Origin of the sequence: Mycobacteroides franklinii (genome assembly GCF_002013895.1) — a bacterium.
Lineage (GTDB): Bacteria > Actinomycetota > Actinomycetes > Mycobacteriales > Mycobacteriaceae > Mycobacterium > Mycobacterium franklinii.
Genome location: NZ_MAFQ01000005.1, coordinates 228,741 through 285,687, shown reverse-complemented (window position 1 = coordinate 285,687; position 56,947 = coordinate 228,741). Strand labels below are relative to the sequence as shown.

56 protein-coding genes, 1 pseudogene and 1 riboswitch (2 of these 58 only partly in view) are annotated in these 56,947 nt (G+C 64.0%); of the genes and pseudogenes, 17 read left to right on the top strand and 40 right to left on the bottom strand.

The window, feature by feature from the left end; all coding sequences use genetic code 11:
- Window positions 1–412, bottom strand: the 5' portion of a protein-coding gene (locus B4393_RS08290; RefSeq protein WP_070937951.1) for a TetR/AcrR family transcriptional regulator. It extends 272 nt beyond the left edge of the window; only the first 412 of its 684 coding nucleotides appear in the window; its start codon is at window positions 410–412; its stop codon lies off the left edge, out of view.
- Between the two features lie 151 nt (window positions 413–563).
- Between B4393_RS08290 and B4393_RS08285 the strand changes: the two genes are divergently transcribed.
- A complete protein-coding gene (locus B4393_RS08285) occupies window positions 564–1,718 on the top strand; it encodes a low temperature requirement protein A (RefSeq protein ID WP_070937950.1) in 1,155 nt (384 codons plus the stop codon).
- Here B4393_RS08285 and B4393_RS08280 read toward each other — a convergent pair.
- The 14 genes from B4393_RS08280 to B4393_RS08215 form a co-directional block, all read right to left on the bottom strand.
- On the bottom strand, window positions 1,715–2,149 hold the full coding sequence (locus B4393_RS08280; protein WP_413816135.1) for a hypothetical protein: 435 nt from the start codon (window positions 2,147–2,149) through the stop codon (window positions 1,715–1,717). The genes B4393_RS08285 and B4393_RS08280 overlap by 4 nt on opposite strands.
- A gap of 217 nt (window positions 2,150–2,366) precedes the next feature.
- Window positions 2,367–3,812, bottom strand: coding sequence for an NAD(P)(+) transhydrogenase (Re/Si-specific) subunit beta (locus B4393_RS08275; RefSeq protein WP_078333709.1), 1,446 nt, complete (start codon window positions 3,810–3,812; stop codon window positions 2,367–2,369).
- Complete coding sequence (locus tag B4393_RS08270; protein ID WP_070937948.1) at window positions 3,809–4,138, bottom strand: NAD(P) transhydrogenase subunit alpha part 2; 330 nt, start codon at window positions 4,136–4,138, stop codon at window positions 3,809–3,811. The genes B4393_RS08275 and B4393_RS08270 overlap by 4 nt, the downstream gene beginning before the upstream one ends.
- Window positions 4,139–4,140: 2 nt before the next feature.
- Window positions 4,141–5,229 (bottom strand): Re/Si-specific NAD(P)(+) transhydrogenase subunit alpha, encoded by a 1,089-nt coding sequence (locus tag B4393_RS08265; protein WP_070937947.1) that lies wholly within the window; start codon window positions 5,227–5,229, stop codon window positions 4,141–4,143.
- Window positions 5,230–5,328: 99 nt separating this feature from the next.
- Window positions 5,329–6,354 carry a glutathione S-transferase family protein gene (locus B4393_RS08260; RefSeq protein WP_078333708.1) on the bottom strand — a complete coding sequence of 342 codons (1,026 nt, stop codon included), beginning with the start codon at window positions 6,352–6,354 and terminating at the stop codon, window positions 5,329–5,331.
- A 41-nt stretch (window positions 6,355–6,395) separates the two neighbouring features.
- On the bottom strand, window positions 6,396–6,842 hold the full coding sequence (locus tag B4393_RS27780; RefSeq protein ID WP_165758444.1) for a hypothetical protein: 447 nt from the start codon (window positions 6,840–6,842) through the stop codon (window positions 6,396–6,398).
- A 242-nt stretch (window positions 6,843–7,084) separates the two neighbouring features.
- Complete coding sequence (locus B4393_RS08250; RefSeq protein WP_236743132.1) at window positions 7,085–8,680, bottom strand: cysteine peptidase family C39 domain-containing protein; 1,596 nt, start codon at window positions 8,678–8,680, stop codon at window positions 7,085–7,087.
- Between the two features lie 12 nt (window positions 8,681–8,692).
- Window positions 8,693–8,989 (bottom strand): hypothetical protein, encoded by a 297-nt coding sequence (locus B4393_RS08245; RefSeq protein WP_078333706.1) that lies wholly within the window; start codon window positions 8,987–8,989, stop codon window positions 8,693–8,695.
- 78 nt (window positions 8,990–9,067) lie between these two features.
- A complete protein-coding gene (locus B4393_RS08240; RefSeq protein WP_078333705.1) occupies window positions 9,068–9,994 on the bottom strand; it encodes a class I SAM-dependent methyltransferase in 927 nt (308 codons plus the stop codon).
- Between the two features lie 12 nt (window positions 9,995–10,006).
- Entirely contained in the window at window positions 10,007–10,933 is a 927-nt protein-coding gene (locus B4393_RS08235; RefSeq protein WP_078333704.1) for a class I SAM-dependent methyltransferase, read from the bottom strand.
- Window position 10,934: 1 nt separating this feature from the next.
- Window positions 10,935–11,843 carry an SAM-dependent methyltransferase gene (locus B4393_RS08230; RefSeq protein ID WP_078333703.1) on the bottom strand — a complete coding sequence of 303 codons (909 nt, stop codon included), beginning with the start codon at window positions 11,841–11,843 and terminating at the stop codon, window positions 10,935–10,937.
- A 2-nt stretch (window positions 11,844–11,845) separates the two neighbouring features.
- Window positions 11,846–12,778 (bottom strand): class I SAM-dependent methyltransferase, encoded by a 933-nt coding sequence (locus B4393_RS08225; RefSeq protein WP_078333702.1) that lies wholly within the window; start codon window positions 12,776–12,778, stop codon window positions 11,846–11,848.
- A gap of 175 nt (window positions 12,779–12,953) precedes the next feature.
- The gene (locus tag B4393_RS08220) at window positions 12,954–13,712 is read right to left on the bottom strand and encodes a crotonase/enoyl-CoA hydratase family protein (protein WP_070937938.1); all 759 of its coding nucleotides are present in this window, start codon (window positions 13,710–13,712) and stop codon (window positions 12,954–12,956) included.
- A 46-nt stretch (window positions 13,713–13,758) separates the two neighbouring features.
- Window positions 13,759–14,817: a phosphotransferase family protein gene (locus B4393_RS08215; RefSeq protein ID WP_070937937.1), complete on the bottom strand. Its 1,059-nt coding sequence runs from the start codon at window positions 14,815–14,817 to the stop codon at window positions 13,759–13,761.
- 114 nt (window positions 14,818–14,931) lie between these two features.
- Here B4393_RS08215 and B4393_RS08210 point away from each other — a divergent pair, with 114 nt between their 5' ends.
- Window positions 14,932–16,200 carry a nucleoside permease gene (locus tag B4393_RS08210; protein WP_078333701.1) on the top strand — a complete coding sequence of 423 codons (1,269 nt, stop codon included), beginning with the start codon at window positions 14,932–14,934 and terminating at the stop codon, window positions 16,198–16,200.
- Window positions 16,197–17,027 carry a tyrosine-protein phosphatase gene (locus tag B4393_RS08205; protein WP_078333700.1) on the top strand — a complete coding sequence of 277 codons (831 nt, stop codon included), beginning with the start codon at window positions 16,197–16,199 and terminating at the stop codon, window positions 17,025–17,027. The genes B4393_RS08210 and B4393_RS08205 overlap by 4 nt, the downstream gene beginning before the upstream one ends.
- Before the next feature lie 14 nt (window positions 17,028–17,041).
- Here B4393_RS08205 and B4393_RS08200 read toward each other — a convergent pair whose 3' ends face one another.
- From B4393_RS08200 to B4393_RS08125, 16 genes are all read right to left on the bottom strand, one after another.
- Window positions 17,042–17,521, bottom strand: a complete 480-nt coding sequence (locus tag B4393_RS08200; protein ID WP_078333699.1) for a DUF456 domain-containing protein — start codon at window positions 17,519–17,521, stop codon at window positions 17,042–17,044.
- A gap of 13 nt (window positions 17,522–17,534) precedes the next feature.
- Entirely contained in the window at window positions 17,535–18,344 is an 810-nt protein-coding gene (locus B4393_RS08195) for a hypothetical protein (protein WP_078333698.1), read from the bottom strand.
- A 44-nt stretch (window positions 18,345–18,388) separates the two neighbouring features.
- Window positions 18,389–19,747 (bottom strand): MlaD family protein, encoded by a 1,359-nt coding sequence (locus tag B4393_RS08190; RefSeq protein WP_070937932.1) that lies wholly within the window; start codon window positions 19,745–19,747, stop codon window positions 18,389–18,391.
- A complete protein-coding gene (locus tag B4393_RS08185) occupies window positions 19,744–20,931 on the bottom strand; it encodes an MlaD family protein (protein WP_078333697.1) in 1,188 nt (395 codons plus the stop codon). The genes B4393_RS08190 and B4393_RS08185 overlap by 4 nt, the downstream gene beginning before the upstream one ends.
- Complete coding sequence (locus tag B4393_RS08180; RefSeq protein WP_078333696.1) at window positions 20,931–22,070, bottom strand: MCE family protein; 1,140 nt, start codon at window positions 22,068–22,070, stop codon at window positions 20,931–20,933. Before B4393_RS08180 ends, B4393_RS08185 begins: the two co-directional genes overlap by 1 nt.
- The gene (locus B4393_RS08175) at window positions 22,067–23,092 is read right to left on the bottom strand and encodes an MCE family protein (protein ID WP_078333695.1); all 1,026 of its coding nucleotides are present in this window, start codon (window positions 23,090–23,092) and stop codon (window positions 22,067–22,069) included. Before B4393_RS08175 ends, B4393_RS08180 begins: the two co-directional genes overlap by 4 nt.
- The gene (locus B4393_RS08170) at window positions 23,089–24,141 is read right to left on the bottom strand and encodes an MCE family protein (RefSeq protein ID WP_078281034.1); all 1,053 of its coding nucleotides are present in this window, start codon (window positions 24,139–24,141) and stop codon (window positions 23,089–23,091) included. The genes B4393_RS08175 and B4393_RS08170 overlap by 4 nt, the downstream gene beginning before the upstream one ends.
- Window positions 24,138–25,649, bottom strand: coding sequence for an MlaD family protein (locus B4393_RS08165; protein ID WP_078333973.1), 1,512 nt, complete (start codon window positions 25,647–25,649; stop codon window positions 24,138–24,140). The genes B4393_RS08170 and B4393_RS08165 overlap by 4 nt, the downstream gene beginning before the upstream one ends.
- 1 nt (window position 25,650) lies before the next feature.
- Window positions 25,651–26,511 carry an MlaE family ABC transporter permease gene (locus B4393_RS08160; RefSeq protein WP_078333694.1) on the bottom strand — a complete coding sequence of 287 codons (861 nt, stop codon included), beginning with the start codon at window positions 26,509–26,511 and terminating at the stop codon, window positions 25,651–25,653.
- Window positions 26,512–26,520: 9 nt separating this feature from the next.
- Complete coding sequence (locus B4393_RS08155; RefSeq protein ID WP_078333972.1) at window positions 26,521–27,387, bottom strand: MlaE family ABC transporter permease; 867 nt, start codon at window positions 27,385–27,387, stop codon at window positions 26,521–26,523.
- Between the two features lie 384 nt (window positions 27,388–27,771).
- A complete protein-coding gene (locus B4393_RS08150) occupies window positions 27,772–28,218 on the bottom strand; it encodes a MaoC family dehydratase (protein WP_078281032.1) in 447 nt (148 codons plus the stop codon).
- On the bottom strand, window positions 28,218–29,183 hold the full coding sequence (locus B4393_RS08145; protein ID WP_078333693.1) for an NADPH:quinone oxidoreductase family protein: 966 nt from the start codon (window positions 29,181–29,183) through the stop codon (window positions 28,218–28,220). The genes B4393_RS08150 and B4393_RS08145 overlap by 1 nt, the downstream gene beginning before the upstream one ends.
- Window positions 29,180–30,046 (bottom strand): SDR family oxidoreductase, encoded by an 867-nt coding sequence (locus B4393_RS08140; RefSeq protein ID WP_078333692.1) that lies wholly within the window; start codon window positions 30,044–30,046, stop codon window positions 29,180–29,182. The genes B4393_RS08145 and B4393_RS08140 overlap by 4 nt, the downstream gene beginning before the upstream one ends.
- A gap of 55 nt (window positions 30,047–30,101) precedes the next feature.
- Entirely contained in the window at window positions 30,102–31,520 is a 1,419-nt protein-coding gene (locus tag B4393_RS08135) for an aldehyde dehydrogenase family protein (RefSeq protein ID WP_078333691.1), read from the bottom strand.
- 155 nt (window positions 31,521–31,675) lie between these two features.
- On the bottom strand, window positions 31,676–32,626 hold the full coding sequence (locus B4393_RS08130; protein WP_078333690.1) for an SAM-dependent methyltransferase: 951 nt from the start codon (window positions 32,624–32,626) through the stop codon (window positions 31,676–31,678).
- Entirely contained in the window at window positions 32,623–33,405 is a 783-nt protein-coding gene (locus tag B4393_RS08125; protein ID WP_078333689.1) for an SAM-dependent methyltransferase, read from the bottom strand. Before B4393_RS08125 ends, B4393_RS08130 begins: the two co-directional genes overlap by 4 nt.
- A 370-nt stretch (window positions 33,406–33,775) precedes the next feature.
- On the opposite strand from B4393_RS08125, the gene B4393_RS08120 reads away from it, so the two are divergent.
- On the top strand, window positions 33,776–35,035 hold the full coding sequence (locus B4393_RS08120; RefSeq protein WP_070937920.1) for a KasA/KasB family beta-ketoacyl-ACP synthase: 1,260 nt from the start codon (window positions 33,776–33,778) through the stop codon (window positions 35,033–35,035).
- A gap of 90 nt (window positions 35,036–35,125) precedes the next feature.
- On the opposite strand, the gene B4393_RS08115 is transcribed toward B4393_RS08120, so the two are convergent.
- On the bottom strand, window positions 35,126–36,307 hold the full coding sequence (locus B4393_RS08115; protein ID WP_078333688.1) for an acyl-CoA dehydrogenase family protein: 1,182 nt from the start codon (window positions 36,305–36,307) through the stop codon (window positions 35,126–35,128).
- 141 nt (window positions 36,308–36,448) lie between these two features.
- Here B4393_RS08115 and B4393_RS08110 point away from each other — a divergent pair, with 141 nt between their 5' ends.
- From B4393_RS08110 to B4393_RS08095, 4 genes are read left to right on the top strand one after another with little or no spacing between them, the layout of a single operon-like run.
- Window positions 36,449–36,826, top strand: a complete 378-nt coding sequence (locus tag B4393_RS08110) for a DUF427 domain-containing protein (protein ID WP_078333687.1) — start codon at window positions 36,449–36,451, stop codon at window positions 36,824–36,826.
- A gap of 46 nt (window positions 36,827–36,872) precedes the next feature.
- Window positions 36,873–37,550, top strand: coding sequence for a class I SAM-dependent methyltransferase (locus B4393_RS08105; RefSeq protein WP_078333971.1), 678 nt, complete (start codon window positions 36,873–36,875; stop codon window positions 37,548–37,550).
- Entirely contained in the window at window positions 37,547–38,275 is a 729-nt protein-coding gene (locus B4393_RS08100; RefSeq protein ID WP_078333686.1) for an alpha/beta fold hydrolase, read from the top strand. Before B4393_RS08105 ends, B4393_RS08100 begins: the two co-directional genes overlap by 4 nt.
- Window positions 38,263–39,474: an MFS transporter gene (locus B4393_RS08095; protein ID WP_078333685.1), complete on the top strand. Its 1,212-nt coding sequence runs from the start codon at window positions 38,263–38,265 to the stop codon at window positions 39,472–39,474. Before B4393_RS08100 ends, B4393_RS08095 begins: the two co-directional genes overlap by 13 nt.
- Here the strand turns inward: B4393_RS08095 and B4393_RS08090 are convergent.
- Complete coding sequence (locus tag B4393_RS08090) at window positions 39,465–40,886, bottom strand: short-chain fatty acyl-CoA regulator family protein (protein WP_078333684.1); 1,422 nt, start codon at window positions 40,884–40,886, stop codon at window positions 39,465–39,467. The genes B4393_RS08095 and B4393_RS08090 overlap by 10 nt on opposite strands.
- Before the next feature lie 118 nt (window positions 40,887–41,004).
- Between B4393_RS08090 and prpD the strand changes: the two genes are divergently transcribed.
- Genes prpD through B4393_RS08075 form a run of 3 tightly spaced genes read left to right on the top strand, consistent with a single transcriptional unit; the run spans window position 41,005 to window position 44,548 of the window.
- Window positions 41,005–42,510, top strand: a complete 1,506-nt coding sequence (gene prpD, locus B4393_RS08085; protein ID WP_078333970.1) for a 2-methylcitrate dehydratase PrpD — start codon at window positions 41,005–41,007, stop codon at window positions 42,508–42,510.
- The gene (prpB, locus tag B4393_RS08080) at window positions 42,507–43,424 is read left to right on the top strand and encodes a methylisocitrate lyase (RefSeq protein WP_078333683.1); all 918 of its coding nucleotides are present in this window, start codon (window positions 42,507–42,509) and stop codon (window positions 43,422–43,424) included. Before prpD ends, prpB begins: the two co-directional genes overlap by 4 nt.
- Complete coding sequence (locus tag B4393_RS08075; RefSeq protein WP_078333682.1) at window positions 43,421–44,548, top strand: bifunctional 2-methylcitrate synthase/citrate synthase; 1,128 nt, start codon at window positions 43,421–43,423, stop codon at window positions 44,546–44,548. Before prpB ends, B4393_RS08075 begins: the two co-directional genes overlap by 4 nt.
- Before the next feature lie 80 nt (window positions 44,549–44,628).
- Here the strand turns inward: B4393_RS08075 and B4393_RS08070 are convergent.
- The 4 genes and pseudogenes from B4393_RS08070 to metE all read right to left on the bottom strand — a co-directional run.
- Window positions 44,629–45,165, bottom strand: a pseudogene (locus B4393_RS08070) (DUF6578 domain-containing protein); the annotation flags it as partial.
- Between the two features lie 88 nt (window positions 45,166–45,253).
- Entirely contained in the window at window positions 45,254–45,784 is a 531-nt protein-coding gene (locus B4393_RS08065) for a GNAT family N-acetyltransferase (protein ID WP_078333681.1), read from the bottom strand.
- Window positions 45,785–45,845: 61 nt separating this feature from the next.
- Window positions 45,846–46,745, bottom strand: coding sequence for a mycobacterial-type methylenetetrahydrofolate reductase (locus B4393_RS08060; RefSeq protein ID WP_078333680.1), 900 nt, complete (start codon window positions 46,743–46,745; stop codon window positions 45,846–45,848).
- Between the two features lie 100 nt (window positions 46,746–46,845).
- Window positions 46,846–49,110 carry a 5-methyltetrahydropteroyltriglutamate--homocysteine S-methyltransferase gene (metE, locus tag B4393_RS08055; RefSeq protein ID WP_078333679.1) on the bottom strand — a complete coding sequence of 755 codons (2,265 nt, stop codon included), beginning with the start codon at window positions 49,108–49,110 and terminating at the stop codon, window positions 46,846–46,848.
- Between the two features lie 135 nt (window positions 49,111–49,245).
- Window positions 49,246–49,472, bottom strand: a riboswitch (cobalamin riboswitch).
- Between the two features lie 95 nt (window positions 49,473–49,567).
- Between metE and B4393_RS08050 the strand changes: the two genes are divergently transcribed.
- Both B4393_RS08050 and B4393_RS08045 read left to right on the top strand, forming a co-directional pair.
- A complete protein-coding gene (locus B4393_RS08050; RefSeq protein WP_070937908.1) occupies window positions 49,568–49,987 on the top strand; it encodes a PaaI family thioesterase in 420 nt (139 codons plus the stop codon).
- Window positions 49,977–50,558, top strand: a complete 582-nt coding sequence (locus tag B4393_RS08045) for a TetR/AcrR family transcriptional regulator (protein WP_078333678.1) — start codon at window positions 49,977–49,979, stop codon at window positions 50,556–50,558. Before B4393_RS08050 ends, B4393_RS08045 begins: the two co-directional genes overlap by 11 nt.
- A gap of 9 nt (window positions 50,559–50,567) precedes the next feature.
- Here B4393_RS08045 and fadD8 read toward each other — a convergent pair whose 3' ends face one another.
- Window positions 50,568–52,169 (bottom strand): fatty-acid--CoA ligase FadD8, encoded by a 1,602-nt coding sequence (fadD8, locus tag B4393_RS08040; protein WP_078333677.1) that lies wholly within the window; start codon window positions 52,167–52,169, stop codon window positions 50,568–50,570.
- 150 nt (window positions 52,170–52,319) lie between these two features.
- Between fadD8 and B4393_RS08035 the strand changes: the two genes are divergently transcribed.
- Window positions 52,320–52,652, top strand: a complete 333-nt coding sequence (locus tag B4393_RS08035; protein ID WP_078333676.1) for a hypothetical protein — start codon at window positions 52,320–52,322, stop codon at window positions 52,650–52,652.
- Window positions 52,653–52,662: 10 nt separating this feature from the next.
- On the opposite strand, the gene B4393_RS08030 is transcribed toward B4393_RS08035, so the two are convergent.
- The gene (locus B4393_RS08030; RefSeq protein ID WP_078333675.1) at window positions 52,663–53,760 is read right to left on the bottom strand and encodes an LLM class flavin-dependent oxidoreductase; all 1,098 of its coding nucleotides are present in this window, start codon (window positions 53,758–53,760) and stop codon (window positions 52,663–52,665) included.
- 51 nt (window positions 53,761–53,811) lie between these two features.
- On the opposite strand from B4393_RS08030, the gene B4393_RS08025 reads away from it, so the two are divergent.
- Window positions 53,812–54,477 carry a VOC family protein gene (locus tag B4393_RS08025; protein WP_078333674.1) on the top strand — a complete coding sequence of 222 codons (666 nt, stop codon included), beginning with the start codon at window positions 53,812–53,814 and terminating at the stop codon, window positions 54,475–54,477.
- Between the two features lie 7 nt (window positions 54,478–54,484).
- Here the strand turns inward: B4393_RS08025 and B4393_RS08020 are convergent, their stop codons facing one another.
- Window positions 54,485–55,345, bottom strand: coding sequence for a MarR family transcriptional regulator (locus B4393_RS08020; RefSeq protein WP_078333673.1), 861 nt, complete (start codon window positions 55,343–55,345; stop codon window positions 54,485–54,487).
- A 92-nt stretch (window positions 55,346–55,437) separates the two neighbouring features.
- Here B4393_RS08020 and B4393_RS08015 point away from each other — a divergent pair, with 92 nt between their 5' ends.
- On the top strand, window positions 55,438–56,229 hold the full coding sequence (locus B4393_RS08015) for an SDR family oxidoreductase (RefSeq protein WP_078333672.1): 792 nt from the start codon (window positions 55,438–55,440) through the stop codon (window positions 56,227–56,229).
- Window positions 56,230–56,240: 11 nt separating this feature from the next.
- On the top strand, window positions 56,241–56,947 hold the 5' portion of the coding sequence (locus B4393_RS08010) for an NAD(P)H-dependent amine dehydrogenase family protein (protein ID WP_078333671.1). The gene runs 367 nt beyond the window's last position; only the first 707 of its 1,074 coding nucleotides appear in the window; the start codon lies at window positions 56,241–56,243; its stop codon lies off the right edge, out of view.

The window sequence follows — 56,947 nt, the reverse complement described above, 5'->3', positions numbered from 1 at the left end:
CCTCGCGCTTGCGGATCTCAGCCACCTGCTCGGGCGAGAGCCACTCCGAGAGGAAAGGGTTCTCCTGGAAGTAGACGGCTCCCTGCTCACGGTTGGAGAAGATGAGTGCCAGCATGCGGCTCGTGCATTGATACAGCGACTCACGCGCCGTCCAATTCGGATCGTCCTGCAGGCAGGCCAGGGTCTCCTCGGCAGCCTTGAAGTAGATCTCGTACAGGATGAGCGCCTTGGACGCGAAGTAGTGGTACACGGTGGCCTTGTTCAGGCCGGCGACATCGGCGATATCGTCCATGCGGGTGCCGTGATATCCGCGGGCCGCGAACAACTTGGACGCCACCGCCACCAATTCCTCGCGGCGACCAGCACGGCGCTGCGAGGAGCCGCCTGCCTTAGTGTCGGTCACCGGTTGCATGGTGCCTCACTATATGCGTAGGGAATCTGTTCGCGGACGGGATCCCGATCAACTGGTTGGGTTAGGCGCCCACGAGGTTCGCCAGCTTGACGGCCTTCTGCACGTTAAGCTGCCCACGTCCGCCGCAGTCTCGAGACCAGTAGGTAACCACATGATCGGTGGCCTGAGGGCCATGGTGTCCCGCGATCCGGCACAACCGCACCGCGCGTCCACCCCGCTTGAATTGCTGTTCGACCTCGTCTTCGTGGTCGCGGTGTCCCGCGCTTCGGGCGCTCTGCACCATTTCTGGTCCGAAGGCCATTTTGTCGACGGGCTCGTCGGGTATGCGATCGGCTTCTTCGCCATCTGGTGGGCCTGGATGAACTTCACCTGGTTCGCCAGCGCCTTCGACACCGACGACTGGCTGTACCGGGTGACGACATTCGTTCAGATGGCCGGGGCGCTCACCATCGCGGCGGGGGTAGAGCGCGCGATGACCGAGTCAGACTTCGGCATTGCGATCGCTGGGTATGTCCTGATGCGCATCGCGGCGGGGAGCCAGTGGGTGCGCGCGGCCATCAGCGATCCCGCGATGCGCCCCACCTGCCTGCGCTACGTGGCAGGCATCTCCATCGCCCAGGCGGCCTGGGTGTGCTGGGGGCTCTTCGCGCCGGCAGACCTACGCGTACCGCTGTTCGTGGTGATCGCCCTGGTGGACATCTCGGTGCCGTGGTTAGCCGAGCAGGTGGCGCCCACAACGTGGCATCCCCAACACATCGCCGAGCGCTACGGCTTGTTCACCCTGATCGTGCTTGGTGAATCCATTCTCGCGTCGGCGAATTCAATCATCGGCGGTGCCGACGAAGCCGAGAACTACACCACCATGATCGGCATCGCGGTCTCCGCGTTGGTCATTGTCGCCGCAGTCTGGTGGATCTACTTCGACCAAGAACAAGAGTGCAAGGACGCATCGCTGCGGGCCACCCTGTTGTGGGGATACAGCCACTACTTCATCTTCGCCGCCGTGGCTGCACTCTCGGCGGGCTTCGAAATCGCCGTCGACGAGGGGCTCGGCAAGAGCCACCTGAACCCCACGATCGCAGCACTCACGATCACGATCCCATTCGCCATCTATCTCGTGCTGGCCTGGCTGGTGCTGCTGCTGCAGCGCCGCGATGCGATCTTGAACATCGGGCTACCTGCCATTGCCGTCGCCTCGGTGGCGATTTCTCCCCTACCGCACGCGCTCTACTGGCTGGCAGCGTTGGCGGCGCTGGCCGCGGCGCTGGTGACCTGGCGCCGGGTCGAGGACACCGAAGCCCATTAGCTCGGCGGCGGAACTTCTTGTGGTTCCGGAACTTCTTGTGGTTGCACGATCGGACAGATCTGCTCCAGGGTCGCCATCGCGTTGACAGCGCGAACCATCGCGTCGTTCTGGGAAGGCAATATCTCGGTTACCGACGTGACAGCGGAGAGCTGATCCGCATACTGGTCGGCGGCAGCCGCCGCATCGGTGGCGCGAGTGCGCACCAGGTCATCGGTCGTACCCGCTGCAGCATTGCGAAGTACCTCTGCAATCGCGCGGTTCCGGGTGGCGCCGATCTGACTGGCCGACTGCCCTTGGGTGTACGTCATCTGTTGGATCTGTTGACGCGCCTTATCCACCGAAGAACAGTCATGCGGTTCGGCAGCCGCCGACACCGGCACAACCACGGCGACAGCCGACATGAGAACCACCACTAGCGCACTACGCGACACGAACAAATGCTACGACGTCAACGCCGACTACGCCGAGTGGGAACCTGGCACACGGTCGTTACCGCCAGGCGGCCGTGATCGAGATACTCCATGCCCCATGTTCGCCAAGAAGCCCCATAAGGTTCTAGAACAAGCCCTCAACGACGAAGTGACGTGATGGAGGAAGCCCTCCATCACGTCACCGTCGTTGACTTGCCCTGTCAGCGCAAGGGATTCCTTACAGCGCCTTCAGCTCCTCGATGACCGCGGACACCGACTTCTTGGCATCCCCGAATAGCATCGAGGTCTGCGGCTGGAAGAACAGCGGGTTCTCGATACCGGCGTAGCCCGAGCTCATCGAGCGCTTCAGCACGATCACCGAGCGCGACTCGTCGACGTTCAGAATCGGCATGCCGTGAATCGGGCTCGACGGGTCATTGCGAGCCGCCGGGTTGGTGACGTCGTTGGCGCCGATCACGATGGTGACATCGGTCCGGTTGAACTCGCCGTTGATGTCGTCCATTTCCTTCATGGCGTCGTACTCGACATCGGCCTCGGCCAGCAGCACGTTCATGTGGCCCGGCATGCGGCCCGCGACCGGGTGAATCGCGTACTTGACCTCAACACCCTTGCTCTCCAGCAGGTCCGCCATTTCCTTGACGGTGTGCTGGGCCTGCGCGACGGCCAGACCGTAACCGGGCACCACGATGACCTGGTTGGCGTAGGCCATCTGGATCGCGGCATCGGAAGCCGATGTGGCCTTGACCGTGCCCTGCTCGGCCGAACCACCCGCAGCCGCGGTGTCACCGCCACCGAACGAGCCGAACACGATGGCCGGAATCGACCGGTTCATCGCGACGGCCATCAAGTTGGTCAGGATCGAACCGGACGCGCCGACGATCATGCCCGCGACGATCATGGCGGTGTTGTTCAGTGCCAAACCTGCTGCGGCGGCGGACAAACCGGTCATCGCGTTGAGCAGTGAGATGACCACCGGCATATCGGCGCCACCGATCGGGAACACCACGAACAGACCCATCACACCGGCGAATACCAGCACCGCGACGATCCACCACACGGGCAGACCCGGGTGCAGCCCGATGTAAACGGCAGCACCGACGGCGGCCAGCAGCAGCACGATGTTGGAGGCCTGGAAGAGCTTGGCGGAAGCGACGAGCCGCTTCTCGACGTTCTTCGGAATGGACTCCTGCAGCTTGGCGAAGGCCACCAGCGAGCCCCAGAACGACACCGAGCCGATGACCGCGGCGAACAGCGACCCCACCACCAGCGCGACGGTCGGCGACTGGTCCGGCTTGAACTCCGAGAAACCCTTGGTTTCAATGAATTCCGACCAGGCGATAAGTGCCACGGTGCCGCCGCCGACGCCGTTGAACAGCGCCACCAGCTGCGGCATGGCCGTCATCTTGGTCTTCAGCGCGGGCGGGATACCCAGCGCGACACCGATTCCCAGACCGGCGCCGATAAGAATCCAGTCCAGCGTGGTGGCCGTCTCGCTGACCTTGATCAGCGTGGCGAGCACCGCGATACCCATACCGACGGCGGCGATCCAGTTACCGCGCACCGCAGTCTTGGGTCCGGTCAGCCCGGACAGGCCGTAGATGAAGAGGGCGAATGCGGCGATGTAGAGAACATCGACGATGTAGTTGAGGCTCTCAGAAGTCACTTGACTGCCTCTTTCTGCTGCTCAGACTGTGCTGGCTTTTTAGACTTGAACATGCCCAGCATGCGATCGGTCACCAGGAAGCCACCAATCACGTTCAGGGTTCCGAAGATCAGCGCGACGAACGCGATGATCCGGGTACCCCAGCTGGCGTCGGCGGGCAGGTTGCCCAGCACGATCAGCGCACCCAGCACGACGATGCCGTGAATGGCGTTGGTGCCCGACATCAGCGGGGTGTGCAAGGTGTTGGGCACCTTGGAGATAACGGCGAACCCGACGAACCCGGCAAGCACCAGGATCGCGATGTTGGCCAGCAGCTGTCCATACATGACTAGGAGACCTCCCGGGTAACGCAGGAACCCGCGACGATCTCGTCATCGAAGTCCGGCGCCAGGGCACCGTCCTTGATGAGGAGTTCGAGGACGGACGTGATGTTCTTGGCATACAGCTCGCTGGCGTGTTCGGGCATGGTGGCCGGCAGGTTCAGGGGCGAGACGATGGTGACACCGTGCTTGACGACGGTCTGGCCTGGCTCGGTGAGCTCACAGTTGCCGCCGGTCTCGCCGGCGAGGTCGACAACCACCGAACCCGGCTTCATCCCTTGAACGGCGGCGGCGGTCACCAGGCGCGGAGCGGGGCGTCCCGGCACCAGTGCGGTGGTGATGACGACATCGAATCCCTTGATGGCATCTTCGAGTGCCTGCTGCTGCTTCTGACGCTCCTCGTCGGTCAGCTCGCGGGCGTAGCCGCCCTCGCCGGCCGCATCGATCCCGAGATCAAGCCACTGGGCGCCGACCGAACGAACCTGATCGGCCACCTCGGGGCGCACGTCGTAGCCGGTGGTGCGGGCACCGAGGCGCTTGGCGGTGGCCAGAGCCTGCAGGCCGGCCACACCGACGCCGAGGACCAACAACAGCGCGGGCTTCACGGTCCCGGCGGCGGTGGTGAGCATCGGGAAGAAGCGGGTCGATTCGGAAGCCGCTACGAGCACCGACTTGTAACCGGCGACATTGGCCTGCGACGACAACGCGTCCATCACCTGTGCGCGAGAGATACGCGGAATGGCTTCCACCGCAAAGGCTTGCACGCCGGCACTCTTCAACGCGCCGATGCTGTTATCAGCATTGCGAGGCGCCAGGAAGCCGATGAGGGTCTGCCCCTCGCGCAGGCGAGCGACCTCGGCCTCCGATGGCGGCGCCACCTTCACCACGATGTCGGCGGACCAGGCGTCACCGACCGTCGCGCCGGCTTCGGTGTACAGCTCGTCAGGCAGTAGCGCGCGCTCTCCGGCGCCACTTTCTATGACGATGTTCACACCCTTGCCAATCAGGCCGGCGATCGACTTCGGTACCAGCGCTACGCGGCGCTCATCCTCACCCGACTCTCGGACAACTCCGATAGTGACTGGTTGATCGGTCATCTACTCGCCCTTCACCCTGTGGTGCAGCATGCCGACGGATACTAAGGAAAGGCATGCTTGTTAACAAGTCTTCCGTTTTTGTAAATGCTGCAAAGGTAGTTAACCAGGGCAATGACCGTAATCTGGCACGCGTTCCGACTCGCTCGGCGGACCCGGCGGAGTGCCATCACCGAACGGGCGACCACCCAACGCCTCGCGGTCGTGGACGGTGCTCCAGCCACGTAAATCCGGCCCCTTGGGGACGATGCGCGTGGGATTGATATCGGTGTGCACCACGTAGTAGTGCTCCTTGATCTGACCGAAGTCGACGGTGTCTCCGAAGCCCGGTGTCTGATACAGATCACGCGCGTAAGCCCACAGCACCGGCATCTCGGTCAGCTTCTCGCGATTGCATTTGAAGTGCCCGTGGTAGACCGGATCGAACCGGACCAGGGTGGTGAACAGCCGCACATCGGCTTCTGTGATGGTGTCACCCACGAGATAGCGTTGTCCGGCAAGCCTTTCCGACAACCAATCCAGTGCCACGAACAGCCGGTCATAGGCGGCGTCATAGGCGTCCTGGTCTCCGGCGAAACCGCAGCGATAGACGCCGTTGTTGACCTCGGTGTAGACGCGGCGGTTCACCTCGTCGATTTCGGGGCGCAGCGCCTCCGGGTACAGCTCAGGTGCGCCGGGCCGATGGTATTCCGTCCATTCGGTGGAGAAGTCCAGCGTCATCTGCGCGTAGTCGTTGGTGACCACCTCGCCCGTGGCCTCTTCGACTATCGCGGGCACGGTGATGCCGCGCGGATAGTCCGGGTACCGCTTGAGGTAGGCATCGCGCAGAAAGTGGATGCCCAAGACGGGGTCGAGCCCACCCGGGTCAAGATCGAAGGTCCAGCTGCGTTTGTCGTGCGTGGGCCCGCAGAGCCCAAGCGATAGCGCACTTTCCAACCCAAGCAGCCTGCGGACAATCAGCGTCCGGTTGGCCCACGGACAGGCACGTGCCGCAACGAGTCGGTATCTACCGGGCTCTACGGCGTAACCATCGCGGCCGTCCGCGGTGATCCGGGTGTCGATGTAGTTGGTGTCCCGCTTGAACTCGCCGGGCTCGACGTACTTGGTGTTCTCCGGGTTCTGGCTCACACACCCCAGTCTGGCACTGTCAGCGTTTGAGGCAACGTGCGTCAGCGCGCCGATCCGTCAGGTTCGCCCTTCTCGTTCAGCGGCTGGCTACGAGACAGACCGCTTGCCAGCCCATCCGGAAAACCCGGTGTGTTCCACGTACCGTTAGCCGGAGCAGCCGGATTAGCCAAACACGTGTCGTCATATTTGACGAGCGGCAGCTGAGGCCATCCCTTGTCCGAGTGATACGGCGGGTACGCAACGATGCGCACTCCAACCTCGTTGGGGCCGCTTCCGTCCTGCTGCTGCTTGTATGCGTAAGCGGTCAGTTCCGCGAATGCCATCTGGCCAAGGTCACCGGAGGATTTCTGCAGATCCACAAACGCCACCATCGATTCCGAATCACGCCCCATATCGGGCTTGGGGAGCGGTCGAGGATCGGTGGGACCACATTGGGCATACGTAATCGCCCAGCCATTGGCCAAGGCCGCATGAACTTCGTCAATCACCGGTTCACGGAAATCGTTCGCAACGGCCTTTCGGTACTTACGCGATACCCTTTCGCGATCGACAAGCGTGGTTCCCGCGGAACCACCATGGGTAACCTCGGCGGGCGCCAACCACGAATCCGATGCCAGATGATCCGACCTGGCACCGTCCGTACTGTTCGAGTCGTACTTCCCGGGATCACTCGGACACGAAGCAGCTGTCACAAACACCAGCACCACCAACGAAACACACTTCCCGTGCCTCATTTAGGCGTCACCGAGCCCCACACATTCCATCCACCAGACCACGTCAGGTCGAAGTTGCCATTGATGAATTTGTCCTTGGGAATCGTTGACGCCTTACCAGCGGCGGAGTCGTACACCTGCACGTTATCTCCATCCATGCCAGTGACCAGAATGACGTGGCTGGGGTACGGACCGGTACCAATAAACAGCGGAACCACCTGCCCTGCGCGCACTGCCGCGGTCACCGATTGGTAATCACTCGAAGCGCCGGTCGGGGGGTGCACCGTCCAGCCGTACCCACTCCCCGGCACCCCGGCCCCATTCGGCGCCCCCATCTCATCGGCGGCGCCCCAAGGCGGGGTCCCCAGCGACTCAGGCCAGTTCGTGCCCCAGCCCGGAATCCCGGCGTTATTCGTAAGGTCGTGCATCTTCTTGGCTTCTTCTCCGAACCGGGCCGTAACTGCGTCGGTATCGGTGCCACCCGGTAGCTCCTGCCCTGTTCGTGGGTCATACCCGGTGAGCACCTTCATGGCGTACAGCGGGTCGTTGATCATCTTGGCCGTCACCAAAGAGCTTGATCCGCACGTAGTGCCATCCGGCTGCCTCAGGACTTCCTCGTGATTCCTCGCGTACACCGTCGGATCAAGTTCCTGCAGTTGCTTATCGGTCAGGCCACCCTGCTCGGGAGGAAGGTTCAGTCGGTCGGCGAACCGCTGCAACGACTCGATATCCCCACCCCGCGCGAGAGCCGCAATGATCCAATTCCGCCGGGCGTCGTCCTTCGCACCGTCCAACATCGCCTGCGCCTTCGCGCGATCCTCGGGACTCATCGCCGCCAGATTGGCATCGGCACGTTCTTGCACGCCCGGCCGCAAACCGGTTCCGTCCTTGTGCCCATCCGGATCGTTCTTGGTGTCCGACCAATTGTTGACCGAACCGATGGCACCCGCGGCGACAGAGGTGTGATCGGGCAATGTGATGCCCTCCAACGCCTTTCCGAGTTCACCCTTGGCGGTGTTGACCGCCTTATCGGCGTCCCCGTACGCACCGGCGAGCTCCTCCACCCCATGCACGACGTCGCCCACGAGCTTGCGCACATACGGGATCGCATCAAATGGGTTCTTCGGAATGTTGTTCCAGTCGACGTCGTCCTTCAGTGAATTGAACGCGTTGTGCCACCGATCGCGCGCCTTCTCCATCGACCCACCGAAGGTATCCAGAGAACTCGCGACCCCGGTCGCGGCCGGACCGATCGTGGTGGATCGCGTCTTGAAGTTCGCGATGCTGGTGCGGGCCTTGTCCCCGGTTGTTTCACCGTACGAATCACCTGACGTCCGCCCCCACACCGTGTCGGGGATGGTGTTCTGGGCTTGCTGCACGTCGTTGGCATGCCACTCCCCCATGGCGGGCGCCATTTCCCGCCAGCGCGCCGCCACCTCCCGCACCGTTTCCGGGTCGGGCGGAGGGGGTTCGGTGGCCACGGAGATGACCTTGCGGACCGCCGCAACAACCTTTCTGGCAATCGGCCAGACGGTGCTCACACTGATCTCACCGATCTGTCGCAGATCGGCGATTACCTGCTCCAGCTGCTTTTGTGTGTCACCCAGCGTCATCAGGCAGCGGCCCTAGTTGAGCACCGGGAACTTGATACCGGCGTCGCTGAGATTTCCGGCGTTACGCTGATCCATCTCGACAAGTGCCCTGGTGCACGTGCGGATGTTCTGCGAAATCTCCTTCTGCACAGCCGAAACCGTGCCCAGCGCACCCGATACCCGGTTGCGCGCGGCATTCATGGCGTCGGTCAGATCACCGAGATCCTTGCCCTCGGTGGCACGTAGCTTCGCCTTGGCGAACTCGACATGTGTATCCGTCGCGTCCAGTTGTGCCGCGCATTTTTCCGTCGCTACCGGGTCGATTTTCATGCGTTCCCCCTCTGAACATGCCCCTCCCGCATGTTAGCCCGGAACATCGCGCCCAGCCAGTCCCTGGGGATAAGCCTCTTAGCTCGGCAAAACGGCGGTCACGTAGTTGCCCTGCTTGACCAATTCGAGGACCTCCTCGGGCAGCTCCGGGAGATCGACGCCATACTCGGCAGCCAATTCCAGAACATGTGCGCCCTGGACCGTCCATCCACGCGCGGCAAACCACTCCGCAACATCGGCCCGCTCTTCGTCGTAGAACAGCGTGGTGATGTCCACCTTGGACATGGGATGGTTGTCGTCCGCGTACTTCTTCTGGACCTCGCCCCATTTGGCGATGTTGGGCCTGCCCCGGGTGGCTTCCACCGCGACCTGACTACCCGGCGCCGAAAGCGCCACGACCCTCTCGAACAACAGATCCTGTGCCGCCGAAGGCAAATACACAATCAGGCCTTCGGCCGACCATGCCGTAGGAACCTCCGGATCGAATCCGGCAGCAAGCAAGGCGGCGGGCCAATCCTCACGAAGATCGATAGCGACCTCGCGCCGATCACTCGTGACTGTGGCGCCCTGCTCGTCGAGCACGCGATCCTTGAACCCCAGCACCTGGGGCTGATCCAGTTCGAAGACCTTGGTGCCCTCGGGCCACGGCAACCGGTGCGCACGCACATCCAGTCCGGCAGCGAGTATCACCACCTGCCGGCAACCGGAATTCGTCGCACGCACAAAGAACTCATCGAAGAACTTGCTGCGCAGTCCGATCTGCCGCAGCGCCGTGGTGGGGTTGAGATTCTGCGTCTCTGGATTGTCCAGCAACCCGATCAGGTGCGGTTCACCCGCGGCACGCACGAAATGCTCCGCGTAGCTGTCCCGCACCAACGGGTCGGGCTGCGTGTTCTCCAGCGCCCGTGCCGCAGCCACACCCAGCGCGGTGAACCCGACGCTCGACACGATGTCCCATGAGTCGCCGTCGCTGCGCGACCAATCCTTGTCGGCAATATCGGTCATTGATAGATCCTTTCAGGCAGGCAAGGTGCAAGTCAGGTAGTGCATGGCGCCGGCCAGCTCCCGGATGTCCTCCGGGACTTCCGGATGCTCGACGCCGTAGCGGTCGGCCAGATCGAACATGTCCAGCCCCTCGGTGTTCCATCCGCGCGCCGAGAACCACTCGATAGGTGGCGTCTTCTCCTCGTCATAGAACAGTCCGGTGATGTCGATCTTGCCGAAGGTGTCCTTTTCGGACCGGTACTTCTGTTCCACCTTCGCGAACTGACTCATCCCAAGCGTGCCCGTCGGGCCCTCGATGGCGGCGCGGCTACCAGGCGCGGACAGTTCAGCGATCCGCTCGAACAGCAGGTCTTGCGCCGTCGCGGGCAAGTACGGCAGCAGCCCTTCGGCCGACCATGCGGTGGGCTGGCCGGGATCGAATCCGGCCTCCGCGAGTGCGGCTGGCCAGTCATCGCGCAGGTCGACGGCGACGGCGCGGCGATCACAGGTCGGTGCGGCGCCCTGCTCGGCATACACGCCGTCCTTGAAGGCGAGCACCTGCGGCTGATCCAGCTCGTACACCGTGACACCGGCGGGCCATGCAAGCCGATGTGCCCGCGAGTCCAGCCCCGCTGCCAAGATCACCGCCTGCTTGATCCCGGCGGCCGCCGCGTCGAGGAAGAACTCGTCGAAGAATCGGCTGCGCATGCCCATGCCGCGCAGATACTCGAATGGGGATGCCTGCGGCGCATCACGTTTGGTAATCGTCTCGATCAAATGTGGTTCGCCCGCGGCGAGAACGAAGTGCTTGGCGAACTGGTCCACGATCAGCGCGTCGGGCCGCTCGCTCTCCACGGCGCGCTGTGCGCTGACGCCGAGTGCGGTGTACCCCACGCTGGACACGATGTCCCAGGAGTCACCGTCGCTGCGGGTCCAGCTTTCTTGGTCGGTGCTTGTCATCTCAGCCTCTCGGATGGTCTCGGATAGCGGTAAAGAACTTGGTGCTCAGGAACTTTTCAAATGCTTGTGGCAGATCGTGCAGTGGCCGGCCGTAGGTCACCGCGGCGTCTATCAGGTTGGCATCGGTAACCGTCCAACCGCGCTCGGCCAACCAGGCCTTGGTGTCCACCCGCGGATCGTCGAACCACAGGTCACGCAGATTCGGTTGTGCCTCACCGTCACTGGTGTCGTCAACAACCGTCGCGATGGAAGCCGCAAGACGCTCCAGTTCTCCAGGGTTGGGACCCAGTTCGGCGGCCACCCGGCTGCCGGGGGCCGACAACTCATTCAGCCTTTCGAACAAAGCATCCTGCGCCGCACCCGGTAGATAGGGCAACAGCCCCTCGAGAATCCATCCCGTCGGCTGACCGGCGTCAAAACCCGCCTCGCGCAAGGCGGTCGGCCAATCGTCCCGCAGGTCGACGGCCACCGTCACCCGAATAGCACTCGGCTGCGCACCGGATCGCCGCAAGACCTCATCCTTGAACTGCAACACCTTCGGCTGATCCAACTCGAAAACGGTCGTCACGGCGGGCCACGGCAATCGGTATGCGCGCGAATCCAACCCGGCGGCCAAAATCACGTGCTGACGCACTCCGGCACCTGCCGCGTCGGCGAAGAAGTTATCGAAAAATCGCGTCCGGACGCCGACCCACTGCGCGTTGAAGGCCGCAGCGCTTGTCATATCTCCACTGGCCACCGCCGCGGCAAGCTTCGGTGCGCCCGCCGCCGCCACGAAACCGGCGGCGTGCTCGTCATATGCCAGCGGCGGATCCAACTTGGCGTCGAGTGCGCGTCCCGCCGCCACCGCGAGCGCCGTGTAGCCGACGCTCGTCACGATGTCCCAGGAGTCCCCCTCGGTGCGCACCATGCCTACGCGCCGAGCACCGCGGTGAAGTACCGACTTTGTCCCATGGCGTCGGTGAGTTCGTGCTGGCCCGCCAGCGGAGCCCGGTTGTATCGCTTCAGAAGTTCGCCGGCGGTGGTCGCCTCGACGGTCCATCCGTGGTTGGTCAACCACTGCGCCGGATCCTCGCGCTCATCGCCGAACCACAGGCTCGACGGGGCGGCATCTTCCTCGGTAATGCTCTTGAAGATCCGCTGTAGCGCGCCGTCCTCGTTCTCCATCGCGTTCGACATCCGATCCGCCTGATTCCCGGGAGCGCCGAAATCCTCTACGGCAACTCGGCTTCCGGGCGCAGAAAGGTCGACAATCCGCTGGAACAGCAGGTCCTGGGCGGCTCCGGGCAGGAAGGGCAGCAGTCCCTCGGCAAGCCACGCCGTCGGCAATGAAGGATCGAATCCCGCGGCCTTGAGCGCCAGCGGCCAATCGTCGCGCAGATCCACATGCAGTTCGTGCACGGTCGCCGTGGCCCGTGCACCCTGCTCGTCGAGAACCTGCTTCTTGAACTCAAGCACCTTCGGGAGGTCTAGCTCGTAGACCGTGGTGCCCGCTGCCCAGGGCAGACGGTATCCCCGTACATCGAGGCCCGCCGCCAGGATCACTGCCTGCCGAATGCCCGCCTCCCCCGCGGCCAGGAAGAACTCATCGAAGTATTTGGTCCGCGCGCCAAGGTAGCTCGAGAACAGTTGCACGTCGGGCTCCGCCGCGACGGCGGAATCGTCGAGTAGCTCGGAGAAGATCGGCGCCTCGACCTTCGTCGCGGCGACGAAATGCTGCGCGTACTCGTCCTGTGCAAGCGGATCGGGCTTGCGTGCCTCCACCGCACGCATCGCCGAGACAATGAGCGCGGTCGCTCCCACGCTCGTCACGATGTCCCAGGTGTCACCTTCGGTTCTGGCCACAGCAGGTCTCCCATCAAACTTGCATGTCAGGTGTACGTACATTTAAAAATGCAGGTCAAGGCGTTTTACCTATGACAAGTTCGCACAACTAACTACAGTACGCCGATTGGCTGGGAGCGCCACTGGTCCATTCGCAGGCCACCAGCACCCCACTGCGAGCAGATGGGGGGAGAAGTTACTTGCCCTGCCAGACCGCGGGGCGCTTCTCGGCGAACGCCTTCGCTCCCTCCTTGGCGTCCTCGGACACGAAGATCGGCATGAGGATCTCGCCCTGCTTGACGAAGGCCTCCTCGGGCGCCCAGCTCGCGGACTCGATGATGATGCGCTTGGTTGCAGCGACGGCCAACGGACCGTTCGCGGTGATCTTGGTGGCCAGCTCCAGCGCGGTATCCAGAGCCTGCCCGTCGTCGACGAGCCGGTTGATGAACCCGTACTTGGCAGCGTCCTCCGCGGTGAACGAGTCACCGGTGAGCGCCAGCTCCATGGCGACCTGATACGGGATCCGGTTCGGCAGACGCAGCAGGCCGCCGGCACCGGCCACCAGCCCACGCTTGACCTCGGGGATGCCGAACTTGGCGCTGCGCCCCGCCACCACCAGATCGCAGGACAGCACCAGCTCGGTACCGCCGGCCAGCGCGAAACCCTCCACCGCGGCGATGATCGGCTTGCGTGGTGGCACGTTGGTGAAGCCGAGACCGCGCTCGGACAGCACCGCCTCACCGCTCACAAATGCCTTGAGATCCATTCCGGCGCAGAAGTTTCCGCCCGCACCGGTGATGATGGCGACGGAGAGGTCATCGGAACTGTCGAGCTGATCCGCGGCGGCGGCCAGCCCTTGACTGACGGCCCTGTTGACCGCGTTACGCGCGTCCGGACGGTTGATGGTGATCAATAGGACACGGTCACGCTGTTCGATCAGGACTTCGTCGGCCATGGCATTCCTCTGCGTAGTGAGTGAGTCGGTGGATGTGTGGTTGATGCTAACCAGCGGTTGGAATCAGGCTGCGGGCCACCGAAAGCAATCGGGGAACGCCCTGTTCCAGCTCCGCGAAGAAGGGGTCATCGGTGGTGCCTGCCAGATGTCGTTGATAGGACACTTCCAAGAGAGTGGCGAGCTTCCATCCTCCCAGCACCTGGTAGTAGATCAAATCCTCTGGTGTCCAATAGCTTTGATCACCCGTGCGAGCCGCGCGATAGGCCTCGGCAATCTCGGCGTGCGAGGGGCACCCCTCCTGCGCGGTCACCGACCCGGTGAGCTCGGACATGGCGACCTCACCACCCGGCTCGGGGGTCATGTACAGCAGGTACCCCAGGTCGGCCAGCGGATCACCGACGGTCGCCATCTCCCAGTCCAGCACCGCGGTGATCCGCGACGTCTTCGGGTCGACGAGCACGTTGTCCAGTTTGTAGTCACCGTGCACCACGGCCGCCGGGCGGTCCCCGGGGTAATTCTCGGTGAGCCATGCGGTAATCGCCGTGTGATCCTCAAGATCACGACCGGTAGGCAGCTCCTTGATGGACTCCCATTGCCCACCCCATGTCTTCAATTGCCGTGCCAGGTAGCCGGATTCACGTCCCAGCTTGGCCTCGACCAACCGCATCGGATCCGCATTGTGAATCTCGGCGAGCGCGACCGCCAAATCCAGGATCAGCGTGCTCCGGACCGGGCCTACGAACCATTCGGGCGAGACGTCCCGGATCACCTCCCCTTCCTGCCGCTCCATCAGATAGAACGGAGCGCCAAAGATCTCGGCATCGGTGCTGGCCAGCGTCACGCGCGGCACCCGCACCTGCGCGGTACTGAGTGCGTCAAGCACCCGATACTCACGCATCACATCGTGCGCGCCCGCCTGCAGGCGCCCAAACGGGGGGCGCCGCATAATCCACTGCGTACCAGAGGTTCCGGTGACCACATAGGTCAGGTTCGAATGCCCGGCCGAGAGCCTGCGGACGCTGACTTCCTCCCCCAGCTCACGGTTGAGGTACTCCAGCAGACTCGCGGGAATAGCATCGGCATCGGGTGTCACGTCATCGTGCATGGGTCATGTTTACCTGACGACACAAACCGCAAGCGAGGGGCCGGGGCATTCTTTGCCTATTCGCACCCCGGTTGCGCTGCTAACTGGGCCGATGTCCCCCAGTATTGGTGTCCAATGAACCTCTCGGCCCGCCTTGTCGTCATGAACTTCCTGCAGTTCTTCGTGTGGGGAGCATGGCTGCTCACGCTCGGGGCGTACTGGTTCAACAACAAACACTGGTCCGGGACGCACTTCGGCGCCGCCTTCTCCACCATGGGGATCGCCGCGATCATCACGCCGCCGATCATGGGGATAATCGCCGATAAGTGGGTTAACGCCGAAAGACTTTATGGGATATTGCATTTGGGTGGCGCGGCGGCGTTATTCAGTCTCCCCCTGGTGTCCAGCCCCACGCTCTTCTTCTGGGTGCTGCTCCTCAACATGCTCTGCTACATGCCCACGCTGTCGCTGGCCATCACTGTCGCCTTCAACGCACTCAAGGACGCGGGCAAGGACACCGTCATCAACTTCCCGCCTATCCGGGTATGGGGCACCATCGGATTCATCGCCGCGCTGCACACGGTGAGTCTGCTGAACCTTGAAACCTCGGCCGGCCAGTTCTACGTGGCCGGCACGGCGGCCGTCATCCTCGGTCTCTACGCGTTCACCCTGCCCGCATGCCCTCCGAAGCTGGATCGTGCGCACAGCGGCACCTTCGCCGACAGATTCGGGCTCACCGCCTTCACGCTGTTCCGTCACCGCACGATGGCGGTGTTCTTTCTCTTCGCAATGCTGCTCGGTGGAGCCCTGCAACTCACCAACGCCTACGGCGACACATTCCTCCACGATTTCGCCAATATCGCGGAGTACAAGAACCTCTTCGCGGTCGAGCATCCGGCCATCATCATGTCCATCTCGCAGATATCCGAGACACTGTTCATTCTGGCCATCCCATTCTTCTTGCGCCGCTTCGGAATCAAGACGGTCATGCTCATGAGCATGGTGGCGTGGACCTTGCGTTTTGGTCTGTTCGCCTACGGCAACCCCGGAGACGGGCTGTGGATGATCGTGCTGTCCTGCATCGTCTACGGCATGGCCTTCGACTTCTTCAACGTCTCAGGCCAGCTGTTCGTCGAGGACCAATGCGGCCCCGCGATCCGGGCCAGCGCACAGGGCCTGTTCATGCTCATGACCAACGGACTCGGTGCCATGCTGGGCAGCCTCATCAGCGGAGCGGTCATCGAGCACTTCTTCACCTATCCCGACGACAGCAAGGATTGGCACGGCATCTGGCTGAGCTTCGCCGGATACGCGTTGGTAGTCGCGGTCGCGTTCTTCGTGCTGTTCCGCCATAAACCGGGTGAGAGCGTCGGCGAAAAGGCGCCCGCTACCGTGGGGGTGTGACGATCTCCAGCGCCGAGTCGAAGGCGTCCTCCGCAGACAATCCCGTCGAGGGTATTTGGAACTTCCGGGACGTCGGTGGAGCGGATTCCCCCGTCACCATCCGGCCCGGGGTGCTCTTCCGCTCCTCCGAGCTCAGCGGTCTGACCCCGGCCGGCGCCCAGACACTACGCGCCTTCGGCGTCACCGATCTGTACGACCTGCGCAGCCCCACCGAGATCGCCCGCACGGGATCCGACAGGGTAGACGACGGAATTCGGGTGCACGAGGTTCCGTTCGCCACCCCAGCAGCCGGAGAGGAGCGCGCCCCGCACGAAATCGCCTACCGGCAGATGATGCTCGAGAGCATGACCTCGGGCCGCGGCCCCGACCCGGCATCGCAGGTGGAGTTCATGCTGGCCGAGTACCGCCGGTTCGTCGAACTCCCGGGCACCCTGGTCGCCCTCAAATCGGTGGCGACTCAACTTGCCAGCGGCGCAACGGCGTTGGTGCACTGTGCGGCGGGCAAGGACCGAACCGGAATCCTCGTCGGGCTGGTGCTGCACTCGGTCGGCATCGACTACGGCGATATTGCCGCCGACTACTTGCGCAGCAACGCAGCGATCGGCGCGATGCGGGCCCATATCTCTGCGCAGATGGATGCGGCCGAACCCGAGCTCGCGCAGACCATGGCCGCGATGCTCTCCGACGAGGTGCTCGGAGTCCGCGAGGAGTACCTCGAAACCGGATTCAGCCAAGTCGCAAACGTTTTCGGGTCACCCGAGGCAATGCTCAGGGCCGCCGGGATCGATGACGAGCGGCTGAACGCGCTGCGCGCCGCGCTCACCTGATTCTGTCGGGCAGCTCAGACCAGAACGGCGCCGAGCCAAATTCCCGCCGACACCATGGCGCCCACCATCTCGATACCGATCGAGGTGGCCACCGCCTTCACCGCTGTCACGGTCGCGGCCCATGCCTGTCGCTGGCTGCTGCGCCGGATGAACTCCGCAAGGTAGATGCCCAGCACGAAGCCGATAACCAAACCCACCACCGGGATCACGAAAAAGCCGATGATCGCCGCCATCCCACCCAGCACCAGGCTGAGCGCGGGCACCCCCGCCTCACGCATCCGCGCCGCCGGCCACACATACTTCGTCACCGTCGTTGCAACAGCCAGTGCGACCACAATTCCCAGGACCACCCAGGCCTTTGTGGTGGATTCGACAAGCGCCCACGCTCCGATGGAAAGCACCACCAGCCCCGTGCCGGGAACCATCGGCACCACGATGCCGACCATGCCGATGGCGATCCCCAGGGCGACGAGCAGCAGCCCACCGACACTCATCGGGGTGGAGCTCTTAGGTCAGCTCGACATCGCTGGCAAGCCAGCGGCCGTCGATCTTCTCCATCGTTATCTGAACGCGGCTGCGGTCCATGCGTGCATCCGGAATCGCCACATTGGACACCGCCTGATCGATGAACAGCAGCACCTCTACCTTGTTCGGTGTCGCCGACTTCACCGCGGAATCCACGACGACGCCTGTCGCTTTGGCCTTGTTCTCGATCATGACCTGTCGCAGCGTGGTGCTGGACTCCGAGTACTTCTTCTTGAAATCGCCGGTCGACCGGTCCAAGGTCTTGGTCGCGCTGTCATCGAGTTTGGTGCTGTCCACGTTGATCATGACGTTGGCGAATTCCTGTGCCGCGGTAAGTGCCTCGCGCGACGACCGCTCCTCAATGCGCTGCTCCTCGTAGAGACGCCCGATGATGGCCGCCTGAGCGAGGATCGCGATGGCCACCACACCGGCTGCGGTCCACAACCAGTGGCGCCGCTGCATGCGCTTCGGGTCCTTTTCCTCTTCATCCGGTTCGAGGCTGATGTCCTCGTCATCGGAATCGTCGGCGTCCTTGGAGTCCTTGGAGTCCTTCGAGTCCTTCGAGTCCTTCGAGTCCTTCGAGTCCTTCGAATCTTCTGACTCCTTGGCATCCGCCGCAGACGCCTCCGCGTCGAAGTCGGCGACCTCTTCTGCGGCGGGTTCGGTTGCCTCGTCCGCCGCCGATTCAACCTCCGAAGAAACGGCAGCCGAAGATTCGGCCTTCTCCGCATCCGGGGTCACCGCGGACTCATCCGCGTTCTTGGCGTCCTTAGCGGCAGCGTCGTCTGCCATGGTTGTGCTCCTTGCGCGTCTTGCCGGTGCCTATCCGGGCGTTTCTAGCGTCCGGTAGGTGGAGTATTACCGAAACCAGGCGGTGGCGCAGGCGCCTCGGGAGGCAAGGGTGCATCGCCAGGAATCGGGAGGGGCCACTGCGGTCCACCATACGGCGTGGGAATGCTCCACTTACCCCGAGGCGTTGGGTCGGACACCTTGGCCAGGTCCGCGTTGGGCGGCGGGCCGGCGGTGTCGTCGTCTCCGGGACGCGGTGCGTTGCGCGCACCGCGAACCAGCATCGCCGGATCGGGGTTGGCGCAGTACGTGGAGTACAGCGCCGGCTCGTAGAAGCTCGCGTCCGAAACGGGCGCACGTGGCGTCGCGTAATCGCATGTGGGCCTTGGGTACAGCAGGTCGGCGAGCGCCCAGACAGCACCGTCGTGGAAGATCGTCGCCGCGCTCTCCAGCGTCGACCCACGGACCTCGGGCCCGGGGAACAGCGCGTTGAGCGCGGGTACGCGCACGTAGTTCAGCTGCGCGACGGTGGCGAGGTTGCCCAGCAGTTGCACCATCGTGTCGGAGTTGTCGGTAAAGAGGTTGTCCACGCTGTGCAACGTCTGCGGGGCCCTCTGGAGCAGTGTCCGAAAACCGCCGTCCATCTTCTTCAGCCCGGCGAAGGTGCTGCCCAGCTGCTGACCGGTCGCGTCCAAGCCCGAGTTGAGGTCCACGAGCGTCGAGAAGGTCACCTTGCTGGACTTGAGCAAGGTCACCGTTTCGGGCAGCACGCCGTCGAGCGTGGTGATGAGGAAAGTGCCACCGTCGAAGATGTTGGCTAGCTTCTCCGGGCCCTGGGCGCTGACACCCAGTTCCTTACGCAGGATGCTCAGCTTCTTGGTGTCCAGCTGCGCCAGCAGGCCATCGGAATCCGCCAACACCTGCGCGAGAGTCATCGGGGTGGTCGCCTTGCCCAACGCGACGACACTGTTGTTCCCCAGGAACGGGCCGTTGTTCGTCGTCGGCCGGAAATCGAGGTACTGCTCACCGGCGGGCGACAGCCCGGACACCCGGACCTCGCTGTCAGCCGGTAGCTTCACCGAACCATTGATCGCCGCGGTCGCGACCACGCCACCCTTGTCCAGGTTCACGGACTCCACGCGGCCGATCGGAACCCCACGCAGCGTGACTTCCTGATTCGGCAGCAGCCCACCGGATTCGTGAAGCTGCACCTTCACCTGGTACTCGGACTCGATCGGGTTGACCTTCAAGGTCCCGAACATCACGTAACCCACACAGATGACGAGGATGGCCACCAGACCCACAACCGACAGCCATTTCCAGCTGCGCTTGAAGACGTCACCCACCGCCAGCAGGCCGCGGGAAATCGATTCCAGCAGGCCGCCGGACTGTACGGGGGCGGTCATCGGCCGGGTCCTGGTTCTGGTGCGGGGGCAGGTGCGGGCGCCGGGGCCGGTTGAGGTTCCGGGGCGGGCGGGTTCGGTCCCTGACCCACGACGCGTTCCTGCAACCTGTACAGCGAGTACTTGAAGCTGCCCACGAGGTAGCCCCAGTCAGCCTGCTTGGGACCATGGAATGTCGGATCGCCCTTGTACCCGGCGTCGGGCCAGTTACCCAATGCCAGCTTGGCCATGTTGACGTCGACGGCCAGTGCGCTACCGGCGTTGGCCTTGATCAAAATGGGGAGCAGCCGGTTCAGGGCGACCAGGCTGGTGTCCGGGCTCACCGTGACATCGTTGAACCCGCGGGCGATCGTGTTGAAGTCGGTGATCATGCTGCGGGTGTCGGTGCCCTGGATCGATGGGAATTTCGCCAGCTGATCGGAGATGTGACCGGCAGTATTGGCGAGGTCAGTGACCTGGTGGGGATCGACTGCCTTCAACCCGGGCGCGCCGGCCTCCAGTAGGTCGTTGATCGTCTTCTCCCGCGCCGACAACGTCGAGGCCAACTGCGAGGTCTTGTCCAACGAGTTCTGGATCTGCGACGACCGACCGTTGAGAGTGCCCATCAACTGATCGGACTGCTTCACGATGTCACCGAACACGATGCCGTTACTGCCCTGGCCGCCCGACGACTTTCCGAGTCCGTTCACCACATGCGTCAAGTTCCGGATGACGCCACCGTTGACGAGCACGGCTGCCGAGGCGAGCACACCTTCGACCGTCGCGGCCGACGAGGTGTTGTCCAGATCCAGCGTGCCGCCGTCCTTGAGGAGCTGACCGCTGGGGGTCGCCGGCGGGGTGACCGCGACGAACACATCACCGAGCGGGGTGGCGGTACGCAGCTGTGCGGTGGTTCCGACGGGCAACCGCACACCCTCACGGATGCGCAGCTGCACAACCGCGACATAGTCGACGGCATCCATCGACTCGACCTCGCCGACGTCGGCACCACCGAGGCGCACCTTCGCCTTCGCGGGAAGGTTCAGAGCGTTGGCGAAACGCGCGGTCAGCTGGTAGGACTGTGAACCCATGTTAGGAGCCGGCAGCGGCAGGCTGTCGAGTCCTGGTGGGGTGCAAGCAGATATGGCCAGTGCACCGAGCGCGGCCAGTGCGGCGCCCCTCAGCGTGGAAACCTTCAAGCGGCTCATCACTGCCCCATCCTGGCCATGCCGTCGAGCATGTAGGTCAGGCCGAAGTCCGGACCGTAGTCGGCCATCGTTCCGGTGCTGCACCCGAGCTGCCGCAGACCCATCATGTTGCAGATTTCCTTGGTGAACTGGCTCTCGAAGAGCAGCTTGTCCAGCATCGGATGCAGGCGCAGCGATCCATTGACCGGATCGATCGCGCGATCGACGTTGTCGAGCAGCAGCGGCAGCAGATCCAGAGTTTCCTTGAGCTCGCGCTGCTGATCGGACAACGACTGCAGGGTGACGTTGCTGTTACCGAGCAGGCCCTTGATCACGTCGCGGTTCTTGTCCAGGAGTTCGGCGGTGTTCTTGAGGACCTCGTTGGCCTGGCGACCGGTGTTCCCGGTGCCGAATCGCTCGGCGGCCAGCACGTCGGCGGTGCCATGTACCGCGGAGCCGAACTGCCGAATTGCCTTGTCGTTCTCCCCCATCGCATTCACCAGCGAGCTCACGCTCTTGATGATCGTGCTGAGCTGATCCTTGGTCTCAGCGCCGTCCGTGGTCATCTTCAATGCCTTCGACAGCTCGTCCAGGGCCGACTTGACCTGCTCGCCGTTACCCGCCGCGGCCTGGGCACCGATGTTGACCAAGTCGGCGGCCGGACCGCCGCCCTTGCCGTCACCCTTCATCGCCGCGGCGAGTTTGTCGACGGTCGCGAGCACTCGGTCGAATCCGACAGGAGTGCGGGTGCGGTCCAGCGGAATGATGTCGCCGTCCTTGAGCACCGGGCCCTCGGTGTAGGGCGGGCTCAACGCGACGTGCCGGTCGGTGAGCACCGAGCTGGTGAAGGCGGCGGCGATGACGTTCGCCGGGACCTTCACGTCCTTGTCGACGTTGAACTTGACCTCGACGTAGGTGCCCTTGGCCTCGACCGATTCGATGGCACCCACCGGCAGACCGAGCACCTCGACCACATTGCCGACGAAAAGGCCCGAGCCTTCGTCGAATTGGGCGGTGACGGAGATCTTGTTGTCCACCACACCGGCCTTGCGCAGGCCCAGGTAACCGCCGATCGCGGCCACAACCACCAGCACCGAAACCACGCCGATCATGAATACCCGGCGGGCGGTGGACCCCTGCTGTGTCACGTTGATGCTCATGCGCAGTCCTTGAAGTACTCGAGCATGCCCCACTGCTGCGCGCGGCTACTGATGGCGCACATCCAGTTGTCCACGATCAAACCGTTGGTCAGGTTGATGCCCATCGAGTACCCCGAGCCGGTCGCGTTGGTCAGGTTCCGTAGCGGTACGGGCAGGATCTGCAACAGGTTTCGCACGTAGTCGTCGTGATCGCTGGCCATTGCCGTGACATCCCGCAGCTGCTGCAACAGCTTCTCGAAAGCGGGCCGGTCCTTGACCACGACCTTGCTCAGCAGATCGACGACCTTGGTGATCGACACCATCAGACGCTGGAACGATGCCTTACGGGATACGAACTCTCCCAGCAGATCCCGGCCCTGGAACACCAGGTGTCCGAGGTTGGCCTGCTGCCGGTGCAGCGTCGCGGTGACGGTAGAGGCACTCTTGAGCAGCTCACCGATCTGCGTCCGCCGCGTGGAGACGATCCCCGACAGCTCCTTCAGATTCTTCATGGCGTCGGGCAGCGCCTCGGGCAGGCCATCGAGCTGTTTGGCCAGGATGTCGATGGACTGGGCCAGCTTCGCTGTATCGACTTGCTCATAGGTGGCGGCGGTATCGGCAAGCAATGCCTGCAGGTCGTATGGCACCTCTGTGTGCGACAACGGGATTCGCTTGTTAGGGATGGCACCCGCGCCACGCGGCCGCAGCTCGACGTACCGGGAACCCAGCAGCGTGGTGGTCTTGATCGCGGCTTGCGTATCGGCGCCCAGCTTCACCTCATCGCGTACTCGCATGTCGACGAGCACCCGGGTGCCGTCGAGCACAACGCTTTTCACCTCACCGACGTCCACGCCAGCGACGCTGACGTAATCGCCCTTCTTGAGCTGTGCTGCCTGCGCGAATTCGGCCTTGTATCGGGTGTATCCGAAACCGATCTGGCGGAACAGCAGCATCGACGCGATGAGGGCCACGACGACACCGACGGCGATCATGCCGATCCAGAACTTGCTGCGGTCCTCTAGCGTGCGTTCACGGGGGCTCATTCGATCCCTCGGCATTTCGGTGTGTACTTGGCGACACCACCGTTGGTGGCATGCCGGACAATGGAGGGCACCAGGTCGTTCAGACCCGGGAAGAATCCGTTGATGTTCAGCTGGCAGGCATACGAGTTGCCGTAGGCGCCGTCCTGCATTGTGCGGGCCAGACCCTTGAGTAGCAGCGGCAGGTTGGAACCGAGGAAGGCGAACTGATCCTTGTTGGCAAGGATGTGCGCGGCGGTACCGGGCTCGCGGTAGACGAGTTCCTGCATCTGCGGATAGACGTTGTCTCCGATGGTCTGGATCCGGCTGACCACGTGGGTCGCCGAGCCAATCGACGAGACCAGACTCTGGCGCCGGTTGTCCAGCTCACCGACGACGTTCTGACTCTGGAGCACGAGCTGGTCGAGGTTGTCGTTCTGCTTGGCGACGTTATCCAGGACGGTATTGAGGTTGTCGATCAGCTCTCCCAACGATTGATCACGTCCGGCAAAGGATTTCGTGATCTCGGTGGTCTGCGCAACGACATGGGCCAGCGCACCTCTGTCACCGGCGAACGCATCGATGAGCCCGTTGGACAAGTTGTCGACCTGCTTGGGGTCCAACAGAGTGAAGAGCGGCTCGAATCCGTTGAGCAACGCGCCGACGTCGAAGGACGGTTCGGTGCGCTCCACCGGGATGACGCTGCCTTCGGGCAGACGCTCCGGACTGCCATCCACACCGCGAGACAGCGAGATGTATCGCTGTCCGATGATGTTCTGGTAGGTCACCGAGACAATCGAATTGCCGTACAGATTCTGGTTGCTCTTGACCCGGAACTTGAGCTTGGCAAGCGAACCATCCAACTCGATCGAGTCGACACGGCCTACCCGCACACCCGCGATGCGCACGTCGTCACCGGCCCGAACACCGGTGACGTCGGTGAAGATCGCGGTGTAGCTCTTGGTCGAGCCCGTGGTGTCGCGGCGCAGGGTGCCGTAGACCAGGGTGGTCACACCGATGGCGAACACGACGAACAGCGACAGTCCGATCGCCGCGGCCCGGAAGTTCTTCATCGTCCGCCTCCCTGAGCCGAATTGGGTTGGCCGGCATCAGCGGCCGATTCGTCACGACTCACCGAGATGGTCGTTCCGCGTGCCACTGGGCCGAGTAGCAGCTGCTGCGCGGTGCTCGCGTCGCCACCCAGCGCCTTGCCGAGCTGCTGGCGCTCGACGGCACTACCTACCGGTCCGACATTTCCGCCGAACGCGGCCGGTGCCACTCCGGCGGCAGGTGCCGGGTTGGGCGGCGGACCGAACGGCGGCAACACCGGGTTCGCGGCTCTGTCGACTTCCTGCGGGTTGGGGCCCGCGCCATGCAGCATGATGTCGGCGGCGGGCGGCGGGAAGAGGGTTCCCGCAGGCGGGGCGATATCCGGCGGCGGTTTGTAGCTGCCGGGCTGCAGCACCTCGGGAATGTCGATCCATTGGCGCGTCTCGGGGGCGGTGGTGCAGCTCGGTCCGGCCAGCTCGCCGTACCGCGGGCAGTCATCACGGACGTAGGTCCAGGCCGGGCTGAACGACAGAATGAGGTTCAGGCCAATGACCTGGCGGCCGGGGTCCCATCCGTTGGCGAACGCCGCATCCGACAGCACCTTGATGCGCGATGCGATCGGCACGAACTTGTCCGCGTTCTGGGCGAGGACACCGACAACCGGAGTCAGGTGGGTGCCGATGCCGATCATCTGGTCGATGTGGTTGTCGATGGCGGTCGACGCGGTCCCGGTGGTGTGCAAACCGGCCGAAAGTAACCCGCGCACATCGGCTTGCTTCTGAGCCAGGGTGCGCAGCGGCACCAGGGCGTTCTCCAGGTTGTCCAGCAGACGGGGCGACGTGGTGCTCAGCGCGTCGGACACCTTCTCCAGCGCCGCGATCGTCGAGGGATCGTTGGGGCTGGCGGTGACCATGGCATTGAACTCGGTGAGGATTGCCTGCAGTTGCGCCCCGGAGGTCAGCAGCTTGTTACCGCGGCCCTGCGTGGCCTCGCCGAACACGCCGATCAGACCGACCGGCGGGTCACCGCGTTGGCGTTCGGTGGCGGCGAGTACTTGGCGCAGCTTGTTGGTGGTGGTCTGGAAGAGCACCGTCGGCAGCTTGGTGTCCTCGGTGATCACCGCGCCGTTGCGGAGCCCGGCACCGTCACCGTTGTCGACCAGCTGCACCGACGACACCGCGAACACATTGCTGGGGACCACCCGCGCGGTGACCGTGCTCGGGATCCCGCTGGCGTGCTCCGGCTTGATGTCGATATGCACGATGTTCGGCTTGCCGTCTTCGGCGGGTGTCACCGACGTGACTGCGCCGACAAGCATGCCGCGGAACTTCACGTCGGCACGTTCGGGAAGACCGTCACCGACGTTCGTGAGCTGCGCGTCGACCTTGACGGTGTCTTCGAGATAGCCCTTGGACTTGGCAAGCAGGAGCCCGGTCACCAAGCCCAAGATGGCCAGCACCGCGATGCCCGCCACGAGCAGGCCACGATCGGACCAGCCGCGACCGCTCGCCGAGAACGAACCACCACTCACGTCAACCACCGAACCTTGCGCCGGCATCGACTCCCCACAAGGCCATGGTGAGGAGCATGTTCACGATGATCACGACGGTGATGGCCGCGCGCATCGCGTGTCCGGCGGCCACACCCACGCCCTCGGGACCGCCTGAGGCGTTGAATCCGAAGTAGCACTGGATGGTTGAGGCGATCCACACGAAGATGACGGCCTTGATCACGGAGTAAACGACATCCGTGCCGCTCAGCATCATCGTGAAGTAGTGGTTGTAGGCACCGCCGATCGAACCGCCGCTGGAGATCCCGACGAGTAGACGGCAGGTGATGTAGCTGATCACCAGGCACAGCAGGTACAGCGGCACGACGGCAACAGTGGAGGCCAGCAGTCGGGTGGTGACCAGGTACGGGATGGGCCGGATGGCCAGCGCGTCCAGCGCGTCGATCTCCTCGTTGATGCGCTGGGCACCCAGCTGCGCAGTGAAGCGGCAGCCGGCCTGCATCGCGAAGGCGAGGGCGGCCATGACCGGTGCCAACTCGCGCGTCGAGACCAGCGAGGAGATGAATCCGGTGGCGGGGCCCAGACCGATGACGTTCAGCAGGTTGTAGGCCTCGATGCCGATCAGCGCACCAATGGTGGCGCCCAGCACCGCGGCCACACCGACGGTGCCACCGCCGGTAACCAACGACCCGTTTCCCCAGGTGACGTCGGCCAGTAGCCGGAAGAACTCCTTGGAGTAGTAGCGCAAGGAGGTCGGGATGGACGCCATGGCCTCTACGAAGAACGCCAGCATGTGTCCGAGCCGCCGGATCGACTGGGCGATCCGATGTCCGGCGTCGATGATCGGCTGAACGCCCTTGGGGCGGTATGTGGAGATAGTCATGGCGGGCCCTTATATCCCGTGCCTGGGGAAGACCATGACGTACACCTGGCTGACGAGCACGTTGATCAGCATGAGCACCAGAATCGACTCGACGACCGCGGCGTTGACCGAGTTGGCCACACCGGCCGGACCGCCCTTGGTGGTCAGCCCCTTATCGCAGGCGACGATCGCGACGATGAGTCCATAGAGGATCGCCTTGAGCAGCGCCAGCACCAGGTCGTCGACTCGAGTGAACGAGGCGAAGGTCGCCACGAAGCTTCCGGGCGCGCCGTGCTGGAAGTAGACGTTGAACAGATAACTCGCGAGGAAGCCGACGAAGCACGTTGTACCCGTGAGACCGACACCGACCAGTACAGCGGCGGCGACGCGCGGGACGACGAGGCGTCGAATCACCGACACACCCATCACTTCCATGGCATCGATCTCTTCACGCATGGTTCGTGAGCCCAGGTCGGCGGTGATGGCCGAACCGACCGCGGAGGCCATCAGCACGGCAGCCACCAGCGAGGCACCCTGACGCACGATCGCGACACCACTTGCGGCGCCTGCCAGTGAGGCGGCTCCGACCTGGCCCGCCAACAGAGCAAACTGTATGGACAGGGTGACACCGATCGGGATGGCCACCAGCAGTGTCGGCACCACAGCGCTGCCGGCCATGAACGCGCCCTGATGGATGAATTCCCGCCACGGGAAGGCGCGGTGGACGATGTCCGAGAACATGTACTGCATCGCCCGCACACCGAGGACGATCTGGCTGCCCGCGGTTTCCACCGCCTGCACGGGGTGCTTGCGTACGTACTCTTTAAGGGCTCCGGAAACCGCGTCACGAGACGGTGTGGTGGGCCGTACCGGGCTTGTCCCCTCGAATGTGGTCATCGTGCGCTCACGATCCAACACGCCGAATACCCAAGGGCAACACGTCCGCGTGCTGGCTGACCCACGTGATGCCCTCTCGTCCCGAACCTCTCGGGCCCACTATCTTCGCTGGTCACAGAGAAAGCAGGGCCCGAACTGAGCAGTAACATAACACCTGACTGACGTGATCTACACATCGTCGTAGATCACGGTGAGATTTTCGACACCCCGCTATGTGGGGTGTCCAACTTCTTGACAATGGACGACAAACCGGCAGGTCACGATTCCGTTGAGCGAGAATGGGTATCAGGCCCCGAAACCGTGCTGTCTTTCGTCCCGAAGGGCGAGTTACGCGTAGAACACCTCGAACACCTCGCCCCGGACCTCTGATCCGTTCCGTGAGCGTCAGGCGATGTAGCGCGAAATCGATTCGGCCACACAGGCTGGCTTGTCGGCACCTTCGATCTCGACGGTGGTCACGATCGTCACGTCCACCGAGCCGGGCTTCTGTTCGATATTGGTCACCTCGGCACGCGCTCGCAACCTCGATCCGACCTTCACCGGATTGATGAATCGAACCTTGTTGTAGCCGTAGTTGATTCCCATGGCGATGTTGTCGACACGAATCAGCTCGAACTGAAAGTGCGGGAGCAGCGACAACGTCAGCAGTCCGTGCGCAATGGTGCCCCCGAACGGACCGTCGGCGGCTCGTTCGGGGTCGACGTGAATCCACTGGTGATCACCGGTGGCGTCGGCGAAGGTGTTGACGCGCTCCTGGTCAACCAGCAGCCAATCGCTGGTGCCCAGATCGCCGGTGGTGATTTCGTCAATTCCATTGAAGATCTTGGTCATTACGGCACCAACACCATCTTCCCGTACACCTTCCCGTCGGCGAAGTCCTGCAACGCCTGACGGCCTTCCGACAGCGGGATACGCGCGCTTATGGGCGGGCGCATGCCCTCCGTAACGAGCTTGGCCAGCCCCGCCTGGGTCTCGTACAGATAGTCAGCGTGCGTGCGCAAGAACTCGCCCCAGGCCACACCGACCAACGACGCATTGCGCAGCAGCAACCGATTCACCTTGATGGTCGGTATCCCACCGGCGGCGAATCCGACGACCAGCAAGCGCCCTTCGGGGGCCAACGTGCGCACCGCGTCGTCGAATGCCGGGCCACCGATCGGGTCGACCACCATGTCGACACCCACGCCGCCGGTGGCCTCGCGTACGGCCTTGGCCCAGCCTTCTTCCAGCGGCAACACGACATCAGCACCCACGCTGTACACGAATTCCGTTGCGGCCGTCCGGTTGACCACGGCGATGACCCTCGCGCCCATGCCCTTGGCAATCTGGATCGCCGCGGTACCGATGCCACCGGCAGCACCCAGCACCAGCACCGTCTCGCCGGCACGCAAGTGTCCGCGGCGGGCATAGGCGAAGTACATCGTGTGGTAGTTGGCGATGAGCGCCACGGCCTCCGCATCATCCAGCTCGGGAGGCGTAGGAAGCACATTGGAAGGCCCCACTGCAACGCGTTCGGCGTATCCGCCAATGAAATTGAAGGCCATCACCCGGTCACCGGGTTTCACCGCGGCGCCCTCGGGAGCCGAGCGCACCACGCCGGCGGTCTCGATCCCCGGAACGAAGGGTGGCTCCATCTTCAGCTGGTATTCGCCCTTGGTCATCAAATAGTCGGGGAAGCAGACCCCCGCGGCCTTGACGTCGACGATGACGACGTTAGGTCCGGCTCCCGGTGTTTCCACATCGGTGTACACCAGGCCTTCCGGGCCTGATAACGACTGCGCCTGTATCGCTTTCATGCGAGCGACGGGGGGCCGGCTTTGGTGACGGTGGAGAGATCCTCGATCTCACCCCAGCGCGCGGCGACCTCGTCGACCGTCGGCGGAGAGGCGAAGGTGGCACCGGCGTTCTCAAAGAGCGCCACGCGCTGCACCTTGCCGCCGCCCACCACGAAAACCGAACCGTTGTCGGCGCTTTCCTCCGTGCACAGGTATCCGACGACCGGCGCCACGAAGGACGGCGGCAGTTGTTCCAGCACTGCTTCGGAGGCGATGTCGGCGGTCATGCGGGTGGCGGCGATCGGAGCGATCGCGTTGGAGTGAATGTTGTACTTGGCCCCCTCCAGCGCGAGGGTGTTGATGAGGCCGACGAGGCCGAGCTTGGCCGCGCCGTAGTTGGCCTGACCGAAGTTGCCGAACAGACCACTGGTCGAGGTGGCGACCACGATCCGGCCGTAGCCCTGCTCGCGGAAATGCGGCCACGCCGCGCGGGTGATGTTGTATCCGCCGTACAGGTGAACCTGTTGCACCGCATGCCAATTGTCGTAGGTCATCTTGTGGAACGTGCCGTCCCGCAGGATGCCTGCATTGCTCACCACACCGTGAATGGCCCCGAACTCGTCGAGTGTGGTCTTCACGATGTTGGCCGCACCTTCTTCGGTGGCGACGCTGTCATAGTTGGCGACCGCCCGGCCACCGGCCGCCTTGATCTCGTCGACCACGCCGTCCGCCATCGCAGACCCCGCGCCCGATCCGTCCCGGGCACCGCCCAAGTCGTTGACGACGACCTGAGCGCCCTCGCCAGCGAGGGTGAGCGCGTACTCGCGGCCCAGTCCCCCTCCGGCTCCGGTCACGACAATTACCCGGTCTTGCACTCCCGGCATGCAGAACTCCTATTCACTTGACACTTCATTGGGTTGAGTGAAACTAAAAGCTTTGTTACATAAGCTTTTTCATCAGCTTCAGGTTCTTCTCCAGATACGGAGGGTAGGGAAGCTTGAGATCCATCTTGGTGCTCTTGTACAGAGTCGACTTGAGGTGGCTGAACTCGTCGAAGCCCGCCTTACCGTGGTAGGCACCCATGCCGCTGGCACCGACGCCACCGAACGGCAAGTTCGGGATGACGGCGTGATACAGCAGGTGGTTGATCACGGTGCCGCCCGCGGGAACATCGTCGATAAACCGGTTACCCGTCTTCTTGGACTCGGTGAAGGCATAGGCCGCCAACGGCTTTGGCCGCGAGTTGATGAAGTCAATGGCGTCGTCCAGCGAGTCGGCGGTCAGCACCGGCAGGATCGGCCCGAAGATCTCGTTCTGCATGAGCGGCTCGTCCGCGCTCGGGTCGACCACGATCGTCGGCTCGATGGTGAGCGCCGATGCGTCGGAGCCGCCGCCCGCCGCGACCTCTCCTTCGGTCGCCGCCAGGTACCCGACCAGACGATCAAACTGGCGCTGGTTGACCACCCGCAGTCCCTTGGATTCCTTGTCGGCCTGGAACTCTGCCCACGCTGCCGTGATCTTCTCCACCAGCTCGTCGCGCACTGCGGGATCGACGAGGACGTAGTCGGGGGCCAGACATACCTGACCGGAGTTGAGCCCCTTCATGTATCCGATGCGGCGGGCCGCCACCTCGATGTTGGCATCGGCGGCTACGTACACCGGCGACTTGCCGCCGAGCTCCAGCGCGACCGGAGTCAGATGCGCCGCAGCACCTTCCAAGATGCGCTTGCCGATCTCGGTACCGCCGGTGAACAGCGCCTTGTCGAAACCTTGGGCCAGCAGTTCCTGGGTGACCGAACCGTCGCCCTCCACGACGACCACCGCATGCGGGTCCAGGTACTGCGGAATGAGCTTGGCCATCAATGCCGATGAGGCCGGCGCGATCTCCGATGGCTTGATGGCCACCGTGTTGCCCGCCGCCAGCGCGCCGACCACCGGCCCGAGCGTGAGGTACAGCGGGAAGTTCCACGCACCGATGACCAGCACCGTGCCGTACGGCTCGGGTACCGACCACGCCTTCGCCGGCTGCTGCGCCAGCGGAAGACCGCGCACGCGCTTGCGTCGCATCCAGCGGCGCAGGTTCTTACGCGCGTAGACGACCTCTACGACCGAACCGACAACGTCGGCGATCCAGGCCTCGGCCGACGAACGGCCCAAATCCTCGTGCAGGGCGGTCGCGATGGCGGCTTCGTTCTCGGAGAAGAGCCGCTCCAAACCGACGAGCTGCGCTTTGCGCCAGTGGTAGTCGCGTGTCCGGCCTGTCGCGAACGTCTCCCGCAGGCCCCGAACGATCCCCGGAATGCGTGAGGGCTCGGCCGCAGCGTGCTGGTCGGCGGGCGTAGAGATCTCGGTGGTCATATCCGTTCCTCTCGATGGCAGGCTCATAGTGAGCGCATCTCCGCAGGTCACACACGTGCACACGGACTCGCGATATCAGCTAAGTGAGCTGTATCACCGATGGTAACCAACCAGTTGGGACCTGAGAACCCCGCACCCCTGGGGGCAGTGCTCCGTCAGCCCTTGAGTTCGGCCTCGATCAAGGTGTTCCCGCGTAGATCCTCTTCAACGTAGGCCCGTCGACCCGCGTCCGCCATCTCGACTTCCGCGGGTATCGCCCGAACAGTCCAGCCACGGCCGGCGAGCCATTGGGGGACATCGGTGCGGTTCTCGTCGTGGTACATCAGCGATCCGACATCGAGCGACTCGCCATCCATCCCGGCCAGCTTGCGAGCCCGGTCGAAGTGTTCGCGCATCTTGCTGCGGAACTCTTGGCGCTTGTCGTTGTCAGGCCCGACGGCTTCCACGGCGATCCTGCTACCCGGCGCGCTCTGGTCCACGATCAGCTCGAAGAGGCGGTCTTGCGCCTCGGTCGGCAGATACATCAGCAGGCCTTCGGCCAGCCACGCCGTCGGCTTCGCGACGTCAAATCCCTCTTCTTGCAATGCGGCCGGCCAGTCCTGCCGAAGGTCGACGGGCACCTCCCGGCGCAGACAAGCGGAACGCACGTCGTGCTCATCGAGTGTTTGCCGCTTGTACTGCAGCACCAGCGGCTGGTCGATCTCGTAGACGGTGGTACCCACTGGCCAGTCCAGTCGATACGCACGAGAATCGAGCCCGGCGGCCAGAATCACCACCTGGGTGATTCCCGCACGCGATGCCCGCTCAAAAAAACCGTCGAAGAATCTGGTGCGGACCGCCTGGTAATCCACCGCGTATTGCATGATGCGCTCGGCCTCCGGGTCGAGCTCGGCCAGCTGCTCTCGCAGCCCGTCGCTCGCGATCACCGACCAGGCGCCGGACCCGGCGCGCTCCACGAGGAGCTGCGCGAAGGGATCCTTGATGAGCGGCGTCTCACTGCGGGTTTCGGCCGCCCGCGCGGCCGCCACCATCACCGCGGTGGCACCCACGCTGCTGGCGATGTCCCAACTGTCGTCATCGGACCGTGCGGTGGTCGTATCGGTCACCGAAGCTCTCCCTGGATCAGCTGGCCACGGAACGTTCCCTGCTGGATATCCTCGGGCACCGGCCGGCCGATGAAGGCGGCGCGCACCTGTTCCCGGCGCGCTGCCTCCTCCTCGCTCTCGTCCAGGATCAGCTTCCCGTCGTACCCCTCCACGGCGATACGACTTCCCGGCGCGCTCAACGCACCGATGTTGATGAAGAGGCTGTCCTGGGCATCGGCGGGCAGATACGGCAGCAGGCCCTCGGCAAGCCATGCCGTGGGCTGTGTGGAATCGAACCCGGCCGCGCGCAGCACGGCAGGCCAGTCCGCGCGCAGATCGACGGCCACGCCCCGCCGCTGAGCCGTCGGCTGATGGGCGGCAAGGGCGGCGGCCTTGAACTCCAGAACTTGGGGCTGGTCGATCTCGTAGACGGTGGTGCCGGCCGGCCAGTCGAGCCGGTACGCGCGTGAGTCCAGGCCCGACGCGAGGATCACGATCTGCCGGACACCGGCCGCGGCCGCCGCCAGGAAGTAGGCGTCGAAGAAGTGGGTGCGCGTGGCCTGGTAGTCGACCATCCGGCCGTAGATCCGGCCGGCCTCCGGGTCGGGCCAGTCGATATCGCCGGCGACAAAGCGCTCCCAGCCCGTCGCCTTACCGGTCGCCTCGACGAGTATCCGGGCGAAGGGATCGCTGATGAGCGGGTCGGCCCGCAGCGTCTCGGTGGCCCGTGCGGCCGCCACGCCGAGGGCGGTTGCCCCCACGCTGGAGGTGATGTCCCAGGTGTCCCCATCGACGCGCATTTCGGTCCTCTCTAGGCAAACTAGACCCAATAGTGAGCAATGCTACCGATCTGCATCCGTGGCGGGCATTGTGCAACAGGTCACATTCGCCCAGGTGGAGCCCAGGTAACTCAACCCTTCATTCATTTGCCCGTCATCTTTGTTACCCATCGCACAAGAACGTCAACCATCAGGACACACTTGGCCAATTTGTGCAGTTCCTCCACAAATTTCGCATAGGGTTCATGAGCGAATCCGCCTGGCAACCTACCCGGACGGAGTTCGCTAGCAGACAACTCACTAAAATTCGGGCTAGCAGATAGCTCAGAGCAGAGTTCGAAAGGGGATAGAACGTGCGTGCCACGTACATGTCCATGGGGGGATGTCGACAGTGACCAAACCATCTACCGCAAATGGCGGCTTTCCGAACATCGTCGTGACCGGCATGGCCATGACGACGTCAATCGCACCCGACGTCGAGGGCACCTGGAAGGGGCTACTCGCCGGCGAGAGCGGCATTCGCGTACTCGACGACGATTTCGTCGCTCAGTACGACCTCCCGGTGAAGATCGGCGGACACCTCAAGGTCCGCGACTTCGACAAGGACATGACGAAGATCGAGCTTCGCCGCCTGTCCTATGTTCAGCGCCTGGCGGCGATCCTGGGCCGTCAGGTCTGGGAAGACGCGGGGGCTCCCGAGGACATCGATCTGGAGCGCCTGACGGTTTCCGTGGGCACCGGGCTGGGTGGCGGCGAGAAGTTGGTCGAGGCCTACGACGAGATGCGCGCCAGGGGCACGAAAGCCGTTTCGCCCCTTACGGTTCAGATGTTCATGCCCAACGGTCCGGCCGCCGTCATCGGGCTGGAACGCAAGGCGCGCGGTGGTGTCATCACCCCGGTGTCGGCGTGTGCCTCCGGTAACGAGGGCATCGCGCACGCCTGGCGTCAGATCGCTTACGGCGATGCCGATATCGCCATCTGCGGTGGTATCGAGGCCGCCATCGAGGCCGCACCCATCGCCGCATTCGCCAATATGCGCATCGTGATGTCCACCGACAACGACAACCCTGCGGGGGCATCGCGGCCGTTCGACAAGAACCGCACCGGCTTCGTGTTCGGCGAGGGTGGCGCGCTCATGGTCATCGAGACCGAGGAGCACGCCAAGGCGCGCGGCGCGCGGATCTACGCACGGCTTCTCGGTGCGGGTATCACCTCGGACGGATACCACGTGGTGGCACCGCATCCGGACGGTATCGGCGCCGCCAAGGCCATGAACCGGGCTCTGGAGACCGCCGGGCTCGACGCCAAGGACATCGACCACGTCAACGCGCACGCCACTGCCACCAGTGTCGGTGACGTCGCCGAGGGCAGGGCCATCCACAAGTCCGGCCTGCAGCACGCCGCGGTCTATGCCCCCAAGGGTGCCCTCGGGCACTCCGTCGGCGCGGTCGGTGCTGTCGAGGCCATCATCACGGTGAAGTCGTTGCAGGAGGGCATCATTCCGCCCACCCTCAACTATGAGACGCCGGATCCGGAGATCGATCTCGACATCGTCAGCAAGGAGCCCCGCAAGGGCGACTACAAGTACGCGGTCAACAACTCGTTCGGGTTCGGTGGCCACAACGTGGCGATCGCCCTCGGCAAGTACTGAACCACTTCTCTTCCTTGACACGCCGTCTGGCGGCGGATTCGTATCGCACGATTCCGCAGCCAGGCGGCGTGTCGGCGTTCGGGTGAGTGACTACCGGAACGCCGCGATCCCGGTCAGGGCCTGGCCGATCACCAGCGTGTGCATCTCGCTGGTGCCCTCGTAGGTCAGCACCGATTCCAGGTTGTTGGCATGTCGCATCACCGGGTACTCGCCCGAAATGCCGTTAGCACCAAGGATTGTCCGGGCCGTTCGGGCGATCTCGATGGCCTCGCGCACATTGTTGAGCTTGCCCAGGCTGACTTGCGGGGTGACCAGCGTGCCGGTGTCCTTACGACGGCCCAGATGCAACGCCAGCAGCAATCCCTTGCCGTACTCGAGCGTCATATTAGCCAGCTTCTCCTGGGTCAGCTGAAAGCCCGCGATCGGGCGATCGAATTGCTCCCGGGTAAGCGCGTATTCCAGTGCGGTACGCAGACATTCACGGGCCGCTCCCATGGAGCCAAAGATGATGCCGAAGCGCGCCTCGTTAAGGCATGACAGCGGGGCCTTGAGCCCGATCGCCAGCGGCAGCCGGTTCTTCTCCGGCACCCGTACATCGACGAGACTGAGTTCGGCAGTCACCGACGCACGCAGCGACATCTTGGAGTGGATGGTCTGGGCGTCGAATCCCGCCGAATCGGTCGAGACCAGGAAGCCGCGGACGCCCTCGTCGGTCTGCGCCCAGATGACGGCGACATCGGCGATGGACCCGTTGGTGATCCACATCTTGGTGCCGTTGAGAATCCAGTCATTGCCGTCACGCCGGGCATGGGTGCGCATGCCGCCGGGGTTGGACCCGAAGTCCGGCTCGGTCAGCCCGAAGCATCCCAGCTCCTCGCCGGTCGCCATCCGCGGCAGCCACTTCTGTTTCTGCGCGTCGCTCCCGTAGGCGTAGATGGCGTACATCGCCAACGACCCCTGCACGCTCACCAGCGAACGGATCCCCGAGTCTCCGGCTTCCAGCTCCATGCACGCCAATCCATATGCAAGAGAGGATGTTCCGGAACATCCGTAACCCTGCAGGTGCATGCCGAGCACACCGATCTTGCCCAGCTCCAACGCAAGTTTGCGCACCGGCAGGTCACCGTGCTCGTACCAGCGCTGCACGTTCGGCACCACACGCGCCTGAACCAGTGCACGCACGCTGTCACGGATGGCGCGCTCCTCATCGCTGAGCAGCGCGTCGATACCGAACAGCTCGTCGGGGTCAGTGCGATCAACGTCAGCAGCCATGTCGCAGACCCTAGCGCCCTGGGGCCGGGTGTCGGCTAGAAACTGAAGCGGTACAGCCGTTCGACACCGCGGAGCCAGGGAAGCCTAGCCATCTTCTACGGCTCCGTCGCCCGTGTGCGGAAAGCGCCTACCCTCGGAAACATGTCCACCCTCGATAGGCCGCATTTGGTTCCCGGCCCGGACCATCCGATCGACATCGCGTCCTCGGGCACACACGTCGTCGTCACCGCGGGCGACGTCTCTGTCGCCGACTCCACCAACGCCCTGCGGCTGCAGGAGTCCAACTACCCGCCGGTGTACTACCTCCCGCCGGACGCGGCGAATTGGGAGGTGCTGCAGCGCACCGATACCCATACCTACTGCCCGTACAAGGGCGAGGCCTCCTACTACTCGGTGCGCACGCCCGACGGAACGGTCGAAGACGCCGTCTGGACGTATGAGGACCCGTTCCCGGCACTCGCCCAGATCGCCCGCCATCTGGCGTTCTACCCGGACCGGGTCACCATCACCGCAGAGTGAATGCACCCACCTGGCGACCCCCATGTTGCTGGCGTACCTTGTGCCCATGACGACTGCTGATGGCCTTCACTCGAACGGCCCATCCCCCGTCCCACGGCGCGCCTTCAACGACCAGGTGACGCGGTTCTGGGGTCGCGCCGCCAGAGCGTACGACTGGGCGCCGCTACAACAATGGGTGTATCGCCCCGCGCAGGACGAGATGATTGCCCAGCTGCGTCAGCACCAATCCCAGCGGATTGTGGATATCGCTTGCGGTACCGGCATTCTGGCGACGCGGATTCAACAGGAACTCGAACCCGAGCAGGTGCACGGGGTCGACATGTCTGCAGGGATGCTCGCCCAGGCAAAAGTGCGTTCGTCGCTGGTCGACTGGCAATTCGCGCCGGCCGAGAAGCTGCCTTTCGACGACGGCTCGCTGGACGCCGTGGTCTCGACGTCGGCCTTCCATTTCTTTGACCAGCCCGCCGCACTCGCCGAGTTCCATCGCGTGCTGGCCCCCGGCGGGTTCACGGCGATCACGACGTTCACACCGGACCGCACGTCGGCGCCCATCCTGCGCCGGGTATTCGGTGACCGCGTGCCCGCGAGCGTGCCGTCCAAGGCCGAGATGCGCCAGATGTTCGAAGACGCGGGGTTCGAGGTCGCCGTGCAGCGACCAGTACATCATCCCTTCACCCTTCCCTTCGTGGAGTTCGACCGCCTCACTGTGGGCATCAAGCGATGACACGGTGGCTGCTGCTGCGCGGCCTGAGCCGCGAGAAGCGCCACTGGGAACAATTCCCTCAGATTTTCGCCGAATCCCTTGGGATACCGGTGGAATGTCTCGACGCGCCCGGATTCGGTACCGAGTTCAACCGCATCTCTCCGACATCTATCTCGGCGATCACGGACGACATCCGCTCACGCCTCGACCGCCGCGACGAAAAGTGGTCACTACTCGCCATATCCCTCGGCGGCATGATCGGACTCGATTGGTGTTCTCGCTACCCAGAGGATTTCGAGCGCGCCGTCATCATCAATTCGAGCACCGCCTCGACGCCGGTGTGGCAGCGATTCCTGCCGTCATCGATACCCAACCTGCTGCTCGGACGATTCCGTGCCGACGCGCCACGTGAGCGCGCGATCCTGGCACAGTCGGCCAACAATCCCGATCTCGATCTCGACGTACTCTCCCGACGCTGGGCGGGCTACTTACAGACCCAGCGTCCGTCGAGCGCCAGCATCGCCCGTCAGATTTGGGCCGCCATCACCTTCTCGATGCCCACGCACATCGACACCCCGCTGCTGGTGCTGACCTCCACACACGACCGGATCGTCAGCTCCGCCGCATCACGCACCATCGCCGACACGCACGGCGCCCCCATCGCGACGCATCCCAGCGCCGGTCACGACATTCCCCTCGACGACGGGGCCTGGATCGCCGAGCAGGTCAAGCAATGGATCGGCTAAATTCACCGGCTGTGCCACAACGTTTTTCAGCTTGGCGATTCGTCACCACCTTCGGCGTCATCAGCATGCTCGCCGATATCGTCTATGAGGGCGCGCGCTCCATCACCGGACCACTCTTGGCATCGCTCGGGGCTAGCGCGCTCGTCGTCGGCGTGGTGACCGGAATCGGGGAGGCAGCGGCACTCGCACTGCGTCTGGTGTCGGGTCCGCTCACCGACCGCACCCGGATGTTCTGGACGTGGACCATCGCCGGTTATGCACTGACAGTGATCACCGTGCCGTTCCTCGGTGTGTCCAGCGTGCTGTGGGTGACCGCCACATTGGTGATCGCCGAACGTGTCGGCAAGGCGGTACGCAGCCCGGCCAAGGACACCTTGCTGTCACATGCCACCTCAGTTACCGGCCGCGGCAAGGGATTCGCGGTACATGAGGCCATGGACCAGGTGGGCGCCATCACCGGCCCGCTCCTCGTCGCGGGCATGCTCGCTCTCACCCACGTGAACTATCTGCCCACGTTCGCCGTGTTGGCCATCCCCGGAGTCGCGACACTTGTCCTGCTGTTCTGGCTGCGCCGACGGGTACCGCACCCCGAGCGATACGAAGACGCTGGCCACACCGACGGCGCAACCACCCCGGCCCGAAAGCTTGCGCTCCCACTTCCCTTTTGGCTGTATGCCGGTTTCACCGCGATCACCATGATCGGGTTCGCGACCTTCGGGGTGTTGTCCTTCCACATGGTGGAGCGTGGGGTCCTGTCGGTGGCGGCGGTACCGATTGTGTACGCCGCTGCCATGGCCGCCGATGCGATCGCCGCCCTGATATCCGGATGGGCGTACGACCGTGTCGGACCGAAATCGCTCGTGGCTCTTCCCCTTGTCGGAGCAGCCGTGCCGATGTTGGCATTCACCGATTCCCCACTGGGCATAGTCCTGGGTGCACTGCTGTGGGGCGCGGCCGTGGGTATCCAGGAATCGACCCTGCGTGCGGTGGTCGCCGATCTGGTACCGGCTCCGCGACGCGCCACCGCATACGGCGTGTACGCGGCCGTGCTCGGCACGGCGACCGCCATCGGTGGTGCGCTGACCGGCTACCTGTACGGCGTATCGATCCCCATGCTCGTCGCCGTCGTCGGCGTCATCCAGCTGGTCGCGTTGATCGTTGCCGCGCCGACGATCTTGCGGCACACCCATCAGGTGTAAGGCAGGCGGCTGCTGGCGTCCTCGTCGACGTGAACACTGCGACCGATGTAGGGAAAGGCTCGCTGGGCACACGATTCACGCACACACACCTTGCAGCCCGGGCCGATCGGTACCGCGGTCGACGGGTCGTCGATCGCGATTCCCGTCGAGTAGACCAGCCGATGTGCGTGGGCGATATCGCAACCCAAACCGATCGCGAATGATTTTGGGGTGCTGAGGAACCCGCCCGTGGAGGTACTGCTCGTGCGCGCGACCCAGAAGTAGGTACGGCCATCGGGCATCTCGGCCACCTGGGTGACAAACTGCCCAGGACTCGAGAACGCTTCGTGCACCACCCACAGTGGGCAGTTTCCGCCCACCCTGGAGAAGTGAAATGCCGTGGCGGATTGACGTTTCGAAATGTTCCCGGCGCGATCGGTGCGCACCAGGATGAACGGGACCCCCCGCATGGAGGGACGTTGCAGGGTGGACAGCCGGTGGCACACCGTCTCGTGCCCGACCTCGAACTGCCGGGCCAGAATGTCGACGTCATACCGGCTGGCCTCGGCAGAATGATGGAATTGCTTGTACGGCAACAGAAATGCACCGGCGAAGTAGTTGGCCAGCCCGATGCGGGCCACGCCGATGGCCTCGGGACTCAGCTGCTCGGCACCCGAGAGGATCGCCGCCATGGCCTCGGTCTGGGTCAGCAATGCGAGCTGCGTAGCCATTTGGAACGCACGCTGGCCGGGCGTAAGCCAATGCGCGATGCGCAACACCCCGGCGTCCCCATCGAATCGACGTTTCGACGAATCCGACAGCGCCCCACCCTTATCAACCGCGACGGCGATGCTGTGATCTTGTTTCAAGACCGTCGCCAGCTGGATATCGAGCCCGCCGATATGCAGCCCGTAGTGCTCGAATAGGTCTTCCGCGGCGGTATCGAGTTCGCCCAGATAGTTCTTGTGGTCATAGAAGAAGTCGCGTACCTCTTCAAAGGGCATGGGGCGCATAGGCTCCCGTATCGAGTCGCCGATTGTTGCGGCATTCTCGGTGGCCCGATAGCTCTCCAGCTCCGCAGTGGCATCCCGCAGCCTGCGGTGCATGCCGACCAGGGTCTGCCCCACCGACGGCATGCGCGCCACCAGCTCTTCGAGCTGCAGGTCGCTGACCTCACCGACCGCCGCCTCGGTGAATATCTCGCCAAGATCCGCCACGAGCCGGGCATCGGAGTCCGGCGAGAAATAGTGCGGCGACAGATCGAAGCGCTCGGTCAGCCGCAGCAGAACCGCAACCGTCACCGGGCGGGCGTCGTTCTCCAGCTGATTGACGTAGCTCGTCGAGAGGTCCAGGACACGTGCGAGCGCCGCTTGCGTCAGGCCACGCTCCTCGCGCAACCTCCGCAACCGCACTCCGGCGAACGGTCTGGACATAGCGCCAGGATAACTCCACACACATTCGCAATGTTTGCAAGATGTGCGAACTAAGGATACAGAAATACGCATTTACATGGTCTTTTGATCATTCAAAACCGTGCGTAATGTGCGGATCATGCACGTTCACTCCGTACGCACCCGCCGCAGCGCCGACGAATTCCCCCGCGACCAACACCTCGCCTGGAAGATCGCCGAGGTCGCAGCCGACCCCGTCGCCGTCTCCGCTGATACCGAGGCCATGGTGATCAACCGGGTCATCGACAACGCCGCCGTCAGCGCCGCCTCCGTCATCCGTCGTCCCGTTACCGTGGCGCGCCGCCAGGCTCAGGCACATGCGGTATCGACCGGCGCCAACGTCTTCGGCATTGGTGGTGGGTATTCCGCAGAGTGGGCCGCCTGGGCCAACGGCGTCGCGGTGCGTGAGCTCGACTTCCACGACACCTTCCTGGCCGCCGACTACTCCCACCCCGGCGACAACATTCCCCCACTGGTGGCCGTCGCGCAGCAGCTCGGCATCGGCGGCAACGACCTGATTCGCGGCCTGGCCACGGCCTACGAGACGCAGATCAACTTGACCCGCGGAATCTGCCTGCATGAACACAAGATTGACCACGTCGCACACCTGGGCCCCTCCGCGGCCGCCGGTTTGGGCACCATGCTGAAGCTCGACACCGAGACGATCTACCAGGCCATCGGGCAGGCGCTGCATCTCACCACCGCGACCCGGCAGTCCCGCAAGGGGCTCATCTCCAGCTGGAAGGCATACGCCCCGGCATGGGCCGGCAAGGTCGCAATCGAAGCCGTCGACCGCGCGATGCGCGGCGAGGGTGCGCCCTCCCCCATCTGGGAAGGCGAGGACGGCGTCATCGCCTGGCTACTCGGTGGTCCCAAGAAGGTCTACGAGGTGCCGCTGCCCGGTCCCGGCGAGGAGAAGCGCGCCATCCTGGACAGCTACACCAAGGAACACTCCGCCGAGTACCAGAGCCAGGCACCCATCGACTTGGCCCGCAGGCTCCGTGACCGCATCGGCGACCTGTCGCAGATCGCGACCATCGTGCTGCACACCAGCCACCACACCCACGTGGTGATCGGTACCGGCTCGGGTGACCCGCAGAAGTTCGATCCCGACGCCTCACGCGAGACACTCGATCACTCGGTGATGTACATCTTCGCCGTCGCGCTGGAGGACGGCACCTGGCACCACGAGCGTTCGTATGCCCCGGAACGCGCGCACCGTCCCGAGACCATCGAGCTGTGGAACAAGATCAGCACGGTCGAAGACCCCGAGTGGACCCGGCGCTACCACTCGAGCAACCCCGACGAGAAGGCGTTCGGCTGTAAGGCCGTCGTCACCCTCAAGAACGGTGAGGTGATCACCGACGAACTGGCGATCGCCGACGCGCACCCGCTGGGGGCCCGTCCCTTTGCCCGCGACAACTACATCAACAAGTTCACGGTGCTCTCCGACGGCGTCATCGAGCCGCAAGAGCAGGAGCGATTCCTGTCGGCGGCACAGGGGCTGGCCAATCTCAAGCCCGGATCGCTCAGCGAGCTCAACCCACTGGTGGACGCCGTGGTTCTGGACAAGGCACCGACGACCCCGGACGGGATTTTCCAGTGAGTTCACTTCTTGCCTCCGCCACGGACGCGGCCACCAAGCGTGCCGCGTTCCGGGCGGGCTTGTCCTCCGGTGAGCTGCTTCGCTTCCCCGGCGCCTTCTCACCGTTGGTGGCCAAGCTGATTCAAGAGATCGGCTTCGAGGGTATCTACGTCTCGGGAGCGGTACTCTCCGCCGACCTCGGGCTTCCCGATATCGGTCTGACGACGCTCACCGAAGTGTCGGCCCGCGGCCGTCAAATCGCCACGGTCAGCGATCTGCCCACACTCATCGACGCCGACACCGGCTTCGGCGAGCCGATGAGCGCGGCCCGCACGGTGACCGTCCTCGAAGATGCCGGACTGTCCGGATGCCACTTCGAGGATCAGGTAAATCCGAAGCGCTGCGGGCATCTTGACGGTAAGGCAGTCGTGGAGACCGCCGAGATGGTGCGGCGGCTGCGCGCGGCGGTTTCGGCCCGGCGCGACCCCGATTTCGTGATCTGCGCCCGCACCGATGCCGCGGGCATCGAGGGGTTGCCCGCGGCCATCGACCGCGCCAAGGCCTACGCCGACGCGGGCGCAGATCTCATCTTCACCGAGGCACTTAGCACTATCGACGAGTTCGAGAAGTTCCGTGCCGCGGTGGATGTTCCGCTGCTCGCCAACATGACCGAGTTCGGGAAGTCCGACCTCGTGACGACCGGGCAACTACGTGAGGTCGGATACAACGTCGTCATCTATCCGGTCACGACCCTGCGCCTGGCGATGTTCGCGGTCGAGCAGGGGCTGCGTGAAATCGATACGGCCGGAACACAGTCGGGGCTGCTGGACCAGATGCAGCACCGCAGTCGTCTCTACGAGCTGCTCCGGTACTCCGAATACAACCAGTTCGACACCGAGATCTTCAACTTCAGTCTCAATGGAGAGTCTAAATGAGCACAGCGACAACTCCTTCAACCATTCACAAGGGACTCGCCGGCGTGGTGGTGGACACCACCGCCATCTCCAAGGTCGTGCCGGAAACAAACTCGCTGACCTACCGGGGTTATCCGGTGCAGGAGCTCGCGGCCAACTGCAGCTTCGAGCAGGTCGCCTACCTGCTGTGGCATGGCGAGCTGCCGAGTGACGGCGAGCTCGCGCTCTTCAATCAACGCGAACGCGCGCAGCGTCGCGTGGACCGCTCACTGATGGCGCTGCTGTCCAAACTGCCGGAGACCTGTCACCCCATGGACGTCGTGCGCACCGCCATCAGTTTCCTGGGTGCCGAGGATCCTTCGGAGGACGACAGCTCACCGGATGCCAACTACGCCAAGTCGCTTCGCATGTTCGCGGTGTTGCCGACGATCGTCGCGGCTGATATGCGCCGCCGTCGCGGGCTGGACCCGATTCAGCCACACAGCCATCTGGGCTACTCGGCAAACTTCTTACGGATGTGCTTCGGCGAGGTGCCCGATCCGGTCATCGTCACGGCGTTCGAACAGTCCATGATCCTGTACGCCGAGCACAGCTTCAACGCATCGACGTTCGCCGCACGGGTGGTCACCTCGACTCAGTCGGATATCTACAGTGCGGTCACCGCGGCCATCGGTGCGCTGAAGGGCTCCTTGCACGGCGGCGCGAACGAGGCCGTAATGCACGACATGATCGAGATCGACGACGCCTCCAAGGCCTCGGAGTGGTTGCAGGGCAAGCGTGTTCGCAAAGAGAAGATCATGGGCTTCGGTCACCGGGTGTACAAGAACGGCGATTCCCGGGTTCCCACGATGCGTGCCGCGCTCGCCGATGTCGCTCGGGTCCGCGACGGCCGCAAATGGTTGGAGATCTACAAGGTGCTGGAGGCCGAGATGAATGCGGCCACCGGTATCAAGCCTAACCTGGACTTCCCTACCGGGCCGGCCTACTACCTCATGGGATTCGACATCGCCAGCTTCACACCCATTTTCGTGATGAGCCGGATCACGGGATGGACCGCCCACATCATGGAACAGTCCGCGGCCAACGCACTGATCCGTCCATTGAGCGACTACTCCGGGAAGCCGCAGCGCTCACTGGCTTCCTGAATCAGCCCGCGAGTGTGCGGTTCGTGTCGATAGCTCACTGGTTTTCGACACAAACCGCACACTCGTCATGGTTGAGGCGATGCCTGCGCGTCACTGTCGGTTGGCTCCGTCACCGACATCACGCGCAGCCCCACTACGCACCCCGAGATGACACGAGGCCCCGGTTCTCCGCACCAGGATTCTTCCGGCCACCGCGTCGCGAGTTCCACTGACCTGTATTGGAATGACGACGGCCGACAACGCACGCAGCCGGACTCGTCCAGGAACGTCACGGCTGACACGTCGTACACTTCTTCCACGACACCGACCAGACGAGGCCAGCTCGTACTCTCATGCCATGTGGCCCACAGGGTTACCAGCCTCTGAGCAGGATCACCGAACTGAGGATCCCAACCGGCGCAACCGTACGGGAACCTGATGATCGCGCGATCTTTGTCCCAGATGACGGCGGATGCCGCCGCAAGTAAGTAGCCGTTCTGCTCAGGAGCGGCTTGTACCTGCCAATCGACGGACTGACCTATTTCGGGAGTCCTGCCGCAGCACTGATACTCCCAGTTTGAAATACCAAGGTAGACAAGAGATTCGTTCCGAGGAACTCTGTTGATCACGTAACGCACCGGGTGTTAGACGGACGGAGCACGAAGGCGCCGGACCCGGTGTACCGAGCGTAAGGTTAGCTATCATCGCGCTTAGCGTCAACACCCCTCACTCGAGCGGCGGCAGTAGCCCGCCCACCCACCAGTCGGCAGGTTCCTCTCGCCGATACGAACGGCGGCGCAACAGCCCTTCCATCTCGAAACCGGCCGCCTCGGCGACCGCCCGTGAACCCTCGTTGCCGACGACGGCCCACCACTCGATGCGATGGGCGCCCAGTGCCTCAAACCCCCACTGGCACAGTCGCCGAACCGCTTCGGCGGTCAGCCCCTTACACCGGTACCTTGAGGTGGACCAATATCCGACCTCCAGTACGCCGGGCGTAACCGACATGAGGGAACAGGTGCCGACCAACTCGCCGGTTTCCGCGACAAAGAACCCGAAACCGTATCGATTGCCGTCAACCCAGTCCTGCGCCGACTTGGCGATGAAATTCCTCGCGTCATCGCCGGTGTACGGCACCGGTAGCGGCAGGTAGTACGCGATCTCCGGGTCATTGCACGCTTCGACAATCGCCGTCTCGTCGGCGGCGGTGACGGCTCGCAACACCAGCCGGTCCGTCTGCAATTCAACGGGTTCCATGCGATCAGTCTCAAGCGGCCCCACCGCGCGGTCAACGGAATTACCAGCGACCGCGCCTCCGTCAGGAGGCGGCAGCCGCCGGTGACCAGTACCCGAGCATCTGCGCGAACGTCTCGAAGGCGGGCCGGGCAAGTCCGTACGGTGCTTCGAAGTGCACGCTCAACGGGAAGCCGAGCTCGGCGACGCCGTCGATGACTCGTTTGTAGAGGTCCACGAGCTGCGGCCGTCGGGCATCGGGTTCACAGCCGGCCAGCGACTTCACGAAGTCCTGTTCGCGGGCGACGGCCTCGTTGCCGGGGTCTTGGATCAACCAATCGATGAGCCCCACCTTGGTTTCCAGCTTCGGAACGAAGCCGAACGACAGCAAGACCTCCGGCCGGTGATCAGATGTCCGCGTGAACTCTTGCAAGAAGCCGACTACCGCATCGGAGTACAGCAGCTGCGTCATGGCGAAGGTAGCGCCCTTATCGCATTTGAACGAGAATCGTCCCTGCTCCCCGGCTCGGGTAGGGATCAAAATGGCTCCGCGATTCTCGACGATGTCGTCGAACTTCGAGAGAGCGTCGGTCGGCGGAATGCCCTCGCCGTCGCCGTCACTCATGGTGCGTGGCACCCCGACGAAGATCACGCCGTCCATGCCGGCACCGGTCAGGTCGGTCAGCCGGCCGCGCAGTGACGTCTCGTCGGAGAACGACGTGACCTGCGTGCACAGCCCCCGCATGGTGGGGAACTCTGACCGGATGATCGACCAGTAGTCCACGACGTCCAGCTTGGGCTTCATCTCCAGCGGCCGGTCGCTGTCTTCGACGATCATCGAGGGGATCATGACGTGATCGATGCGCTCGTCAATGCCGAACTCCGCCGAGAACTGGCGGAACTTCCGCAGCTCTTCCGCTGCCCTCTCGAGGCCGCCCTCGACGTTCGGAGGCACCAGCTCCAACGCAACGGTATTCATGGACACCAGGGGACCTCCGATTAGTCTCGCTCATGGTTTATACACCGATTAAATTCACGCGCGAGCAGTCCCCCGCGAAGGAGACTGCTCGCGCGCTCGTCGGGAACTAGACGCCCGCACGCACCTCGGTCGCTGCGGCCACCAGGTTAGCCAGCGACGAGGTGACCTCATCAACCTTCCGGGTCTTCAGGCCGCAGTCGGGATTAACCCAAAGGCGCTGAGCCGGAACGGCCTTCAGCGCTTCACGCAGCGATGCCGCCATCTCTTCGGTCGACGGAACACGCGGCGAGTGGATGTCGTAGACACCCGGTCCAACGCTGTTCGAGAACCCGATCGCGTTGAGATCGTCGAGCACCTCCATATGCGAACGTGCCGCCTCGATCGAGGTGACATCGGCATCCAGATCAGCGATCGCACCGATCACTTCACCGAACTCCGAGTAGCACAGGTGCGTGTGGATCTGCGTCGCATCGGACACACCCGAGGTGGACAGACGGAATGCACCGACGGCCCAATCCAGGTACGCCTGCTTCTCGGAATCACGCAGCGGGAGCAGTTCGCGCAGTGCGGGCTCATCCACCTGGATGATGGCGATGCCTGCGTTCTGCAGGTCGACCGTCTCGTCCCGGATCGCCAGGGCGATCTGATTTGCGGTGTCTCCCAAGGACTGATCATCACGCACGAACGACCACGCAAGGATCGTCACCGGCCCGGTCAGCATGCCCTTGACATGCTTCGAGGTCAGCGACTGGGCGTAGGTGGCCCACTCGACGGTCATCGGGTTTTGCCGCGCCACATCGCCGTACAGGATCGGCGGACGAACGCAACGGCTGCCGTACGACTGCACCCAGCCGTTCTGGGTGGCGAAGAAGCCGTCCAGCTGCTCGGCGAAGTACTGCACCATGTCGTTACGTTCCGGCTCGCCGTGCACCAGCACGTCCAAGCCCAGCTTCTCCTGCAGCGCAATGACATCGGCGACCTCGGCGCGCATCTGCCGCACGTACTCCGCGTCGTCGATCTCGCCCTTGGTCAGGGCCTGGCGAGCCTTGCGGATCTCGACGGTCTGCGGGAAGGATCCGATGGTCGTGGTGGGGAGAGCCGGTAGTCCTAAACGCTCGTCTTGGCTGCGGCGGCGATCTGCGGCATCTCCTCGCGAAACACCTTCCGCCAGAATTGAATCCAGCCGCTCACGGATCTGTCCATTGTTCAGCCGTGGGTCCGTCTTGCGAGATTCGACGGCCGCATTCGACGCCGCGAACTCCGCGGCGTCGCGCGCCCCGCCCAGTGCCCGCGCCAGCACCACGACTTCCTTGACCTTTTCATCGGCGAAGGCAAGCCAGCTGCGCAGCTGGTCGTCGAGTTCGGTCTCCGGCTCCAGCGAGTAGGGCACATGCAGTGTGGAGCAGGACGTGGATACTGCCACGGCCGCCGCACTGCCCAGTAGGGTCGCGAGGGTACCCAGCGCCGATTCGAGGTTGGTACGCCAGATGTTTCGACCATCGACGACACCGGCCACAATCGTCTTCCCGGACAGCTCCGGCACCGACGCCACACCCGATGCGGACCCGTAGACCAGGTCGATACCGATCGCCTCGACGGGCGTGCGGGCCAGCGCGGGCAGAGCCGCCCCCAAGTCACCGAAGTAGGTGGCCACCAGGATCGCGGGGCGATCGGCCACCGTCCCGAGACGGCCATACACCCGCTCGGCCAGTTCGGGGCCATTCGGAAGGATGTCGGTAACAAGGACCGGCTCGTCGATCTGAACCCAGGTGACGCCGGCCTCGGTAAGCTGCACCAGTAGCTGCTCGTACAACGCCACAACCTCGTCGAGACGTTCGATGGGCGCACCGGCGCCGTCGACCGACTTGCTCAGCGCAAGGAAGGTGATCGGCCCAACGACGACCGGACGCGCCGGAATATCGAGTGCCTGAGCCTCTTTCAGCTCGCCGAACAACTTGGCCGGGTTGAGCTCGAACTTCGTGTCCGGCCCGATCTCCGGCACCAGGTAGTGGTAGTTGGTGTCGAACCACTTCGTCATTTCCAGCGGCGTCACCTCGGCGTTGCCCCGTGCGGCGGCGAAGTACCGATCGAGATCGTCGGCGATACCGGCGACACGGGGCGGGAGTGCGCCCAGCAGCACCGCGGTGTCCAGCACCTGGTCGTAGTACGAGAAAGTGTTCACCGGAACCGAGTCGAGCCCGGCGGCCGCCAGGGCGGTCCAGTTGTCGCGCCGAAGCCCGGCGGCGACATTCTCCAGCTCTTCACGACTGGTGCGGCCGGCCCAGTAGCCTTCGGTAGCCCGTTTGAGCTCACGGCGCGGGCCGATGCGCGCCGAACCGAGCGTGGTTGCCTTCAATGGTTGAGTGGTCATGCTGTCCTCTGTCTACGGCGTTGTGGCCACCGCCCAGGACAAGCAAGCCGAGCCCGAGTAACCAGCACGCATTGTGCTGGTTGAAACCGATTCGGCCATACGCCCATTCCGCGAGGCGATGATCCGCCGGATGCGGCGCATCCGACACAACTGGCAGGTCTTCGGACTTGCAGGCATTACCCGGGCTCAGGTTTTCCTACGGGCCGTCGCTTCCCAGGCTTCCTCGGTGATTGGCCGAGTGCATACCCCAGTGCGTAAGACGGCGATCGTTCCTGCATACCGCTGCGGGACAGTCCCGGATTCTCACCGGGTTCCCTCTCATGCCAGACCCCGAAGGGCCCGCCACTCGATGCTGACACCGGTCCGGATTAACCCGGGCCACCATCAGCAGACCAGCTGCGCCTTACATCATATGCACGCTCGCCCATGCAGTTATTAGCGGCTATTCTCTAATATTGTGATCACTCTTGACCAGGCACAACAGGTTCTCGATGCACAGCCGTTCAGTCGTCTCCTCGGGGCGTCAATCACCCGGCTCGACGACTCCGGAATCCAGCTCTCGCTCGACATCCGGGACGAGCTGCGCCAGCAGAGCGGATTCATCCACGGCGGAGTGTTGAGCTATCTCGCCGACAACGCCATCACCTACGCATGCGGCCTCGGACTCGGCGCCGACATAGTGACCAGCGGCTACACCATCGAATACGTGTCACCGGCACGCGATGGCGCGCGCCTTCTCGCCGATGCCTCCCTGGTCAGCGCGGGCCGCACCAAGGCCCTCGGCCGCTGCGAGATCTCCATCGAGGACCACGACGGGACCACCAAGCTGGTCGCTGTCGCCCAGGGCACGAGCATGGTCCGACAGCGTGGGGCGTAAGCCGCAGTACACCGCGGACGACATTCTGGACGCGGCGCTGGGCTTGATGGCCGCCGGCGGACCATCGGCCGCCACCGCCACGGCCATCGGACGGGCTCTCGGCGCCCCGTCGGGCTCGATCTATCACCGGTTCTCCAGCCGCGATGAGCTCATGGCCCGGCTCTGGCTGCGCTCGATCGCGCGCTATCAAGACGGGATACTCGCGGCGCTGGGCCGACCCGATCCCGACGACGCCCGCACCGCGACGATCGACCACGCCTTCGAATGGACGAAGACACATCGCAACGAGGCGCTGCTGCTGTTGCAGTACGAAAAGGCCGATTTGGTCGCGCACTGGCCCGACACTCTGGCCGCCGAGCTCACCTCGTTGAATTCCCGTGTACGAAAGGCGCTGCGCGAGTACACCGAGCGTCGGTGCGGCGAAGTCACTGCCGAATCAATCGACAAGGTGACGTTCGCGTTGATCGACATGCCCTATGCCGCGGTGCGCCGCCATCTCCCCGACAAGGGTGAGCCGGCGCCGTGGCTACGCGAATTCATCCACACCAGTGCCCGAGTGCTCCTGGCCTGAACGAAGGACTCAGACCGAGGCGTACTTCTGGCGCAGAGCCTTCTTGTCGAGCTTGCCGAGTGCGGTCAACGGCAGTGAGTCGGCGACGATTACATGCTTGGGCGACTGCACCGAACCCTTGCGTTCCTTGACCGCGGACTGGATCTCGGACGTCATCTTGGAGACCGCCGCCTCATCGGATGAGGCATCGGCACGCAGCACCACGATCGCGGTCACCGCTTCGCCCCATTTCTCGTCGGGCACCCCGATGACGCCGACCTGTGCCACCGAGGGATGCTCTGCGACAACGTCTTCCACCTCACGTGGGAAGACGTTGAAGCCACCGGTGACGATCATGTCTTTGGTGCGGTCGACGATGAACCAGAAGCCGTCCTCGTCCTCGCGTGCGATATCGCCGGTGCGCAACCAGCCGTTCTTGAAGGTGTCGGCGGTCTGCTCGGGCAGGCCCCAGTAACCGCCCGCCACCAGCGGTCCGGCCACACAGATCTCGCCCGGATCACCCTGCTTGACCGGCCGATCGTTCTCGTCGAGCAGTGCGGCACGCAGGAACGCCGAAGGCCGCCCGCAGCTGGAGAGCCGCTTGGCATCGTGGTCGCCCTTGGCCAGGTAACTGATCACCATGGGTGCCTCGGACTGGCCGAAGTACTGCGCGAAGATCGGCCCGAGCCGCTCGATGGCCTCAGCCAGCCGCACAGGGTTGATGGCCGAGGCGCCGTAGTAGACGGTCTGCAGCGAGGACAGGTCGCGGGTGTGCGAATCCGGGTGATCCAGCAGGGCGTAGATCATCGACGGCACCAACATGGTGGCGGTGATCTTGTGCTCTTCGATCGCGGCCAGCACGGCGCCCGCGTCGAACTTCGGCAGCACCACCATCGAGCCGCCCTTCATCAGGGTCGGCATGAAGAAGGCGGCGCCGGCATGCGAAAGCGGAGTACACATAAGGAATTTGGGGCGCTCCGGCCATTCCCATTCGGCCAGCTGAATCTGCGTCATGGTGAGGATGGACTGCGAGGTGCCGATGACACCCTTGGGTTTGCCGGTCGTCCCGCCCGTATAGGTGAGGCCGTTGATGTGATCCGGCGACAGGTTGATCGGCACCAGCGGCCTGGCCTCGAACCCCGCGGCCGCCGCGACGAGGTCATGTCCGACCTGCGCCAGCTCCGCCGGAACCGGTCCCAGCGTGAGCACGCGGGTCAGTGTCGGCACCTTCTCCACCAGCGCCGCGGCCCGCTCGACAAACTGTGGAGTGGGGTCGATGACGAGCGTGGTGATCTTGGCATCGGCCAGCACGTAGGCGTGATCGTCGAGCGAGCCCAGCGGATGCAGGGCGGTACGGCGGGTGCCGAGCAGCTGCCCGGCGCCGATCACCAGCAGCACCTCGGGACGGTTGAGCGCCAGCATGCCCTGCCCATCCGATTGCCCCTCCGGGGATTCGGGCACCAGCGCGGTGAAGGCCTGGATGTACTTGCTGATCTCATCGGCCATTTGCGCACCGGTGAGGGTCACGTCGCCGAGCACCAATGCGGGGGCGTTCGCGTTCCGCTTGAGGGCGGAAACCAGCAGGTGCCCGGAATTGATGGACCCGTGCAGCGGGTCGAATGGATCAGGCATCGCGCTCCTCAATGAATGGTCGCCGATCAGGCACTTCGCTCGACGTTAGAACATGTTCTAGTTTTGGGCAAGGACGGGCACGCCCACCCCCTATCCAGTGCCTTGGTCGATTCCCCGAGAGGGGCCCAATGGGCTTGCTAGGCTGGCTAAATGCTCAAGTCGATGGCCACTGGCGCGCTATTCGCTGCGTTGACGATGTTTGCCACGCCTTTCGCGAGCGCGGATCCGGCAGACCCCGACCCGTTCAACCCCGCTGATTGCATCGGCAACGCGAATGCGGTCTGCAACGTTGGTCCGTACGGTCCGAACAGCATGTCGAATCCGGCGAACCCAGCCAGCCCGCTGAATCCCAACAACCCGGCCAACCCGGCCAGCCCGCTGAACCCGAACAACCCAGCCAACCCGGCCAGCCCGCTGAACCCGAACAACCCAGCCAACCCGGCCAGCCCCATGAATCCGATGAATCGTCCGGGTCGGATCTGACACGTGCCCTTCAGGCGGCGGTGAATCCCTTGGCCCGCTGTGCATCTTGCGGGCCCCATAGCGTGGACTTGACCTCGGCCTTCACCACCGGGACAACCTCTTCGGCGAATCGGCGCAGGGTGTCCTTCTGCTCCTCGAAATCGGCCTCGGGACTCAACGAGATCGACTGGAACTCGTGACCGAATGCCTCGTGCCATTCAATGATCTTCTCGGCCACCCGTTCCGGCGAACCGGCGAGCACCGGACCGCGGTCTGCCGCATCCTCGATGGATTCGAAAGAGGGGAACTTTCCGACGGCCTTCGGATGGTCCTTGAGCTTCGCCATCTGCGCCAGGCGCGCCTCGTAAATGGGCCGATATTGGGCGATGGCCTGTTCGGTCGTATCCGCCAGGTACAGGCCGCCTGAGCCGGCTCCCACATACAGTCGGGCCGGATCGTGTCCGTATTGCGCATACAGCTCGCGATATCTGTCGATCAGAACCCGGTAATTCTCCTTGGGCTGCAAGGCATTTGCGGTGACTATCGGGTCGCCCCACTTGGCGGCAAGCTCAACCGCGAACGTCGAGGTCGCCGACCCGTGCCAGATTCGGAACGGTCCGTCATACGGCCGGGGCAGTGTGGTCGCGTCGGAGAGCGGATGCCGGTGCAGGCCCGTCCAGTCCACATGTTCCTCGCGCAGCAGCCGCCGCAGCAGCTCGTAGTTCTCCTGCAGGTACTCGTACTGCTTGGTGATATCCAGACCCATCAACGGGTACTGGCGGTCCTCATTGCCTTTGCCGATGACGATCTCCAACCGCCCGCGGCTCAGTTGGTCGATGGTGGCGAAGTCCTCGGCAGCGCGCACCGGATCGAGCAGCGACAGCACCGTCACACCGGTGGACAGCAGGATTCGGTCGGTGGCGGCGGCCACCGCTCCGAGCAGCACCGTGGGCGCCGAGGACAGCACGTCTCCCGCATGCCGTTCCCCGACTGCGAAGGAATCCAAGCCCAGGCTCTCGGCCAACACCGCGGTCTCGACCACGCGGTTCAGGCGGTCGGCCGCCGGCGCCAGCGCCCCCGTCGCGGGGTTGGGCAGGTAGAAGACAATGTCCAGAAGCTGGAAGCGCATATTGCCAGTATGCCTAAACGGACCCCGGTCCGGCAGGGAGGAAGTTTTCTGATGATCACCGAACTGGACTCGGTGCTTCTGGACGTCCCAAATCTCGCTGAGGCAAAGGGCGCCTACTCGCGGCTTTTCGGCACCTCCGCGCCGCATCCCCAGCTACACCTCGGACTACCCGAATGGGCATCGCACCCCGGGATGCTGTTTCGCGTCGAAGACTTACCGTCCGTAACGCGGATGGTCGATCGCCGCGGCCTCACCCTGACTTCACATGCCGACCTCGCGACGGGGCAGGCCCACGGACTGACCCTGGGGCTGGCCGAACGTCCGGCGCCATCCGCACCGCCGGACGGCGACAGCAGCCGAATAGATCACCTGGTGCTGTTCTCTCCCAACCGCGACAGGATCATCGCGACGTTGTGCGGACGACTCGGCTTCGACCTGCGCCTGGATCGCATGCAGTCATGGGGTGTGCACCAACTGTTCTTCCGGTGCGCAGGGTTGGTGGTCGAGGTGGTACTGCGCGACGACGATCCGTCCGGCCCAGACTCGCTGTGGGGAATCGCATGGCGCACCGCCGATATCGATGCCTCGTGCGCTCGCCTGCATGAGGCCGATGTCACCCTCGGTGATATCCGCAACGGACACAAGCCGGGAACGCGGGTCGCCACCGTCAAAGACCGTGCGCTGGCGGTCCCCACCATCCTGATCGAACAACGCTAGCTCGGAGTCATCGCTCTCCCAGCAGCCCGGAGAGCTCGCGAGCACCCCGCGTCAACGTCGCGATCAGTGTTTCCCGCACCACGCGGGTTGCCTTGGGCAACAACGGGCCCAGCTGAAGCTCGTAGGAGGCGTCGACACCCGCAAATATGGGGGCCGCCAGATAACTGATGGGCAGCACCTCGTCGGATGCCAATTCATCGCGTGAGTAGGGGCGCGAGGTGAGACGGGACAGCTGCCGCAGTAGCCGTTCGCGCAGTGCCGCCTCCATCACCTCCGAGCCCACCGAACCGAGCAGGTCCGAGAGCAGGTCGACCATTCCGGTGTCGTCGTGGTCGGGGCGGTAGACGACATACCCGCAGTCGGAAACCTGTTGCAAGAGTCGCTGGCCGGAACGTGCGCTCAACCCTCGCGCGGTGCCGAGCCACTGCGTGCGTTCCTCTGCCGAGCGCCACGGCATGACGGCCGATCCGGCGGGGAAAGCCAGCGGAATGCTCTGGCCTACACCGAATCCAGTGACGGCACGGCGCCCCGCCTGCGCCTTGGCGACAATGGTCAACGCCTTCGCGCTGATACGGCTGACCGTGGCCCCGGCCTGCGCCTCCCCGGCGATGCGGGCCAGTAGATCCTGGATCTCCCGGGGCATCGTGGCCTCGACCGCACGCGGTAATGACGCGCCAATGCGATACCGAAGCTCATCATCGCGCGCCACCCAGCCTGCCGCCTCGAGTTCGTTCACCACGGCGGTCGCGGTGGCCCGGGAGATACCGGTGGTCGCGGCGATTTCGCTTACCGATTTGGGTTGCGTTGCCGTTGCGAGCATTTCGACGATTCGTATCACTCGAGCCGTTGGCGGCGAAGTGGCCGGCATGCGCTCTCCCCTCTTGCATGATGCACGGCACAGGTCTACAGTGCATCGACTATTCGCCCCAAGGTAGTCGAATATTCGACACGGAGGAAGCCATGATTCTGGACCGTTTCAGACTTGACGGCAATGTCGCCGTCGTTACCGGCGCGGGTCGCGGCCTCGGTGCGGCCATCGCGGAGGCCTTCGCACAGGCGGGCGCCGATGTGCTGATCGCCTCTCGCACCGAATCCCAGTTGCGAGAGGTCGCCGAGAAGGTGGCGGCGGCTGGGCGTCAGGCCGAGATCGTCGTCGCCGACCTGTCCGACACCGAAGCATCCGCCGCCCTGGCCCAGAAGGCAGTCGACCGGTTCGGACGACTCGACATCGTCGTCAACAATGTCGGTGGCACCATGCCGAAGCCCTTCTTGGACACCACCAACGAGGATCTCGCCGAGGCGTTTTCCTTCAATGTCCTCAATGGGCATGCGCTCGTGCGCACGGCAGTGCCGCACCTGCTCAAGTCGGACAACGCATCGGTCATCAACATCACCTCCACCATGGGCCGACTGCCCGGACGAGCCTTCCTGAGTTACTGCACCGCCAAGGGAGCGCTGGCCCACTACACACGCACGGCGGCAATGGATCTGAGTCCACGCATCCGTGTGAACGGCATAGCTCCAGGCTCCATTCTCACCTCGGCGCTGGAGGTGGTCGCAGGCAATGACGAGGTACGCGGAACGCTGGAGAAGAACACGCCACTGCACCGGCTCGGCGATCCGGCCGATATCGCGGCGGCCGCGGTCTATCTCGCGTCGCCGGCCGGCAGCTTCCTCACCGGCAAGATACTCGAGGTAGATGGTGGTCTCATCGCGCCCAACCTCGACATCCCGCTACCCGACCTCGCCTAGAAGGAACTGACATGACCAAGACACGCGTAGCCGTCTGGGGCACAGGCAATGTCGGCCGGCATGCACTCGCGGGGGTGATCACCGATCCCAACATGGAGCTGGTCGGGGTATGGGTCTCCGGATCCAACAAGGCCGGTAAGGACGCAGGCGAGCTGGCCGGGCTCGACCTCGTCACCGGGGTGGCCGCGACCGCCGAGGCCGCAGAGATCCTGGCGCTCAAGCCCGACTGTGTGGTGTACACGGCAATGACCGACAACCGGCTGATGGAGGCCCTCAAGGATCTGGCGGATCTGCTCATCGCCGGAATCAACGTTGCCGCCAGCGCGCCCGTATTCCTGCAGTATCCCTGGGGTGTCCTGCCCGACAACATGCTGGAACCGATTGAAACTGCAGCACGGGAGGGTAATTCATCGATATTCATCGGCGGTATCGACCCCGGGTTCGCCAACGATCTGCTGCCGCTGGCGCTCATGGGAACCTGCCAGCGCATCGACCAGGTGCGCTGCATCGAGATCGTCGACTACGCCACCTACGACAGCGCGACCGTGATGTTCGATGTCATGGGCTTTGGTAAACCGATGGACGAGACCCCCATGCTGCTGCAACCGGGAGTGCTGTCGCTGGCCTGGGGCTCGGTGGTACGGCAACTCGCGGCCGGCCTCGGCGTCGAACTGGACGAGGTCGCTGAAACCTACGAAAAACTGCCCGCCCCCGATGA

Bases quoted from the DNA above. Each gene is read 5' to 3' on its own strand.
- B4393_RS08025 (WP_078333674.1), top strand. From the start codon at position 53,812: ATGATCACCGAACTGGACTCGGTGCTTCTGGACGTCCCAAATCTCGCT.
- B4393_RS08235 (WP_078333704.1), bottom strand. From the start codon at position 10,933: ATGACAAGCACCGACCAAGAAAGCTGGACCCGCAGCGACGGTGACTCC.
- B4393_RS08175 (WP_078333695.1), bottom strand. From the start codon at position 23,092: ATGAGCCCCCGTGAACGCACGCTAGAGGACCGCAGCAAGTTCTGGATC.
- B4393_RS08090 (WP_078333684.1), bottom strand. From the start codon at position 40,886: ATGTCCAGACCGTTCGCCGGAGTGCGGTTGCGGAGGTTGCGCGAGGAG.
- B4393_RS08115 (WP_078333688.1), bottom strand. From the start codon at position 36,307: ATGGCTGCTGACGTTGATCGCACTGACCCCGACGAGCTGTTCGGTATC.
- B4393_RS08110 (WP_078333687.1), top strand. From the start codon at position 36,449: ATGTCCACCCTCGATAGGCCGCATTTGGTTCCCGGCCCGGACCATCCG.
- B4393_RS08285 (WP_070937950.1), top strand. From the start codon at position 564: ATGATCGGTGGCCTGAGGGCCATGGTGTCCCGCGATCCGGCACAACCG.
- B4393_RS08100 (WP_078333686.1), top strand. From the start codon at position 37,547: ATGACACGGTGGCTGCTGCTGCGCGGCCTGAGCCGCGAGAAGCGCCAC.
- B4393_RS08030 (WP_078333675.1), bottom strand. From the start codon at position 53,760: ATGCGCTTCCAGCTTCTGGACATTGTCTTCTACCTGCCCAACCCCGCG.
- B4393_RS08015 (WP_078333672.1), top strand. From the start codon at position 55,438: ATGATTCTGGACCGTTTCAGACTTGACGGCAATGTCGCCGTCGTTACC.
- B4393_RS08270 (WP_070937948.1), bottom strand. From the start codon at position 4,138: ATGTATGGACAGCTGCTGGCCAACATCGCGATCCTGGTGCTTGCCGGG.
- B4393_RS08240 (WP_078333705.1), bottom strand. From the start codon at position 9,994: ATGACCGATATTGCCGACAAGGATTGGTCGCGCAGCGACGGCGACTCA.
- B4393_RS08180 (WP_078333696.1), bottom strand. From the start codon at position 22,070: ATGAGCATCAACGTGACACAGCAGGGGTCCACCGCCCGCCGGGTATTC.
- B4393_RS08065 (WP_078333681.1), bottom strand. From the start codon at position 45,784: ATGGAACCCGTTGAATTGCAGACGGACCGGCTGGTGTTGCGAGCCGTC.
- B4393_RS08160 (WP_078333694.1), bottom strand. From the start codon at position 26,511: ATGACTATCTCCACATACCGCCCCAAGGGCGTTCAGCCGATCATCGAC.
- B4393_RS08210 (WP_078333701.1), top strand. From the start codon at position 14,932: ATGAACCTCTCGGCCCGCCTTGTCGTCATGAACTTCCTGCAGTTCTTC.
- B4393_RS08245 (WP_078333706.1), bottom strand. From the start codon at position 8,989: ATGAAAATCGACCCGGTAGCGACGGAAAAATGCGCGGCACAACTGGAC.
- B4393_RS08250 (WP_236743132.1), bottom strand. From the start codon at position 8,680: ATGACGCTGGGTGACACACAAAAGCAGCTGGAGCAGGTAATCGCCGAT.
- B4393_RS08035 (WP_078333676.1), top strand. From the start codon at position 52,320: ATGCTCAAGTCGATGGCCACTGGCGCGCTATTCGCTGCGTTGACGATG.
- B4393_RS08135 (WP_078333691.1), bottom strand. From the start codon at position 31,520: ATGACCACCGAGATCTCTACGCCCGCCGACCAGCACGCTGCGGCCGAG.
- B4393_RS08190 (WP_070937932.1), bottom strand. From the start codon at position 19,747: ATGACCGCCCCCGTACAGTCCGGCGGCCTGCTGGAATCGATTTCCCGC.
- B4393_RS08105 (WP_078333971.1), top strand. From the start codon at position 36,873: ATGACGACTGCTGATGGCCTTCACTCGAACGGCCCATCCCCCGTCCCA.
- B4393_RS08215 (WP_070937937.1), bottom strand. From the start codon at position 14,817: ATGCACGATGACGTGACACCCGATGCCGATGCTATTCCCGCGAGTCTG.
- B4393_RS08075 (WP_078333682.1), top strand. From the start codon at position 43,421: ATGAGCACAGCGACAACTCCTTCAACCATTCACAAGGGACTCGCCGGC.
- metE (WP_078333679.1), bottom strand. From the start codon at position 49,110: ATGACCACTCAACCATTGAAGGCAACCACGCTCGGTTCGGCGCGCATC.
- B4393_RS08140 (WP_078333692.1), bottom strand. From the start codon at position 30,046: ATGCCGGGAGTGCAAGACCGGGTAATTGTCGTGACCGGAGCCGGAGGG.
- B4393_RS08150 (WP_078281032.1), bottom strand. From the start codon at position 28,218: ATGACCAAGATCTTCAATGGAATTGACGAAATCACCACCGGCGATCTG.
- B4393_RS08230 (WP_078333703.1), bottom strand. From the start codon at position 11,843: ATGGTGCGCACCGAGGGGGACTCCTGGGACATCGTGACGAGCGTCGGC.
- B4393_RS08170 (WP_078281034.1), bottom strand. From the start codon at position 24,141: ATGAAGAACTTCCGGGCCGCGGCGATCGGACTGTCGCTGTTCGTCGTG.
- fadD8 (WP_078333677.1), bottom strand. From the start codon at position 52,169: ATGCCTGATCCATTCGACCCGCTGCACGGGTCCATCAATTCCGGGCAC.
- B4393_RS08155 (WP_078333972.1), bottom strand. From the start codon at position 27,387: ATGACCACATTCGAGGGGACAAGCCCGGTACGGCCCACCACACCGTCT.
- B4393_RS08145 (WP_078333693.1), bottom strand. From the start codon at position 29,183: ATGAAAGCGATACAGGCGCAGTCGTTATCAGGCCCGGAAGGCCTGGTG.
- B4393_RS08265 (WP_070937947.1), bottom strand. From the start codon at position 5,229: ATGACCGATCAACCAGTCACTATCGGAGTTGTCCGAGAGTCGGGTGAG.
- B4393_RS08095 (WP_078333685.1), top strand. From the start codon at position 38,263: ATGGATCGGCTAAATTCACCGGCTGTGCCACAACGTTTTTCAGCTTGG.
- prpD (WP_078333970.1), top strand. From the start codon at position 41,005: ATGCACGTTCACTCCGTACGCACCCGCCGCAGCGCCGACGAATTCCCC.
- B4393_RS08125 (WP_078333689.1), bottom strand. From the start codon at position 33,405: ATGCGCGTCGATGGGGACACCTGGGACATCACCTCCAGCGTGGGGGCA.
- B4393_RS08220 (WP_070937938.1), bottom strand. From the start codon at position 13,712: ATGGCCGACGAAGTCCTGATCGAACAGCGTGACCGTGTCCTATTGATC.
- B4393_RS08195 (WP_078333698.1), bottom strand. From the start codon at position 18,344: ATGGCAGACGACGCTGCCGCTAAGGACGCCAAGAACGCGGATGAGTCC.
- B4393_RS08185 (WP_078333697.1), bottom strand. From the start codon at position 20,931: ATGAGCCGCTTGAAGGTTTCCACGCTGAGGGGCGCCGCACTGGCCGCG.
- B4393_RS08200 (WP_078333699.1), bottom strand. From the start codon at position 17,521: ATGAGTGTCGGTGGGCTGCTGCTCGTCGCCCTGGGGATCGCCATCGGC.
- B4393_RS08020 (WP_078333673.1), bottom strand. From the start codon at position 55,345: ATGCCGGCCACTTCGCCGCCAACGGCTCGAGTGATACGAATCGTCGAA.